The 57,671-nt window shown below is 42.8% G+C and carries 57 protein-coding genes, 1 other RNA gene and 2 other annotated features (2 of these 60 only partly in view); of the genes, 9 read left to right on the top strand and 49 right to left on the bottom strand.

Going from position 1 to position 57,671, the window contains the following annotated elements:
• From bioB to cymR, 7 genes are all read right to left on the bottom strand, one after another.
• Nucleotides 1–229: the beginning of a biotin synthase BioB gene (bioB, locus tag F0342_RS13235; protein ID WP_149156383.1), read on the bottom strand. Its footprint begins 773 nt before the window's first position; only the first 229 of its 1,002 coding nucleotides appear in the window; it begins with the start codon at nt 227–229; the stop codon falls past the left edge of the window.
• A 22-nt stretch (nt 230–251) separates the two neighbouring features.
• Nucleotides 252–848 (bottom strand): biotin transporter BioY, encoded by a 597-nt coding sequence (locus tag F0342_RS13230; RefSeq protein WP_149156382.1) that lies wholly within the window; start codon nt 846–848, stop codon nt 252–254.
• Nucleotides 849–1,769: 921 nt separating this feature from the next.
• Entirely contained in the window at nt 1,770–4,163 is a 2,394-nt protein-coding gene (gene recD2 / locus F0342_RS13220) for an SF1B family DNA helicase RecD2 (protein ID WP_149156380.1), read from the bottom strand.
• Nucleotides 4,164–4,180: 17 nt separating this feature from the next.
• Nucleotides 4,181–4,852, bottom strand: a complete 672-nt coding sequence (locus tag F0342_RS13215) for a tetratricopeptide repeat protein (RefSeq protein ID WP_149156379.1) — start codon at nt 4,850–4,852, stop codon at nt 4,181–4,183.
• A gap of 183 nt (nt 4,853–5,035) precedes the next feature.
• On the bottom strand, nt 5,036–6,151 hold the full coding sequence (mnmA, locus tag F0342_RS13210; RefSeq protein ID WP_149156378.1) for a tRNA 2-thiouridine(34) synthase MnmA: 1,116 nt from the start codon (nt 6,149–6,151) through the stop codon (nt 5,036–5,038).
• Nucleotides 6,152–6,198: 47 nt separating this feature from the next.
• A complete protein-coding gene (locus F0342_RS13205; protein ID WP_149156377.1) occupies nt 6,199–7,341 on the bottom strand; it encodes a cysteine desulfurase family protein in 1,143 nt (380 codons plus the stop codon).
• Between the two features lie 14 nt (nt 7,342–7,355).
• Nucleotides 7,356–7,775, bottom strand: coding sequence for a cysteine metabolism transcriptional regulator CymR (gene cymR, locus F0342_RS13200; protein ID WP_149156376.1), 420 nt, complete (start codon nt 7,773–7,775; stop codon nt 7,356–7,358).
• Nucleotides 7,776–7,992: 217 nt separating this feature from the next.
• Between cymR and F0342_RS13195 the strand changes: the two genes are divergently transcribed.
• Nucleotides 7,993–9,261, top strand: coding sequence for a replication-associated recombination protein A (locus F0342_RS13195; protein ID WP_188048541.1), 1,269 nt, complete (start codon nt 7,993–7,995; stop codon nt 9,259–9,261).
• 420 nt (nt 9,262–9,681) lie between these two features.
• Nucleotides 9,682–10,401: a protein-glutamine gamma-glutamyltransferase gene (locus F0342_RS13190; protein WP_149156374.1), complete on the top strand. Its 720-nt coding sequence runs from the start codon at nt 9,682–9,684 to the stop codon at nt 10,399–10,401.
• A gap of 167 nt (nt 10,402–10,568) precedes the next feature.
• Here the strand turns inward: F0342_RS13190 and F0342_RS13185 are convergent, their stop codons facing one another.
• Genes F0342_RS13185 through F0342_RS13165 form a run of 5 tightly spaced genes read right to left on the bottom strand, consistent with a single transcriptional unit; the run spans nt 10,569 to nt 14,308 of the window.
• Nucleotides 10,569–11,519: an ABC transporter permease gene (locus F0342_RS13185; RefSeq protein WP_149156373.1), complete on the bottom strand. Its 951-nt coding sequence runs from the start codon at nt 11,517–11,519 to the stop codon at nt 10,569–10,571.
• Nucleotides 11,512–12,438, bottom strand: a complete 927-nt coding sequence (locus F0342_RS13180; RefSeq protein WP_149156422.1) for an ABC transporter ATP-binding protein — start codon at nt 12,436–12,438, stop codon at nt 11,512–11,514. The genes F0342_RS13185 and F0342_RS13180 overlap by 8 nt, the downstream gene beginning before the upstream one ends.
• Nucleotides 12,438–13,148 carry an ABC transporter ATP-binding protein gene (locus F0342_RS13175; protein ID WP_262481739.1) on the bottom strand — a complete coding sequence of 237 codons (711 nt, stop codon included), beginning with the start codon at nt 13,146–13,148 and terminating at the stop codon, nt 12,438–12,440. The genes F0342_RS13180 and F0342_RS13175 overlap by 1 nt, the downstream gene beginning before the upstream one ends.
• A gap of 2 nt (nt 13,149–13,150) precedes the next feature.
• Nucleotides 13,151–13,525 (bottom strand): GntR family transcriptional regulator, encoded by a 375-nt coding sequence (locus F0342_RS13170; RefSeq protein ID WP_149156372.1) that lies wholly within the window; start codon nt 13,523–13,525, stop codon nt 13,151–13,153.
• Between the two features lie 3 nt (nt 13,526–13,528).
• Entirely contained in the window at nt 13,529–14,308 is a 780-nt protein-coding gene (locus tag F0342_RS13165) for a hypothetical protein (RefSeq protein WP_149156371.1), read from the bottom strand.
• A 144-nt stretch (nt 14,309–14,452) separates the two neighbouring features.
• On the opposite strand from F0342_RS13165, the gene F0342_RS13160 reads away from it, so the two are divergent.
• The gene (locus tag F0342_RS13160; protein WP_149156370.1) at nt 14,453–14,875 is read left to right on the top strand and encodes a hypothetical protein; all 423 of its coding nucleotides are present in this window, start codon (nt 14,453–14,455) and stop codon (nt 14,873–14,875) included.
• 64 nt (nt 14,876–14,939) lie between these two features.
• On the opposite strand, the gene F0342_RS13155 is transcribed toward F0342_RS13160, so the two are convergent.
• The 5 genes from F0342_RS13155 to F0342_RS13135 form a co-directional block, all read right to left on the bottom strand.
• Complete coding sequence (locus tag F0342_RS13155; RefSeq protein ID WP_149156369.1) at nt 14,940–15,704, bottom strand: tRNA threonylcarbamoyladenosine dehydratase; 765 nt, start codon at nt 15,702–15,704, stop codon at nt 14,940–14,942.
• A gap of 200 nt (nt 15,705–15,904) precedes the next feature.
• Nucleotides 15,905–16,094, bottom strand: a non-coding RNA gene (gene ssrS, locus F0342_RS13150) — 6S RNA.
• Nucleotides 16,095–16,164: 70 nt separating this feature from the next.
• The gene (gene aspS / locus F0342_RS13145) at nt 16,165–17,931 is read right to left on the bottom strand and encodes an aspartate--tRNA ligase (RefSeq protein ID WP_149156368.1); all 1,767 of its coding nucleotides are present in this window, start codon (nt 17,929–17,931) and stop codon (nt 16,165–16,167) included.
• Between the two features lie 32 nt (nt 17,932–17,963).
• On the bottom strand, nt 17,964–19,238 hold the full coding sequence (gene hisS / locus F0342_RS13140; RefSeq protein ID WP_149156367.1) for a histidine--tRNA ligase: 1,275 nt from the start codon (nt 19,236–19,238) through the stop codon (nt 17,964–17,966).
• Between the two features lie 74 nt (nt 19,239–19,312).
• Nucleotides 19,313–19,542, bottom strand: a binding site (T-box leader).
• Between the two features lie 70 nt (nt 19,543–19,612).
• A complete protein-coding gene (locus tag F0342_RS13135) occupies nt 19,613–19,765 on the bottom strand; it encodes an RNA polymerase subunit sigma-70 (protein ID WP_395940685.1) in 153 nt (50 codons plus the stop codon).
• Nucleotides 19,766–19,989: 224 nt separating this feature from the next.
• On the opposite strand from F0342_RS13135, the gene F0342_RS13130 reads away from it, so the two are divergent.
• A complete protein-coding gene (locus F0342_RS13130) occupies nt 19,990–21,732 on the top strand; it encodes an N-acetylmuramoyl-L-alanine amidase family protein (RefSeq protein ID WP_149156366.1) in 1,743 nt (580 codons plus the stop codon).
• Between the two features lie 80 nt (nt 21,733–21,812).
• Here F0342_RS13130 and dtd read toward each other — a convergent pair whose 3' ends face one another.
• The 8 genes from dtd to F0342_RS13090 all read right to left on the bottom strand — a co-directional run bounded on the left by dtd (nt 21,813) and on the right by F0342_RS13090 (nt 32,008).
• A complete protein-coding gene (gene dtd, locus F0342_RS13125) occupies nt 21,813–22,253 on the bottom strand; it encodes a D-aminoacyl-tRNA deacylase (RefSeq protein ID WP_149156365.1) in 441 nt (146 codons plus the stop codon).
• Between the two features lie 13 nt (nt 22,254–22,266).
• Nucleotides 22,267–24,456: a RelA/SpoT family protein gene (locus F0342_RS13120; RefSeq protein WP_149156364.1), complete on the bottom strand. Its 2,190-nt coding sequence runs from the start codon at nt 24,454–24,456 to the stop codon at nt 22,267–22,269.
• 287 nt (nt 24,457–24,743) lie between these two features.
• Nucleotides 24,744–25,256 (bottom strand): adenine phosphoribosyltransferase, encoded by a 513-nt coding sequence (locus F0342_RS13115; protein ID WP_044339542.1) that lies wholly within the window; start codon nt 25,254–25,256, stop codon nt 24,744–24,746.
• Nucleotides 25,247–27,610, bottom strand: a complete 2,364-nt coding sequence (gene recJ, locus F0342_RS13110) for a single-stranded-DNA-specific exonuclease RecJ (RefSeq protein WP_149156363.1) — start codon at nt 27,608–27,610, stop codon at nt 25,247–25,249. Before recJ ends, F0342_RS13115 begins: the two co-directional genes overlap by 10 nt.
• Before the next feature lie 303 nt (nt 27,611–27,913).
• A complete protein-coding gene (locus tag F0342_RS13105; RefSeq protein ID WP_149156362.1) occupies nt 27,914–28,249 on the bottom strand; it encodes a LapA family protein in 336 nt (111 codons plus the stop codon).
• A 13-nt stretch (nt 28,250–28,262) separates the two neighbouring features.
• Nucleotides 28,263–29,147 carry a cation diffusion facilitator family transporter gene (locus F0342_RS13100; RefSeq protein WP_188048540.1) on the bottom strand — a complete coding sequence of 295 codons (885 nt, stop codon included), beginning with the start codon at nt 29,145–29,147 and terminating at the stop codon, nt 28,263–28,265.
• A 145-nt stretch (nt 29,148–29,292) separates the two neighbouring features.
• Complete coding sequence (gene secDF, locus F0342_RS13095) at nt 29,293–31,557, bottom strand: protein translocase subunit SecDF (protein ID WP_149156360.1); 2,265 nt, start codon at nt 31,555–31,557, stop codon at nt 29,293–29,295.
• Nucleotides 31,558–31,687: 130 nt separating this feature from the next.
• Nucleotides 31,688–32,008, bottom strand: a complete 321-nt coding sequence (locus F0342_RS13090; protein WP_149156359.1) for a post-transcriptional regulator — start codon at nt 32,006–32,008, stop codon at nt 31,688–31,690.
• Nucleotides 32,009–32,133: 125 nt separating this feature from the next.
• Between F0342_RS13090 and spoVB the strand changes: the two genes are divergently transcribed.
• Nucleotides 32,134–33,684, top strand: a complete 1,551-nt coding sequence (spoVB, locus tag F0342_RS13085; protein WP_149156358.1) for a stage V sporulation protein B — start codon at nt 32,134–32,136, stop codon at nt 33,682–33,684.
• Nucleotides 33,685–33,749: 65 nt separating this feature from the next.
• Here the strand turns inward: spoVB and F0342_RS13080 are convergent, their stop codons facing one another.
• A complete protein-coding gene (locus F0342_RS13080; protein WP_262481738.1) occupies nt 33,750–34,400 on the bottom strand; it encodes a DUF421 domain-containing protein in 651 nt (216 codons plus the stop codon).
• A gap of 68 nt (nt 34,401–34,468) precedes the next feature.
• Nucleotides 34,469–35,764, bottom strand: a complete 1,296-nt coding sequence (locus F0342_RS13075) for an ArsB/NhaD family transporter (protein ID WP_149156356.1) — start codon at nt 35,762–35,764, stop codon at nt 34,469–34,471.
• Between the two features lie 162 nt (nt 35,765–35,926).
• Here F0342_RS13075 and F0342_RS13070 point away from each other — a divergent pair, with 162 nt between their 5' ends.
• The gene (locus F0342_RS13070; protein ID WP_149156355.1) at nt 35,927–36,298 is read left to right on the top strand and encodes a TIGR04086 family membrane protein; all 372 of its coding nucleotides are present in this window, start codon (nt 35,927–35,929) and stop codon (nt 36,296–36,298) included.
• A 67-nt stretch (nt 36,299–36,365) separates the two neighbouring features.
• On the opposite strand, the gene yajC is transcribed toward F0342_RS13070, so the two are convergent.
• The 13 genes from yajC to nadB form a co-directional block, all read right to left on the bottom strand.
• Nucleotides 36,366–36,638, bottom strand: coding sequence for a preprotein translocase subunit YajC (gene yajC / locus F0342_RS13065; protein WP_149156354.1), 273 nt, complete (start codon nt 36,636–36,638; stop codon nt 36,366–36,368).
• Between the two features lie 41 nt (nt 36,639–36,679).
• Nucleotides 36,680–37,846: a tRNA guanosine(34) transglycosylase Tgt gene (tgt, locus tag F0342_RS13060; RefSeq protein WP_188048539.1), complete on the bottom strand. Its 1,167-nt coding sequence runs from the start codon at nt 37,844–37,846 to the stop codon at nt 36,680–36,682.
• Between the two features lie 31 nt (nt 37,847–37,877).
• Entirely contained in the window at nt 37,878–38,903 is a 1,026-nt protein-coding gene (gene queA / locus F0342_RS13055) for a tRNA preQ1(34) S-adenosylmethionine ribosyltransferase-isomerase QueA (protein WP_149156352.1), read from the bottom strand.
• Between the two features lie 39 nt (nt 38,904–38,942).
• Entirely contained in the window at nt 38,943–39,125 is a 183-nt protein-coding gene (locus F0342_RS13050; RefSeq protein ID WP_148970044.1) for a DUF2905 domain-containing protein, read from the bottom strand.
• Between the two features lie 14 nt (nt 39,126–39,139).
• Complete coding sequence (gene ruvB, locus F0342_RS13045) at nt 39,140–40,141, bottom strand: Holliday junction branch migration DNA helicase RuvB (protein WP_149156351.1); 1,002 nt, start codon at nt 40,139–40,141, stop codon at nt 39,140–39,142.
• Between the two features lie 28 nt (nt 40,142–40,169).
• Nucleotides 40,170–40,784, bottom strand: a complete 615-nt coding sequence (ruvA, locus tag F0342_RS13040; protein ID WP_149156350.1) for a Holliday junction branch migration protein RuvA — start codon at nt 40,782–40,784, stop codon at nt 40,170–40,172.
• A gap of 220 nt (nt 40,785–41,004) precedes the next feature.
• Nucleotides 41,005–41,544, bottom strand: a complete 540-nt coding sequence (locus F0342_RS13035) for an intercompartmental signaling factor BofC (RefSeq protein ID WP_149156349.1) — start codon at nt 41,542–41,544, stop codon at nt 41,005–41,007.
• A 205-nt stretch (nt 41,545–41,749) separates the two neighbouring features.
• Complete coding sequence (locus F0342_RS13030; protein ID WP_149156348.1) at nt 41,750–42,487, bottom strand: YhcN/YlaJ family sporulation lipoprotein; 738 nt, start codon at nt 42,485–42,487, stop codon at nt 41,750–41,752.
• Between the two features lie 103 nt (nt 42,488–42,590).
• Nucleotides 42,591–43,565: a phosphotransferase gene (locus F0342_RS13025; protein ID WP_188048534.1), complete on the bottom strand. Its 975-nt coding sequence runs from the start codon at nt 43,563–43,565 to the stop codon at nt 42,591–42,593.
• 1 nt (nt 43,566) lies between these two features.
• A complete protein-coding gene (safA, locus tag F0342_RS24900) occupies nt 43,567–45,183 on the bottom strand; it encodes a SafA/ExsA family spore coat assembly protein (RefSeq protein WP_262481737.1) in 1,617 nt (538 codons plus the stop codon).
• A 158-nt stretch (nt 45,184–45,341) separates the two neighbouring features.
• Entirely contained in the window at nt 45,342–46,448 is a 1,107-nt protein-coding gene (nadA, locus tag F0342_RS13015) for a quinolinate synthase NadA (protein WP_149156346.1), read from the bottom strand.
• Nucleotides 46,449–46,450: 2 nt separating this feature from the next.
• Nucleotides 46,451–47,296, bottom strand: coding sequence for a carboxylating nicotinate-nucleotide diphosphorylase (gene nadC / locus F0342_RS13010; protein WP_149156345.1), 846 nt, complete (start codon nt 47,294–47,296; stop codon nt 46,451–46,453).
• Nucleotides 47,265–48,854: an L-aspartate oxidase gene (gene nadB, locus F0342_RS13005; protein ID WP_149156344.1), complete on the bottom strand. Its 1,590-nt coding sequence runs from the start codon at nt 48,852–48,854 to the stop codon at nt 47,265–47,267. Before nadB ends, nadC begins: the two co-directional genes overlap by 32 nt.
• 124 nt (nt 48,855–48,978) lie before the next feature.
• On the opposite strand from nadB, the gene F0342_RS13000 reads away from it, so the two are divergent.
• The gene (locus F0342_RS13000; RefSeq protein WP_149156343.1) at nt 48,979–50,115 is read left to right on the top strand and encodes an IscS subfamily cysteine desulfurase; all 1,137 of its coding nucleotides are present in this window, start codon (nt 48,979–48,981) and stop codon (nt 50,113–50,115) included.
• A 20-nt stretch (nt 50,116–50,135) separates the two neighbouring features.
• Complete coding sequence (locus F0342_RS12995) at nt 50,136–50,711, top strand: transcription repressor NadR (protein ID WP_149156342.1); 576 nt, start codon at nt 50,136–50,138, stop codon at nt 50,709–50,711.
• Nucleotides 50,712–50,754: 43 nt separating this feature from the next.
• Here F0342_RS12995 and pheA read toward each other — a convergent pair whose 3' ends face one another.
• Entirely contained in the window at nt 50,755–51,606 is an 852-nt protein-coding gene (gene pheA, locus F0342_RS12990) for a prephenate dehydratase (protein WP_188048532.1), read from the bottom strand.
• 92 nt (nt 51,607–51,698) lie between these two features.
• Nucleotides 51,699–52,154: an ACT domain-containing protein gene (locus tag F0342_RS12985; protein ID WP_044339521.1), complete on the bottom strand. Its 456-nt coding sequence runs from the start codon at nt 52,152–52,154 to the stop codon at nt 51,699–51,701.
• Between F0342_RS12985 and F0342_RS24895 the strand changes: the two genes are divergently transcribed.
• On the top strand, nt 52,154–52,297 hold the full coding sequence (locus tag F0342_RS24895; RefSeq protein WP_188048531.1) for a hypothetical protein: 144 nt from the start codon (nt 52,154–52,156) through the stop codon (nt 52,295–52,297). The genes F0342_RS12985 and F0342_RS24895 overlap by 1 nt on opposite strands.
• 3 nt (nt 52,298–52,300) lie before the next feature.
• Here F0342_RS24895 and obgE read toward each other — a convergent pair whose 3' ends face one another.
• The 7 genes from obgE to F0342_RS12950 form a co-directional block, all read right to left on the bottom strand.
• Nucleotides 52,301–53,587 carry a GTPase ObgE gene (obgE, locus tag F0342_RS12980; protein WP_149156340.1) on the bottom strand — a complete coding sequence of 429 codons (1,287 nt, stop codon included), beginning with the start codon at nt 53,585–53,587 and terminating at the stop codon, nt 52,301–52,303.
• Between the two features lie 32 nt (nt 53,588–53,619).
• Nucleotides 53,620–54,153, bottom strand: coding sequence for a Spo0B C-terminal domain-containing protein (locus tag F0342_RS12975; RefSeq protein WP_149156339.1), 534 nt, complete (start codon nt 54,151–54,153; stop codon nt 53,620–53,622).
• Between the two features lie 439 nt (nt 54,154–54,592).
• A complete protein-coding gene (rpmA, locus tag F0342_RS12970; RefSeq protein WP_044339518.1) occupies nt 54,593–54,883 on the bottom strand; it encodes a 50S ribosomal protein L27 in 291 nt (96 codons plus the stop codon).
• A gap of 12 nt (nt 54,884–54,895) precedes the next feature.
• Nucleotides 54,896–55,231 carry a ribosomal-processing cysteine protease Prp gene (locus tag F0342_RS12965; protein ID WP_149156338.1) on the bottom strand — a complete coding sequence of 112 codons (336 nt, stop codon included), beginning with the start codon at nt 55,229–55,231 and terminating at the stop codon, nt 54,896–54,898.
• Nucleotides 55,232–55,242: 11 nt separating this feature from the next.
• A complete protein-coding gene (rplU, locus tag F0342_RS12960) occupies nt 55,243–55,551 on the bottom strand; it encodes a 50S ribosomal protein L21 (RefSeq protein ID WP_034757222.1) in 309 nt (102 codons plus the stop codon).
• Nucleotides 55,552–55,563: 12 nt separating this feature from the next.
• Nucleotides 55,564–55,642: a sequence feature (ribosomal protein L21 leader region), on the bottom strand.
• A gap of 67 nt (nt 55,643–55,709) precedes the next feature.
• A complete protein-coding gene (locus F0342_RS12955) occupies nt 55,710–57,155 on the bottom strand; it encodes an Rne/Rng family ribonuclease (protein ID WP_188048530.1) in 1,446 nt (481 codons plus the stop codon).
• Nucleotides 57,156–57,255: 100 nt separating this feature from the next.
• On the bottom strand, nt 57,256–57,671 hold the end of the coding sequence (locus F0342_RS12950) for a M50 family metallopeptidase (RefSeq protein ID WP_188048529.1). It continues 451 nt past the right edge of the window; only the last 416 of its 867 coding nucleotides appear in the window; its start codon lies off the right edge, out of view; it ends in the stop codon at nt 57,256–57,258.

The following is a 57,671-nucleotide window of genomic DNA, read 5'->3' as shown; positions in this document are numbered from 1 at the left end:
CAATGGACTGTGAACAGTAGCCGCAGTTTTCAGGGCATAAACCTGATTTCGTATTGATGATCATATTTAATTTCACTTTGTTCCCATAATAATGTTTTCGAATAAGATAAGCGCTATGCAATAATTCCAGAAGCTCGTCATCCGGACTTTGTAAAATCGATAAAGCTTCTTCATTTGTGATTTCTTCTCCCTCGATTACTCCAAGTGCCATTTCCTTCCATGTTTTCATATGATATTCCTCCCCCTTTAGTTTAAGCCGCTCTATTTATATTCTTAAATGTACTCTTAGATAGGACCGATTTCTCCAGACGATGAGCCATTATTCCAGCACACACGGCTAATATGATATCCTTCGGTAAAGGAACCACCATCCAGGCCCATGCAAGTTTATATGTAAATCCTTCAGGAGCTGCAGCCCAAAGCTTGTAAGCTGCGTACATCCAGTTTGTACCGACCACATAATTGACCGCCATCCCGACTAGTGCTGCGAAAATGTAGACCTTTACACCTTTATGTTTTTCTACGATTTTACCTGTAATGTAAGCTGTGAAAATAAACGAAACGATAAATCCGAATGTCGGGCTCACAATAGAGGATAACCCTGCTCCAAATCGTGCAAATACAGGAACACCCACTAATCCTACCAGTGCGTACACTGTCATGGAAATCGCCCCGACCCTGCTTCCAAGGATCGCTCCAGCTAAAATGGCGAAGAACGTTTGTAACGTAATGGGAACACCGCCCACTACCATAAAAGGTACGAATGTCGTGATGTTGGCACCTATCGCCATAAGTGCAACAAACATCCCTGCCAGTGTAAGATCGATTGTCCTTAATTTTCTGTTCATCTGTCTTCCCCCATCTGTCTTTTTTCTACAAGATAAGGATATCGCTTTCTTTAAATATATGTCAACTTAATTTTATTTTAAGTTAACATTAATTGTTATCAATAGGCTCTTTTCGCAAAGATTGTTGATCTTTTTTAACAGAAGATCTGCTTGGGCTCTGTCGATGGTGAGGGGAACCGCTCCGCTTGCAGCTAGCGTTCGGCCGAGCCTCCTCAGCTTAGCCGAAAGGGGTCTCTGCACGTCCGTACTTCCGCAGGAGTCTACGCAGTTCCCCTCACCATCTATAAGAAAATCTTGTGACAGAGCTTAAAAGTGACGAAATCAATCTATAGAAAACAGAATTTCAGTACACAATTGAAAATCGACCACTGCCCTTCACTAGAGGTTATTTAACGCGGAGCAAAAAAGAATATCTACAGATAAGATTATTTTCGATCCTATTTTTTTAGCATTCAAGGAAAGGATTTAGCTAATCCTGCAGTTAACATTTGTACCATACATGGACCAATCAAAGGAATTGTTTAACCATTTGAAAGTAAGTTCAATGCTCTTCCAAATTATGAGTTAAAATAAATTTTTTTTATTCTTTTGTAGATAATTTATTTACCTATACTTATAGGCAGAAACAATGTAGTAGCACAGAGTGGATTGTAGCGGAAGGCACTTGACTCCTGCGGGAAATAGAGGAAAGGTCGAGACCCCACAGGGCAAAAGCCCGAGGAGGCTTGACTTCCTCCCCGCGGAAAGCAAGTGCCTGGAGCGGAAAGGAACGGTCTATATTTTCAGACTACCACTCATTCAAAAGAAAAATTTACTCCTTTTGACGACTGAACATAATCAGTGGGAGAGATCCCAAAGGAGTATATAGAAAAAGGTCAACGAATGAATAATTTCAGCAGGAGAAATATTCATTCGTTGACCTTATGCTTTCATGAAATCATAGGGGCTGATGCCTTCCATTCCAATCATTGGATCCTCATTCATCAAGATTTCTTCAATGGGTAATCCTTTTTCAGGAGAGACTGCCGTGTTCTCTTCAGCACCGGTTAAGCTTCTCAGTTTTTCGCTTAGGGTTGTTTTGCGGAGAAAATCATCTTCTCTCTCCACTCCAAGGGTAAAAGCATCAAGTTCTCCACAAAGAATGAGGAATTGCTTGCTCCTGGTGATGGCAGTGTATAGAAGATTTCTTCTCAGCATCCGATAATAGCTTTTCACGACGGGTAAAATCACAATGGGAAACTCACTTCCTTGTGACTTATGGATCGAGCAGCAATACGCATGGGTAATTTGCACGAGATCCTGCCTGGTATAGGTGACCTCATTACCTTCATATGAAACAATGATCATATCTTGCTTCTCGGTGTTTTCCTTTGCATAAAAGATTGAGACGATTTCACCGATATCTCCGTTGAAAACATTGTTTTCAGGCTGATTGACCAACTGAAGAACCTTATCCCCAATACGATATTTCACATCTCCAAATGCGATCTCTTTCCGCGTACCGTCATTGCTATTGAAGATTTCCTGAAGGAGTTCATTCAATCGATCGATACCTGCAGGGCCTCGATACATAGGAGCAAGGACCTGTATATCCTTTGGGGAGTACCCTTTTTTCTTCGCGTTCTCAACAACTTTTTGAACGACATCGGATATTTGATTGGTTCTGCATGGGAAGAAGGATCGATCCTTTTGCTGTTTGGTCAGATCTGCAGGAACCTGGCCCCTTTTCATATAGTGAGCAAGTTCAATAATGGAAGAGCCCTCTTCCTGTCTATAAATATCCGTTAATCTAACAGTTGGTACCACTTCTGATTTCAATAGGTCCTTTAGTACCTGGCCAGGACCGACAGACGGTAATTGATCCTCATCCCCGACAAATATTACTTGAATATCCTCTGGCAGAGCCTTCAATAATTGATGAGCAAGCCATGTGTCGACCATGGACACTTCATCCACAATTAACAATTTACCTTCAATCGCCCGTTCTTCATCACTCTGAAATCCTTCTTGACCGTTCCAGCCTAAAAGACGGTGAATCGTCATGGCAGGGAGGCCGGTGGATTCTGTCATGCGCTTTGCCGCTCGACCAGTCGGAGCTGTCAGTAAAACAGGAAAGGGTTCATCTTTGTAATCCTTGGGATCCAAGGAGCAGCCATGGAGATCAGCAAACAGCTCGACAATCCCCTGAATGACGGTCGTCTTACCGGTTCCGGGTCCTCCGGTTAACAGAAGCATTGGTGACATTAACGCTGTTTCGATGGCTTCTTTTTGGGAAGGTGCGTATTGAACTCCCAGTCGGTCCTCTAGTGCTCCAAGTGACAGAAGAAATTCGGATTGAGGAAATTGATCTTTATATTGGGTTTGAGACAAAATCTTTTCAATGTTCGTCACGATCCCCTTTTCAGAGAAGTAAAGAGAAGGAACATACACCTTTGTGCCTTCTCCAATGACTTTACCCTCTTCCTCCAAGGAAACCAATTGACTGGATATTTCAGTGTAATCGACATTTTCGGGCTGACTCTTCTCAAGGAGCTCCTTCACCGTTACAATGAGTTCTTCTACTTCGAGAAAAACATGGCCCTGCTTCACACAGGTTTGCTCAAGGGTGTATAAACAGCCTGCTTTGATCCGGTCAGGATGACTGCCAGTCAAACCAATCTTAGCCCCGATCTCATCGGCCCGGGTAAAGCCGATTCCTTCAATGTCTTCCACGAGCTTATAGGGATTATTTTGAATGATTTCAAGTGCCTGCTCTTTATAGGCTTGATAGACCTTCATGGAAATTTGGGGTCCAAACCCCAGATCATTCAGCATGATCATGACCCGCTCCAAGCCTTGATGCTCGGAAAGCGTATCATAAATACTTTTCGCCTTTTCCTTTGGAAGCTTTGGAATTTCATCCAGGAGGCTTGGATTTTCGAGTATTTTGGTGATGGCGTTTTCCCCGATATGCTCCACTATCTTCTCAGCTGTTTTCTTCCCGATTCCTTTAAATAAATCACTTGATAAATAATGGACGACACCTTGTGTGGTTTGTGGGATTTCTTTCTTGAAATGCTTTGCATGAAACTGCATGCCAAACTTTGGGTGATCTTGAAACCTCCCGTAAAACACGTAGGTCTCATCTTCATGAATCTTAGGAAAATTCCCGGTTACAACCGCTTCTTTATCTTCATAAGAATCATTCGTTTCGTCCACCCGGATCCGGACGACGGTATAGAGATTTTCCTCATTATGAAAAATCGTGACAAGGTGCCTTCCTTTTATATAGATTTCTTCCTCACCAAACAGCTTTAAAGAATCTTGCTGGCTCAAATCAGTGAACCTCCTAACTATTCACTTTGTTCATTTTTCAGCTTTTCGATCATCTTGATGCCGTAGCCCGCCAGCATATGATCTGGTTGAACTTCAATTGCTTTGTTGAAATACATCAGTGCCGTATCTGCATCATCCTTATGGCCTGCATAGGCAACCCCTAAGTTGTAGTAAGCATCTGCGTGAGTTGGGTCTGCTTCCACTACTTGAGATAATTGCGCAATCGCTTCTTCGTATGCTTCAACCTTCGCTAAGCATAGACCTAACTGGAAGCGTGCCTCAGTGTCCGCTTCATTCAGTTCGACACTTCGTTGTAAGTAAGGAAGAGCTAGTCTCGTCTGCTCTAATTGGAACAAACTGACTCCAAGCATGAAGTAAACGTCGGCATTTTCCATTCCTTTCGAAACAGCTTTTTCAAACTGATCCTTTGCTTCATCAAAGTTATTTTCATTAAAGTACAGGTTCCCCAGGGAATAGTATGCTGCCCCAGCATTGTCGTCGATCGAGATCGCCCGTTCGAAAAACTTCTTAGCCTTATCATTGTCTCCAACCGACATCAATACGTTCCCGAAATTAATATATCCGACAGGATCCTTAGGTTTTTCTTCGATGGCTTCTGTAAAAAGCTTCACAGCCTCTTCTACTTTTCCTTCTTGTAATAACTCAATTCCTTTTAAATTCTTATCCAATTAAAAACACCTCTATATTGTTTTGATTTATGTATGCAAGTTGAGTAAGGTTCTTCCCGCGTATCGCTTCTAGTATAACATAAGGTACTCTCAATATTGATATCCATCAATGATGAAAAAGGACTGAGAGAAGAGAGGTTGTTCATCTCTTCTTCTCAGTCCTTTTTGTGGTCATCGTCAGTCTTAACCTACATACGTAAGTTTTTTCTCATCTTTATAAATGGTATCGATCGTTCCTCCACCCAGACACTCATCACCGTTGTAGAAAACAACCGCTTGTCCTGGTGTTACGGCACGGATAGGCTCGTCAAAAATGACTTTCACCTTACCATCTTCCAAAGGAATGACCGTTACGTTGTTATCATCCTGACGGTAACGGAATTTTGCCGAGCAGGCGAATTCAGCTGGTTTCTCACCATTTGAGGTCCAGTGAACATCCGTTGCGAGAATGGAATCTGAATAAAGGGCAGGATGTTCGAAGCTTTGACCTACATAGAGCACGTTTCTTTCAAGGTCCTTACCGATGGCGAACCAAGGCTCTCCGGCCCCACCTATACCCAGTCCATGGCGTTGGCCAATCGTATAGTACATCAATCCATCGTGTTTTCCCATCACTTTACCGTCTAATGTTTCCATCGTTCCCGGTTGGGCAGGTAAGTAGTTGCTTAAGAAATCTTTGAAGTTGCGTTCACCGATGAAGCAAATCCCCGTACTGTCTTTCTTGGCAGCAGTCGCAAGGCCCGCTTCCTTAGCAATTTCCCTAACCTTTTTCTTATCGATGCCGCCTAGGGGGAACATCACTTTTTCAAGTTGCTCCTGCCCTAATTGATTGAGGAAGTACGTTTGATCCTTATTGTTGTCAACACCTCGGAGCATCTTGTATTCTCCATCACGGTATTCAACCTGTGCATAGTGGCCGGTTGCCAGATAATCTGCACCAAGTTTCAGTGCATGATCAAGGAAGGCTTTGAACTTAATTTCTTTATTACACATCACATCCGGGTTTGGTGTTCTTCCCGCTTTATATTCATCCAGGAAATACGTAAACACTTTATCCCAGTATTGTTTTTCAAAATTCACAGCGTAGTAAGGAATACCAATTTGGTTACATACCCGAATCACATCGTTGTAATCTTCTGTTGCGGTACAAAACCCATTTTCATCGGTATCATCCCAGTTTTTCATGAAAATCCCGATGACTTCATAGCCTTGTTGCTTTAACAATAATGCGGCCACAGAAGAGTCTACTCCACCAGACATCCCAACGACCACTCTCGTATCCTTTGGTTCTTTTTTCACTAACGCCACCTCCTTATTCGTTCAATCGCCCTTTTCAGACGACTTTCTTAAGTTGTTAATCGCTTCACGATCTTTGCGACTTCATGGGCAGTCCAGACAATCTGCTCATCCGTATTTCCCTGACCAAAGCTGAAGCGGATGGAGTTCCTTGAATTCCCTGACTGTTTGCCAAACATCGCGACCAGAACATGTGAAGGCTCTATAGATCCAGCCGTACAAGCAGAACCGCTTGATACAGCGATACCTGACATATCTAAATTCACCAGCATGGACTCTACATCCGTGCCGGGAAAGCTTAAGTTTAGCACATGGGGCAATCCATACTCAAGAGATCCGTTCTCCTCAAAATCAATGCCGGCTCCGGCTAGGGTCTCTTTCAATAAAACCTTGAAACGAGAGTACTGAGAACTCTTCTCTTCAATGGCTTTTTGAGCAATTTCTACAGCCTTTCCAAGACCAACAATCGCCGGAACGTTTTCTGTACCTGCACGGCGCTTTCTTTCCTGTTCTCCACCATATAATCCAGGCTGAAGTTCCACGTTTTTGTTTGAATAAAGAAAGCCTATTCCTTTAGGACCATTTATTTTATGACCCGAAACCGAAAGCAAATCGATTCCAAGTTCTTTCACGTCAATGTGCGTTAAACCAAACGCTTGTACAGCATCTGTATGAAAATATGCTTGATGTTTTTGAAGAAGCTGTCCAATTTCTTTAATCGGCTGGATCGTTCCTACTTCATTATTCCCAAACATAATCGTAACAAGGATCGTATCGTCGCGAAGTTCCCTTTGCAGTTCCTCCACCGATATCCTGCCCGTTCGGTCTACTGACAGATAAGTCACCTCAAACCCTTGGGATTCAAGAAATTCACACGCATGTAAAACAGCATGATGCTCGGTTTGTGTCGTAATGATATGATTTCCTTTTCCTTTATTCCCCTCGGCTGAACCGATAATAGCTAAATTATCCGCTTCAGTTCCACCGCTTGTAAAAATGATGTCATTGTAATCGGCATGAATACTTTGAGCGATGATGGTACGTGCGCGGTCGACAAGATGTCGTGATGCACGTCCAAATGAATGAATGCTCGATGGATTACCAAAGGACTTCTTCATCACTGAAATCATTTCTTCAATTACTTCAGGATGCATGGGAGACGTTGCAGCATGATCCAGGTACACTCTTTCCATTTTTTCGTTACCTCCTAGATATAGAACATGTACGCATCTGATTCACCGTCATCTGAATGACTGGCTAAATCTTCTATCGTTGTATTATCGAGCACTTCTCTAACGGCATCCCGGATCCGGATCCATAGCTCGCGCTTTGCCGGTTCTTCGTCTTCAATTCCTTCTACAGGGCTAATGGGCCCTTCAAGGATCCGGATAATATCTCCCGCTGTGATTTCAGATGGCTCATGTCCTAACACATAACCACCGTACGCCCCCCGGATACTTCTAACAAGACCGCCATTTCGCAGTGGAGCAACCAGTTGTTCAAGATAATGTTCCGACAGCTCATGCTGCTGTGCGATCGTCTTCAGTGAAGTCGGCCCTTCACCATGGCGTTTTGCTAATTCAATCATAATCGTTAAACCGTATCGGCCTTTAGTTGATATCTTCATGTCCAGCACCTCTACTATATTTAATAACGTCTCGTTCATCGGGACGTATTATTCTTCTGTATTGACTTTTGTTATTATAGCATATCCGCCCTCTGACTGTGAAAGGGGCAGCTTCATACACTTCCCCCCTTTCCCAGCCACAATATTTCCTTATGAGAACCTCCTATGATAAAGTGAATTTAACTAGAACGTCAGTTTGGAGAGATGTTTCATGTCGATTAAACCACTTGCCTTTAAGATGAGACCTAGGACCATTGATGAAATCATCGGGCAACAGCATTTAGTTGGAGAAGGAAAAATCATAGACAGGATGGTAAAAGCAAAGCAGCTGTCATCCATGATATTATACGGTCCACCGGGTATTGGAAAAACGTCCATCGCGAGCGCAATAGCCGGAAGTACGAAATACCGATTTAAAAACCTGAATGCCGTAACAAATAATAAAAAAGATATTCAAATCGTTGCAGAAGAAGCCAAAATGTCCGGAAAAGTGATCCTTCTATTGGATGAGGTGCATCGATTGGATAAAGGAAAGCAGGATTTTCTCCTTCCTTATTTGGAGAATGGTATGATCACACTGATCGGGGCAACGACGAGCAACCCCTACCACGCTATTAATCCAGCGATCAGAAGCAGATGCCAAATTTTCGAGTTAAAGCCACTTACGATCGAAGAAATGAAAATCGCCTTGAATCGAGCCATAAAGGATGAAGAGCGTGGATTAGGTGGATATTCACTTGATGTAACCGACGAAGCGATTGAACATTTTGCAAGCAGTAGCTTTGGAGATGTGAGGAGTTCGTTGAATGCATTGGAACTGGCTGTCTTGTCCACTTCACCGAATGAGGACGGTGTAATTTCTATTGATGTCAATATCGCCGAAGAGTGCCTGCAAAAGAAAAGTTTTTCTCACGATAAAGACGGTGACGCCCATTATGATGTCGTAAGCGCATTTCAGAAATCGATTCGCGGAAGTGATGTGAATGCAGCACTCCATTATCTAGGAAGACTCGTTGAAGCCGGAGATCTACCGAGCATCGCACGCAGACTATTGGTGATTGCCTATGAAGATATCGGCCTTGCCAACCCCCAAGCGGGACCAAGAACATTGGCGGCAGTCGAAACTGCTGAGAAAATTGGATTTCCAGAAGCGAGAATCCCGTTAGCCAACGCGATCATCGAACTATGTCTCTCACCTAAATCGAACTCGGCGATCACTGCCATCGACCTGGCACTCGGTGATATCCGTAAAGGAAAAAGCGGCGAGGTTCCGGATCACCTGAAGGATGCTCATTATCAAGGTGCCAAAGAACTGGGAAGAGGCATCGAATACAAGTACCCACATAGCTATGAATCGGGATGGGTGCAGCAAACCTATTTACCAGATAAGCTTAAGAATGCTCATTACTATACTCCCAAATCGACTGGCAAGTTCGAACAGGCGATTGCTCAGGTGTATGAGAAGATTAATAAGCAGATGAAATAACAAAAGCGGAGGCGGCTCGTTCAGCCCCGACAAGCATAAGATGAATTGGCCGGGAAGGCGTTCTTTGCCTTCTTGGCCAATTTAGCTTATGACCTCGAGGGGCTAGCCGCCGGAGCTGGATGACACAAAAGCGGAGGCGGCTCGTTTAGCCCCGACAAGCATAAGATGAATTGGCCGGGAAGGCGTTCTTTGCCTTCTTGGCCAATTTAGCTTATGACCTCGAGGGGCTAGCCGCCGGAGCTGGATGACACAAAAGCGGAGGCGGCTCGTTTAGCCCCGACAAGCATAATACAAACCTGCCGGAAAGGGATTCTGACTTTTTGGCAGGTTTATTTTATGAATAAACACTTTTTTTAACGTGTCAATGCCATATCTCTCAACCCTATCATACATTAGTAAAAAGGCCTGGAGGTGTATGGATTGATTATCATTGAAAATGGATTGTCAAGTATTGGGTTAACGATTCTATCACCTATAGAAGAAAGCATCGTTAAAGCGCTGGAAAGCAGTCCTACGGAGTATCGTTACCGTAACTTAGGCGAGCTCAGATTTGAGTTGAAAATGCGGGAACGATTCATTGCCAATGCAAGGAGTATGGATGAGGGTGACGCCAAATTCGCTGCTTTTGAACACTCCTATTTCAACTCTACTTTTTGGATCAAGACCCCATACGGATATAGACTTCGCGATTCGAAACTCCCATCAGAAGCCATTGAAGATATTTTCACAAATAGCTCTGCCTATAGCTTCGAATGCGTCACCAGCATTGTTCTCATATACTATAAATCAATTCTTGATACGATTAGGACTTCTTATTTCAATCAGCTATTCTCCCCCCTTTTAGTGTGGGGTCACAATTATGACGATGATATGAGCATGGTCACCTATGAAGGAGTGGACTATATTCCCGGGGATGTTTACTACTTCTCTAATCCTGACTATGACGATCCTATATGGATGGGGGAAAATTCTGTGTTTTTACAAGAGGATCAGTATTTTGGACACGGAGTGGGAATCATGACTCATGATGAAATGATAGAAGCTTTAAATACTCTTCGAAAAAAAGATGCCACTGAATCAGCCTTTCTCCTTCAACAAGTCACACGTTTGAAGTTCTCAGATTTATACCGGTATGCATAAAAGTGACGAACTCTGATGAGTCCGCCACTTTTTGTTTGCTTTTTAATTGTCCAGCTATTGGCTAGCCCCCCGAGGTCAAAAGTCAACCATACCAAAAGGCAAAGTGCGCCTTTCCGGGATGTTCGCCTTATGCTTGTCGGGCCGACCAAGCAGCCGCCTCCGCTATTCTATGCCGCCACGTCCCTCTTATTAAAGACGATGAATGCCAGCAGCTGGAAGATGATGAAGTAGATGATGAGCATGGTGATGGAGAAGCCCATAGTCATGCCGTCCACTAACGGTGGTGTGAAACCTGTGTATTGAGTCAGATCTGTGTTTGCGAACAAACTGAATTTTGCCCAGTCGAATCGAAGAGCGAGCAGGCTTGTTGCATTGCCTCCCACAAACAATAGAAACAAGGAGATCCCGATAGCCAGTGAGCTGCTTCTGAACACAGTTGAAATCATGAAGGCCATTGTAGCCATCATCACTACATCAATGGTTTTCAATAAGTAGGTTTTGATCAAGTACCCGACAATGTTTTGTTCGACTACCTTCCCATCCACATACGCCAGATGGGTTGACTGATCTGTTCCGCCAAATAATAGAAGTCCTATCAGGAACGATACGATGAATAATATAAATAGCATGCTCACTCCGTATAAGATGACGGTGAAATACTTCGATAGAAGGATTCTTGTTCTTGAGATGGGACGAATGAGCAAAAGTTTGATCGTACCCCAGCTGAACTCACTTGCCACTATTCCTGCTGCCACAATGATGGCAAATAGACCGACAACAAGTACGGAAAAGGCATTCGTTTCCACAAAAGTCCATACCGTTTCTTTCACTTTCGGTTGAATGTCATTTTCAATGCGATATTCATTTAACGCAATTCTTCGTTCAGTGTCATTCTCTATGAATTTATTCATATTTGGATTTTCAGACAACATTTGTTTATCCGCTTCCACTTGCGCTGAGAGTTCCTGCTTCCAGTTTTCCGATTCCTTTGCTTTTCCGTCATCATACTTCGTAAAAGCTGCCGTCACTCCAATAATCAGAATAAGCAATCCGAGCATGACATATGTTCCGACCCGTTTAAATATTTTTATCCATTCATTTCTAATGAGACTAAGCATGCACGACCTCTCCTTTTTCATTCGTGATTTCTAAGAATCTGTCTTCCAGTGTCTTGGCAATCGGCATGACACTATAGATTTGAACATCCGCATCCACAAGTGCCCGAATGACATTCGGTACTTGTTCCTTCGTTAAAGCGACCTGTACTTCCGATCCCTTCGTTTCATATTTGATTTTCGGATCGAACTTCTTGAGTACAGCTTTGATCTTATCTACATCATGTACCTCAAAATGGTAAACCTGTTCGGAACCTTCAACGAAATCACGTACCTGCTGTACATCCACAAGCTTTCCGGATTGGATGATCCCGATTCGATCGCACATCATTTCCATTTCAGATAATAAGTGACTTGATACGATGACCGCCATGCCCTCTTCCTGGGCAAGCTTTCTTATATATGCACGAATTTCGCGGATACCGGCAGGATCCAAACCATTTGTAGGCTCATCGAGTATGAGGAGCTTCGGTTTATGGAGCAGGCATTGCGCCAGACCCAAGCGCTGTCTCATCCCGAGGGAATAGGTTTTCACTTTATCATTGATGCGATCTGTCAAACCGACCAGTTCGATGACTTCCTTCATTCTTTCTTCGGTAATTCCATTTTGCATGCGGGCAAAATGCTTTAAGTTCTGATACCCGGACATGAACTTATAGAGCTCTGGGTTTTCAACGATGGCCCCAACATCCTTTATGGCACCTTCGAAATCTTTTTTAATGCTTTTCCCCGAAATCAGGACGTCTCCTTTTGAAATATTCATTAGTCCTACTATCATTCGGATCGTCGTCGTTTTTCCTGCTCCATTCGGTCCCAGAAAACCGAATACTTCCCCTTCATACACGTCAAAGGATAAATTATCGATAATGGTCTTTCCTTTAATGACTTTTGAGACATCCTGTAATTGCACAACCGTCTTCATCACTTCATCTTCCCTTCTTTTTTCGTTGTTTTTTTCAACCACTGCAGGACAGACAATCCTTCTATTTCTCTAAGCTCTTCTACCTGACAGTGCCCTTTAATTTCTCCATCATTGATGATAAACGCTTCATCAAGTATCCCTTCAATTTCATCGATTTCATGGGTTGCTATGATCACTGTTTGATTGCCGAAATCGATATAAGATAAGAGACCTTTCACGATGGAGTCCCTTACCATGGGATCCAATCCTGAAAAGGGTTCATCCAGGAGAAGGACCTCTGTATTACGGGACAGGGCAAGAACAAGCTTCAGTCTGCCGCGTTTTCCTTTTGATAAATGCTTGATCTTTTTCTTACTGTCCAGTTCCATGAATCCCACTAATTCATGCGCCCGCTGTATATTAAAGTCGGAGAACTGAGAGGCGTAAAACCGGATCATCCCATCAACGGTAAATGCTTCATAAAACATATCCAGTTCTGTTAAATACGCCACTTCACCGGCTCGTTTCCGGGTAATTGGCTTACCGTTCATGGTCACTGTACCTACACTCGGAAGAACTAATCCCGCAATCATTTTTAAAGTGGTCGATTTCCCGCTGCCATTTGGACCAAGCAGACCATATATCTTCCCCTTTTCGAAGTGAAAAGACGTATTCTTCAAAGCCATTTCATTTCCATATTTTTTGGTCACACCTTCAAATTTCACAACCAATCCTATTCCCCCCCTCTTTGGGCAAGATATCTCTCGACGCCTTTTATCATTTGTTCTTTCGTTAACCCCAGTTCTCTCATGTTTTTAATGAACAACTCGATTACTTCCTCTTGTACTTTTTCGTTCAAAACGGAAAGAACCTCTTCCTTTTCCGTGACAAACGTTCCTTGCCCTCTCCTCGTCTCCACAATGTCCATCCTTTCTAATTCGCTATACGTACGCTGAATGGTATTTGGATTCACCCCGGATTGAACAGCCATTTCCCGAACAGAAGGCAGTTTGTCACCCGGAGATAATTCTTTTCTTACAATCTCACGTATGATTCGGTCAGCTATTTGGAGGTATATCGGTTTGGAAGCTGTATATTCTTCTGTCATGTATTACACCTCAACCTTACGATCTAATAGCCAGCAGGAAATGATAAATACGATAACCATGACCATTCCTTCGAATACAAATGGCAGCAAGGGCAGTTGGATCATTTCAGGCTCAAAACCGGCTTTTGCCTCGCTAGAACCAACCGAGAAAAAGACACCTGAACTCACTTCAACTGTAAAAGTTTCGAAGAGTATTCTTTCCACCCATTTAATGCTCATAAGAAATGCGACCACACTTTGATACACAATGATAAAACCAGCTACAAAAATCCAACGTATATTCTTGATGGAAGGAAACTTTGAAAGTGAGTGGTAGAAAGTCCACAAGAAAATCGTCCATCCGGAAAAATACAGTCCTACTACTGTTACTCCTAAATTAAATAGGATACCTTCTTTGATTGGCCAATAGGAAAAAAGAGAGTCTTCAGGGAAGACAGCCAAGGTGATCACACCTAAAAGATCCAATAATAGAAGTGACACCGTAGAGTAAATAAAGGCAATAATCAGTTTCGACAACAAAAGACTGAATCCACTATAAGGACTATGAAGCCAAAGCTGCGTCTTTCCTTCCAATCGAAGCATGGACAAGACAATGCCCGGCAGAAACGCAAAGTGAAACACACCAATCATGATAATGAATATTTGAACAATTATAGGCTCGTTGACTAAGTTTCCGGTCACCATTCCTATGATGCAAATTAGAAAAATAATACCAATCCATCCATAGAACCAAACCTTGGAGGTTTTGAAGTCTTTCCAAAGAAGACCTTTAAATGCGTTCATACTTGCACTCCTTCATAACGCGTTTTAGTGTTCTAGTTAGATAGTACACTATGACACATGATATCGTCAATCCCTTATTTACCTAATTAATGGAATTGTTTTTTTGCTGGAGTGTGTAAAGCTAATAGAAGAGGAGGATGGGAAATGGAAAAGAAAAAACGACTCTGGACTGAGGAAGAAGATCAACTAATATTGGAAGTTGTCCAATCATACAGAGAAAAAGGCAAATCCAAAAGAGAAGCCTTTGAAGAAGCTGCATTGAAAATCAAGCGAACGCCCGGGACATGTTCACACCGGTATTATACAAAATTAAATAAACAGACATCTAAGGTATCATTGGAATCTTGTATTGCCTTTTTACAAAGGGAAATGAGAGGCAGTGAGCAGAAAGAGAATAAACTTCTCCTAAATGAAAAGGAAGAGCTCCTTCTAAAACAAGACGAACTTAAAAAAAGATACATCGCGTATTCTGAAAAGCATAAAAAATTAAAAGCGATGCTATCTCTGCTAAAGGAAGCGGAAGCCCTTGATAAAAATGCAGGTCTCCCTTCCCCTATTATTCATTGATACTTCGCAACATGAAAAAGGACTGAATCCAAAAGTGGATTCAGTCCTTACAGTTGCATGGTCTTTATTTGTCTTTTACTCTTTTGATTTCAATATGCTTTAACAACTGGTTCATCACATGACTGGCTGCAATAAGACCTGCAACCGATGGAACAAATGCGTTTGAAGATGGAGGAAGCTGGGCTTTACGAATCTTTGCATCATCTTTCCCTACTTCTTTTCTGATATCTTCACGGATGACGATGGGACTCTCATCAGAGAAAACAACAGTTACGCCTTTTTTAATGCCTTCTTTTTTCAGGCGGGTCCGGATCACCTTTGCGATTGGATCCGTATGAGTCTTGCTGATATCGGCAATTTTGAAGCGTGTCGGATCGGTTTTATTCGCCGCTCCCATGCTCGCGATCAATGGAATATCGCGTTTTAAACATTCTTTCATTAAGTGTATTTTATACGAAATTGTATCAGAAGCATCTATTACGTAATCCAATCCTTGATTGAAGAATTCTTCGTAAGTTTCTTCCGTGTAGAACATCTTTAAGGCAATGACTTCACAGTCCGGATTAATATCCTGGATGCGGTCTCTCATCAAATCGACTTTCGGCTGACCTACTGTAGAAAGCAATGCATGAACTTGACGATTCACGTTTGTAATATCAACATCATCTTTATCCACTAACACAAGACGGCCTACACCTGACCTGGCTAAAGCTTCGGCTGCAAAGGATCCCACTCCCCCGATTCCAAGTACTGCCACCGTACTATTCTTTAGGGTTTGAAGGCCTTCCTTACCGATCGCTAGTTCATTTCGTGAAAACTGGTGTAGCAAAATAATCAACTCCATTATAAGTATTCAACTAGGTTTATACTGAATTAGAATAAAGGATACAGGACCGAAAATCAATATGAAATGTTGTCCTCCCCATTTGTTTACCCTATTAAGAAGAGGTTTAGTCCCAACAAAAAAGCCAGGCCACTTTCAGCCTGACTCTTCATTCTATAGGTTCTTGTTTAAAAAATCATGTTTGGTCGAGTCCCAATCGTGCCGTCGCCATCATTTCCTTCGTTTTGAACCCGCTCTCGGCAGGTGGGTGCTTTATTCCACTATTTGTTAGTCCCCGGCACGGGGCGTGAACGCCTAGCAGAAACGTCAAGCTCCCAAAGTTTGAATTGTTCGGTCAAAACTGTTAGGTAAAAACGTCGCACACATCAGGACTCGTTTGTGATTGTTTAAATAATATCATATCACCTTGATGATTTCAACGAATGACCTCCGGAACTTATTTACATTATTCTACATCCAGCGACAAGGACAGCTCTTTTAATTGAGCTTCACTCACTTCACCTGGAGCATCCGTCAATACACAGCTTGCACTTGCCGTTTTAGGGAACGCAATGGTATCACGGAGATTTGTGCGTCCTGCAAGGAGCATCACTAAACGGTCCAGACCAAGGGCGATTCCGCCATGTGGAGGTGTTCCATATTCAAAGGCTTCCAATAGAAACCCAAACTGCTTTTCTGCTTCTTCTTTTGAGAAACCAAGTACTTTAAACATCTTTTCTTGAATATCACGCTCATAAATTCGAAGAGATCCCCCTCCAAGCTCGTATCCATTCAATACAAGGTCATATGCTTCGGCACGGACCGAGGAAGGATCTGTCTCGAAACGTTCCAGGTCTTCTCTCACTGGCATCGTGAATGGATGGTGGGCAGCATAATAACGGTTCTCCCTTTCATCAAACTCAAGCAATGGCCAGTCGGTCACCCATAGGAAATTGAATTTTGTTTCATCAATCAGCTTTAATTCTTTTCCTAATTTCAGACGAAGGGCACCCAGTGCATCTGCCACTACTGATTTTTTATCAGCCACGAATAGCAATAGGTCTCCCGATTCTGCATTCGCAGAAGCAGAGATTTGCGAAGCATCCTCTTCTGTCACAAATTTGGAAATAGGTCCTTTTAAGCCTTCTTCTTCTACCTTTAACCAGGCAAGCCCTTTTGCCCCGAAACGTGCAACAAACTCTGTCAGCCCATCGATGTCTTTACGGGAATACTGGGAAGCACCGCCTTTTACGTTAATCAGTTTCACCTGACCACCGCTTGCTACAGCGCCTGCGAATACTTTAAATCCGGATTCCTTCACAATTTCCGATACGTCGATCAATTCCAATCCAAAACGTGTATCCGGTTTGTCTGAACCGTAACGACTCATGGCATCATCATACGTCATTCTTTGGAATGGTAATTGAACATTCAGGTCTTTCACATCAGTCATCAGCTTCTTCATCATGTCTTCTACAAGAGAAATGATCTGTTCTGTATCCATAAAACTCATTTCCATATCAATCTGAGTGAATTCCGGCTGACGATCTGCTCGAAGATCTTCGTCACGGAAACAGCGGGCAATTTGGTAATAGCGGTCGAAACCGGATACCATCAGCAATTGCTTGAAGATTTGCGGTGATTGTGGCAGCGCGTAAAATTCACCTTGGTGAACACGGCTCGGCACTAAGTAGTCACGTGCACCTTCAGGCGTACTCTTTGTTAAGATCGGTGTTTCCACATCCAGGAATCCGTTTTCGTTCAAAAAGTTACGGAAGGATGTGGTAACATTATGACGCATTCTCAACGTTTCCATCATCGCTGGTCGGCGAAGATCTACGTAACGATATTTCAAACGGACATCATCAGACACTTCCATCTGATCATCAATCATAAAAGGAGGGGTCTTCGCTTCATTTATGATTTGAACCTCTTCTACATGAATTTCCACTTTCCCCGTTTTCAGGTTAGGGTTGACCGTTCCTTCTCCTCTTGCTACGACAGTACCTGTCACACTAAGTACATACTCATTACGAATTTTCTCCGCAAGGGCGAGGGCTTCTCCGGATAAATCCGGATTAAAGACGACTTGTACGATTCCTTCTCTGTCACGAAGGTCGATGAAGATTAACCCACCTAAGTCCCTTCTCTTTTGTACCCAGCCTTTAATCGTAATTTTTTCTCCGATGTATGATTCTGTGATATCTCCGCAATACGCTGTTCTTTTTGTCATCATGTTCTCCTCCTTGTCAAAATCAACGGGTTCTATTTACCAAGTTTGCTTTTCACATTCTCTACAAAACGATCAAGACTTATTTCTTCCTGCTCACCAGTAGCCATATCTTTCAGGTTGATTTTATTTTCCTGTAATTCATTGTCGCCAATGACGGCTACATATTTCGCTTCATAGCGGTCCGCTGCTTTAAATTGACCTTTCACCTTACGATCCAGGTAATCCTTTTCTGAAGAAATTCCCACCTGTCTTAAATTGTGAAGAAGCTTAACTGCATAATCCTTCGCTTCTTCTCCCAGCGAAACGATAAAACAATCGACGCCTTGCTCAATTGGAAGTTCAACATTTTCAGCTTCGAGTGCGGAAAGTAGTCTTTCAATACTAAAGGCAAAACCGATTCCTGGAGTCTCCGGACCACCGATCATTTCCACCAACCCATTGTAACGTCCTCCACCACAAAGGGTCGTGATGGCTCCAAATCCTTCTGCGTCACTCATGATTTCAAAAGCTGTGTGATTATAATAATCAAGGCCGCGAACAAGAGTTGGATCTACTACGAATTCCACATCCATCCCCGTTAAGTGCGTTTGGACTTTTTCAAAATAGGCTTTCGATTCGCTGTTTAAGTACTCGAGAATCGAGGGTGCTGTAGACATTAATTCATGGTCACGGTCTTTTTTACAATCGAGAATGCGTAATGGATTCTTCTCTAAACGATTCTGACAATCTCCGCAGAATTCATCAATTCTTGGTTTGAAGTGATTGATCAGCGCTTCTCTGTGAGCGTTTCGACTACCCGCATCACCAAGACTATTAATGATTAACTTTAATTGAGTAAGTCCTAGTTTCTTATAAATTCCCATTGCTAATGAAATCACTTCTGCATCAATCGCCGGGTCTTCACTTCCCAATGCTTCAACACCGAACTGGACAAATTGGCGGTAGCGGCCGGCTTGTGGTCTTTCGTACCTGAACATCGGACCGGAGTAAAAGAGCTTTGTTGGCTGATTTGGATACCCGAACATCTTATTTCCTACAAAGGAGCGAACTACAGAAGCGGTTCCTTCAGGTCGGAGTGCCAAGCTTCTACCTCCGCGATCTTCAAACATATACATTTCTTTTTGAACGATATCCGTCGTATCCCCTACGCCTCTGGTAAACAACTCGCTCGCCTCAAAGATAGGTGTGCGGATTTCTTTATACTGATAGGCGTGGCAAAGATTCTTCGCCACTTCCTCTACATACTGCCATTTTTCTACTTCACCTGGTAGAATGTCCTGTGTACCTCTTGGAATCTGAATGGACAAGTTGATTTCCTCCTTTTATATAGCACATTGATATTTATGTAAATAAAAAAAGCCCTCAGTCCCTTGTATATCATACAAGGGACGAGAGCTGTTATTCCCGTGGTGCCACCCTAATTGAAGTCTATAAAGACCTCCACTTAGCCAGTTAACGCCTGGTACGTTCATCTCCTACTAAAGAAACTTTTTCAGAGAGAAACCTCCTGAGTGTTCATTCACTAATTCACATTGTAGAAATGCTCTCAGCCAAGGCATTTCCTCTCTTTACACGCGGGTATCAGCTACTATGCTCGATCAACGGTTTTTGTAAATGTTATTTTATTTCTATAATGATACGGATGCCGTTAGTTCATGTCAAGAGGTTAAAGAAAATTTCGTTACGATCTTTCCATTTTCTTTTTCAGAAGCTTAACTTCTTTCAACGATAACCCGAACTCGGAAGCAAGTTCCACGTTCAAGGCATCTTTCTCACGTTCTAGAAACTGATGAAAATCCACACCGAACAGCTGGTTATCACCATTTGCATTCATAAACCCTTTTTCACTTGACCTCAATTCCATCATCCTTTCAAAACAATCCTTAACTCTATCATTTCCAATTACCTATTTTTATTTCGTTTTAGAGGAATTTAATTTTTTTTATCGTATTAAACCCATAAGGGATTTTTTCGATAAATCGTCGAGATATTGATCAATATCTAAGTGAAAAGATCCGATATTACTATGGGTGTTTGTATTTCTAACAGGAGGTGAAGATGATTAAGAAAATAATTGCATCGATACTGATTGTGCTCATGATCATTCCTTTTCAGCCACTCGAAGCTGATTATGCACATGCAGAAACAGGCACGGCCACGATCAGTGTTCCGACACTGAATGTCCGTACGGGGCCAGGACTCAGTTACCCGGTTCTGACGAAGGTACATAGAGGGGAAGAGTACAGTATAGTAGACACACAAAATGAATGGTATAAGGTCAGGACCGGTAGTGGAGAGGGCTGGGTGGCAGAATGGCTTGTCTCAGTAGAATCTGCTGCTTCCGATGTTTCTCCAAAACAGGAAGCACGGGTGAACACCGATGGGCTACGCGTCAGAAAAGGGCCCGGCACCTCTGAAGGAGTCGTGACGGTTTTAAACACGGGTGATAGAGTATCCGTTTCCGACGAAGAGGGTGACTGGCTGTTCATCGAATGGGATAAAGGTAGCGGCTGGGTGCATAAGGAATACGTGTCGGAAAACAACACAACTTCTTCCCCATCGAAAAAGAAGGAAAATAAACAAGGGATCATCACCGACAACTCCCTTAATGTTCGAACCTCCCCTTCTCTACAAAGTTCCGTCCTGGGAATATTAAATAAGGGAGATCACGTAGATGTAACAGGAAGTGTCAGCGGGTGGTACGAGATTCAATTTGGCAGCGACAAGGCATGGGTGAACGATGCATATGTAGAATTCTCTTCGAGCGCTATTGAAGAGGAGCCCTCCTCCTCGCCCACAGATCTTATTGGAATCATTACGGTTCACGGTTTAAATGTCCGTGATGAAACCTCTTTGAACGGGAACGTCGTTGGAAAGGTCTCAAAAGGTGAGAAATATTCCTTATTAAAAGAGAAAAACAATTGGTATCAGATTAAGCTCTCAAATGGGAAGAAAGGCTGGATTGCCGGTTGGTATGTCCAAAAAACCGTTACTGCCTCCGCTCATGAGAGTGAACCATCTTCAGAAAATGAAAACGTCACAGTTCTATACAATGGTACCAACATCAGAAGTGAAGCAAACGCCCGTGCAAGCGTCATCGAACGGGGATCCAGTGGTGACACCTTCCCCGTTATTAGCAAAAACGGAGATTGGTATGAGATTGAATTAGAGGACGGCAGCGCAGGCTTTGTTGCCGGCTGGGTGGTGTCCATCCGATCCAGCACCGGGGAAAACACCACTCCTTCACGCAAGCGGAGCGGCGGCTTACAAGATAAAGTCGTGGTGATTGATCCGGGACATGGAGGCAGAGACAGTGGAACGACCGGAGCAAGTGGGACATTGGAAAAGCTCCTTACCATGAGAACCGGGGAACTCCTTGCCGAAAAGCTAAAGAGCGCTGGAGCCAAAGTGGTCTTAACAAGGAAAAACGATGAATATCTTTCATTGCCATCAAGGGTATCATTATCTCATTATTATCAGGCCGATGCCTTTATCAGCCTCCATTTTGACAGCATTCTTGATTCCTCTATCGTCGGGCATACTACCTACTATTATCAAGGTCACCAGAAAGAACTGGCAGATGAAATTCATGGAAGTCTGGCAGATCGGTTACCGACGAAAGACCGCGGTGTACGAGTAGGAGATTATCACGTTGTACGTGAAAATAATCAGCCGGCTGTCCTTTTGGAGCTGGGATTCTTAAGTAATCCAGCAGAGGAAGCCAATGTCAATACACAGTATTTTCAAGACCTGGCGGCAACGGCTATCTATCATGGATTAGGTGATTATTTTTCGAACTGATGCTGCGCATCGCAGAGAACAAGCTATATAAGTAAATAAAGAAAAGCTGATCCTGGATTAATTGCAGGATCAGCTTTTCTTTATTTACTTTCTATTATTAACGTAACAGGACCATCATTTGTTAAATTCACGTCCATCATGGCTCCAAATACGCCCGTTTCCACTTTTATATTTTTTTCTTTTAATACCTTATTAAAGTAGTCGTAAACAGACTTTGCGTGATCGGGCTTTGCTGCACTCATGAAGTTTGGCCTTCTTCCCTTACGAGAGTCCCCGTAAAGAGTGAATTGAGAGATGGAGAGAATTTCCCCTTCTACATCCAGTAAAGAATGATTCATCTTCCCTTCTTCGTCTTCAAAAATACGCAGGTTCACTACTTTGTCTGCAACATAACGAGCGTCTTCTTCCGTATCTTCATGGGTGATCCCCACAAGCAATACAGCACCTGAACGAATGGCCCCCTTTACTTCTCCATCAACAGTGACTGAGGCTTCTTTACTTCTTTGCAGTACAACCTTCATAAAGAAATCTCCTTTAGTTCATGATTCTTCTTACAGCATAAATATCTGAAATTTGTTTAATTCTTTCCACGACTTTGTGTAAGTGGGATATATTGTGAATCGAAATGGACATGTTAATGGTTGCCACTTTATTTCGATCGGATTTTCCACTTACTGCCGATATATTCGTCTTCGTCTCATTTACCGCCTGAAGCACTTCATTTAAAAGGCCTCTGCGATCGTAACCGGAGATTTCAATATCCACATTGTATTCTTTACGGTCATTTCTATCACTTTCCCATGACACTGGAATGAGCCGCTGCTCTACTTCATCCGCCATTACGTTTGTACAGTCGGCACGATGCACAGAAACCCCACGGCCTTTTGTGATAAATCCTACGATCTCATCCCCGGGAACAGGGCTGCAGCAACGGGACAAGCGGATAAGAAGATTGTCAATGCCCTCTACCTGGACACCGGCATCTTTTTTACGCTTGGCTGGTTGGGCATTCAATTCCTTCATTGTTTCTTCCAGGCTGTCTTCCTGTTCACGTTTTTTCCGGTCTTTCTCGGTTAAGCGATTGGCGATTTGAGCCGCCGTAATCCCGTTATAGCCAACGGCTGCATACATATCTTCTTCATTTGAGAAGTTAAACTTTTCAGATACACGTTTAATATTTTCAGGAGTAAGGATTTCTTTTACATCGAAATCTTGATTCTTGATTTCTTTTTCTACTAAATCCCGGCCTTTTTCAATATTTTCTTCTCTTCGCTGCTTTTTGAAGAATTGCTTGATCTTATTCTTCGCTTGGGATGTTTGCGCAAGCTTAAGCCAATCCTGACTGGGGCCGTAAGAATGCTTGGACGTGAGAATTTCAATGATATCCCCCGTTTTCAACTTATAGTCAAGAGTGACCATCTTACCATTTACCTTGGCGCCGATCGTTTTATTACCGATCTCTGAGTGGATACGATAAGAAAAGTCAATCGGAACAGATCCCGATGGCAATTCCAGTACATCTCCTTTAGGTGTGAACACAAAGACCATATCAGAGAAGAGATCAATCTTAAGAGACTCCATGAACTCTTCCGCATTGGCAGATTCGTTTTGGAACTCTAATATTTCCCTGAACCATGAAAGCTTCTTCTCGAAGGTAACCGTTTCGTTCGCTTCTTTACCTTCTTTATATGCCCAGTGTGCCGCCACTCCGTACTCAGCGATTTGGTGCATTTCAAGCGTTCTGATTTGCACTTCAAGAGGATCCCCTTTAGGACCGATGACAGTTGTATGAAGAGATTGATACATATTCGGCTTAGGCATGGCAATATAATCTTTGAACCTGCCAGGCATTGGCTTCCAACACGTGTGGACGATTCCCAGAACGGCATAGCAATCCTTAATGCTATCTACTACTACACGCACTGCCAATAGGTCATATATTTCATTAAACTGCTTGTTTTGAAGAGCCATTTTGCGGTAAATGCTGTAAATATGTTTAGGACGGCCAGAGATTTCTGCTGAGATTTTCACGTCGCCTAACTTTTCCTTTACCTCATTTACAACGTCCTCTAAATACTCTTCACGCTCCGCACGCTTTTTCTTCATTAGGTTGACAATACGATAATACTGTTGAGGATTTAAATATCTCAACGAAGTATCCTCTAATTCCCACTTAATCTTCGAAATCCCTAAACGATGTGCCAAAGGAGCAAAGATTTCCAGTGTTTCATTTGCAATTCTTCGCTGCTTCTCCTGTGGCAGATGTTTCAACGTTCTCATATTATGCAGACGGTCTGCCAATTTAATCAGAATGACACGGATATCCTGAGCCATCGCCACAAACATTTTCCGGTGATTTTCAGCCTGCTGCTCTTCCTGTGACTTGTATTTAATCTTTCCAAGCTTTGTGACTCCATCTACAAGCATGGCCACTTCGGCATTGAATGCTTCCTCAATTTCTCCAAGAGAAACACCGGTATCCTCCACTACATCATGAAGAAAACCGGCAGCGACGGTTGCCGGATCCATTTCCAGATCCGCGAGTATTCCCGCTACCTGGATGGGATGAATGATATAGGGTTCACCAGACTTACGGTACTGCTCACTATGGGCATCCCTTGCATACTCATAGGCTTTCTGGACCATCCCTACATGCTCATCGTTTAAGTATTCTCTTGTTTTATCAATAACCTGTTCCGGGGTTAGTACTTGATCTTTAGCCATGATCAAAATCACCTTTGTATTTTATTATATTTCACTAGTGTTCGATTTTAATGATTGTTACTATTATCAAAAAAAAAAAGGGTTATGTAAAGGGGTTAGTGGAAAATTCTCAGATAACATCTATTTTCGTCGATAATTGTCGACGAAAAAATCCGCATTATCCACATCAACCATCGATTGACCCTTCCAAATAAAAAATAAGGGCTGACATTCAAAACCAGATGTCAGTCCCTTAAGTTAACAGTATATCACATAGTATATACGTGTATGAGAATTGATAAACAATATTAGTATTGCATTAATGTAAGAATATCATAGTTGTCAAGCTTGTCGCGCCCATCCAGGTACGTTAATTCGATTAGGAATGCTGTACCAGCCACAATTCCACCTAATTCTTCTACAAGCTTGATGGTAGCTTCGATCGTCCCGCCAGTTGCAAGCAGGTCGTCCGTGATAAGAACTCGTTGTCCAGGTTTAATTGCATCTTTATGAATCGTCAGAGCGTCTTTACCATACTCTAATCCGTATTCTTTTTGAATGGTTTCACGCGGTAACTTACCAGGTTTACGCACAGGAGCAAAACCCACTCCCAATGCATACGCCACTGGGCATCCAATAATGAACCCTCGCGCTTCTGGTCCCACAACCAGGTCGATTTGTTTCTCTTTTGCATACTCTACGATTTGATCTGTCGCGTATCTATATGCATCACCATTATCCATTAATGTAGTGATGTCTTTAAACTTAATTCCTTCTTTAGGCCAATCCTCAACGATTGTAACATATTGTTTTAAGTCCATGCTTTTACTTCCTCCTCAATTGTAACAGACTCTTCTATCCTTTCATTAAACCAAGTCTTCAACTCTTGATAGGAAGAATATAACAATTCGTTTTCAATCTCGTATTGTTGTTGTTTCTTCTGATATGTTAGAGATTCAGAAAGATCTTTCTTGGTTTTCTCAGGATTGAGAGAAATAAATCCATTCACTATTGTAACAAACTTCAAATCAAAAAACACCTGTGACATGAAATCTATTGTTTCTTTTGACCAGCCTTTGTATTTAGCCAGGTCGTCACCGTGTTTATTTAAATCAAATGATCCACGCTTCGTTAAAAATCCATAGTACCATTTGAAATGCTCACGTGTTGGCATCGTACTGAAAAAATGATCTTCTTCCTGGAAGAAATGGGCATAGATCCGGTGAGGTTGACCTTTCTTCAAGAGCTCTTCAAGTATTGGCTTGGAAGTAGGCAGATCAAGAAGAACCAGGCTTGCCTTATCGGTTGCAAGTCCTTCAAGTGAAGAACCATCCTCAAGTAGCATCACTTCATCTTTTCCCAGACTCAGCTTTTCTAAAGTAGCCGGATTAAAACAAATAGTTATTTTATTTTCATCAGGGACAAGCCCATTCCATTTATGCACTTGTTTAATCCCGCGAACATCAAATAATTGCCAATGGTCAATTTTCACATCTTGTAAAAACACCTGAGGCTTCTTGCGATTATTCCATTCATTAATCGATAATTCACCTATAACAGATGCATTCGAAAATGGTGTCATATGATCGGCCAGTTCTCCCAATCCAAAACCGACACCGTCCAATTGTACGCCCTTGTCTGCTAAGACCAGTTTCAAATGATTTTGTGCAGACCCGATTTTTTTATAGTGTTCGATGCTTACATTGTTTATGATCCACTTCGGTTTTGGATTATGCATCCCAAAAGGGGCCAGAAGCTGAAGCTTTTCGATCGACTCTACGGAGATTTCATCCACTGTTACAGAAGCATCAAGCTGTGTGACTGGAATAAAATCATCTTCCGTTAATTCAGTCGAAGCCAACTCATTTAATCGGTTTCTGAACTGAGCTACATCGTCTAACTGTAAGGTCATACCTGCAGCCATCGGATGTCCGCCAAAATGAGGAAGAATATCACGGCAGGTTGATAAATTCTTGAACAAATCAAACCCTGCGATACTTCTTGCCGATCCCTTTGCGGTTCCTTTTTCAGAGTCAAAGCTGAGTACGATGGTCGGACGGTAAAACTTGTCCACTAAGCGTGAAGCTACAATTCCGACTACTCCAGGGTTCCAGCCTTCTTTCCCGATTACAAGTACAGAGTTATCGTATAGAGGAAAATCATTCTCCACCATCTCAACCGCTTCTTCGGTCATTTGAGACACGATCGCCTGTCTTTCTTTATTCAAGCTGTCAATTTCTTCAGCCAGGGCCTTTGCTTCGTCAGCATCTTCTGTGAGCATAAGATCAACGGCAGGGTCTGCATCCCCTAACCGGCCGACAGCATTTATTCTGGGCGCAATCATGAATCCAATAGATTCTTCCGTAATTTCTTGTTGTTGGGCATTGGCAATCCTGCATAATGCTTTTATTCCCAATCGGTTTGAAACCCGTAGCTGGGCAATCCCACGCTTGGCCAGAAGGCGATTTTCTCCTCTTAACGGTACTAAATCGGCGATGGTCCCAATCGCAGCAAGATCAAGCAGGTGGACAGGCAGTTCGCCGTATAGGGCATGAGCCAGTTTGAAGGCCACCCCTACTCCTGCCAGTTCTCCAAAAGGATAGGTAGTCCCTTCGACCTTTGGATGAATCAAGGCAAAAGCCGGAGGTAATTCCGGTCCGGGCTCATGGTGATCTGTAATGATCAAATCGATTTCCAGTTCTTTTGCCAATTTTGCTTCGTTCACAGCGGATATTCCCGTATCTACTGTTATGATGAGCGTGAATCCCTCTTCCTTTGCCCAGCGAAAGGCACCTTCATTAGGGCCATATCCTTCGCTGAACCGGTTTGGGATATAGAATTCCACCTCTGCACCAAGGTCCCTTAATACTGTCATCAATACTGACGTACTACTTACACCATCAGCATCGTAATCACCATAAACAAGAATCCTTTCCCCGTTTTCAATGGCTTTATTGATTCTTTCCGTTGCTTTCTTCATATCTTCAAAAAGATATGGATCGTGAAATGAATCGCCTGTATCAAATAGAAAATTCCGGGCTTCTTCTACGTCGACCAAGTCCCGGTTGATTAATAGTTTCGCCACAAGCGGAGGCACTTTTAATTCATTTGCCAGTTCTGATATTTTATGTTGATCTGATTCTGTCATCATCCAACGTGTTTTTGAGTTTAACATACGTTCACCCCTCAGCCTTACTCATTATACAAAAAGGAGGGTGTGGTTTCAATCTTATTAGATGGGTGCTACAAAAGAAAAGGCTGCTTGGGAAGTCCCACCCAATGAATGCATTTCCTTTATACTTCTGTTTAGTATACAGCCGCTTCCTGTCATATTCCGGTCGTTTCAGTTGAAAATCCGGTCGATATTCGAAAAACAATTTTTAACAAAAGTGGCTAGCGACCGGATTTGGATGCCAGTCCCATAAGAGTGATCCCTTTTAATAAAAAAAATAGCCTGGTGGCATAACCACCAAGCTGTTTACTCTCCTGTTTCCCCAACTGAGCCGGGAGCACTCTTTTTCAAAGGGACTTTTTCGGCCTTTTCTTTATGCATACCTTCAGCCTGTTCTTTTAACAGTAAATTTTCTTTCTCTAAAGCCTTTACTTTTCGTTGGACGACGAATAATCGAAACAGTCCAACCGACCCGATAATGATTCCCCCCATGAATACAGATCCAAGTATGACTAAAATAAGAGGCCAATCAGCTTCACCAAAGAAATAATTGACGGTGACAGGATCTACATTGATGACGGCGAAAACGGAAACAACCAATGCAAAGAAAATACCTAATAATAATGTCCACTGAAATTTCATCGAATTCCCCTCCTTAGGATAAGTCTATTTGTTCATCCCTTTCTTCAGAAGCCGGATTGTACGGATTAATATGAATGAACACATCATTCACATTGGATTCTTCAAGCAGTTTTTTCTTTACCTGCTTGCCGACGCGATGACCATCCTCGACAGTCATATGAGGATCCACACTGATTTTCAAATCAATGATAACGTAATGCCCATGTTCCCTGGCATGGAGTTCATTAATTCCCTTCACTTCAGGTACAGAGTCCACTATTTTACGAAAGGGTAGGATATCCTCCTCGTGCATTACGTGATCCAGCGTATTATGTATGGATTCAGCTCCCAAGTGCCAGGCCATCCTGAGGACAAGGAGCGAAACAAAGATACCGGCTACCGGATCTGCGTATACAAGAAAGCCAATATCGAATTTCCCTCCGAGGATGGATGCGGAAATCCCGACAAGTGCGGCAATGGATGAAAAGACATCTGAACGATGCTCATATGCATTGACGATCAAAGCATCACTCTTTATTCTTTTACCCAATCGATATTTGTATTGAAACATTGCTTCCTTCACAATAATGGAAAAGATGACGGCATAGATAGCAATCGCTGTTGGAGGTGTTAAAGGATGAAAGAAAGATTCTATGGACGATTTTCCAATCTCAATCCCGACTAAGAACAATAAGACTGCCACAATGATTGCTGCTATGGACTCGGCCTTCCCGTGGCCATATGGATGATCCTGATCAGGAGGCTGCTTAGCTGCACGTAATCCGATAAAGACGGCGAGAGACCCTGCAACATCGGAGGCAGAGTGAACGGCATCTGCGATCAACGCTCTACTATTTCCTAATATACCGGCTCCCCACTTAATAACCGCCAGTACAATATTCCCTACAACACCAATCATTGCAGCTATTTCAGCTTTCCTAAAACGGTCTTCATGATTCAAGCGGTGTCGCCTCCTTTCAACTATTAGTATTGTAACCCAATACCGTAAAAAAACAAAAAAAGACAGGTCCGGGGAGAAGCTCTCCCCGGACCCATTTATACTCTTATACTTGCGGTTCGTCTGACCACGTCTTCTTTTCTTTCACGGTTTTGATCGTACCTGTTTTCTTCAGTTCTTTCTTCTTCAACACCAGCCAAACTTGAGAGGCAATGAATACAGAAGAATACGTACCTGAAATCAACCCGACTAGTAAGGCAATGGAGAAGTTACGGATGGACTCACTACCAAAGATCATGAGAGCTAGAACTGTAAACACCACCGTTAATACGGTATTCACGGAACGCCCCATCGTTTGTCTGATACTTTGGTTCACGACATCTTCTATATCTTTATCCGTTTTCAGCCTACGCTTCTTATGAAGGTTTTCCCTAAGCCGGTCAAAGGTAACGATCGTATCATTTATCGAGTAACCGACAATGGTTAAGACAGCTGCGATAAATGTAAGATCTACCTCGAGTCTTGTTAAACTGAAGAATGCAATGATAAAGAATGCATCATGCAGGAGTGCAAGGATCGCACCAGCTGCCATTCTCCATTCAAAGCGGAATGTCACATAGATGACAATCCCGATCGATGCGATCGCTACAGCGATCATCGCATTTTTAGCAAGCTCTTTCCCGATAACTGGTGAAACGGTGCTGATGCTTGGTTCCGCTCCGTACAGTTCGTTAAATCGGTCCTTTAATGCGGCGATCTCATCTTTGTTTAAATCTTCCGTATAGCGAACGACGGCGATATTTCCATCGTCCCCTGAAATCACTACATCTTCAGAAGGCAATTTCATTTCTTTCAACTCATCTTGGATTTCTTCTGTCTTTAAGCTCTGATCAGCAAGGATTTCCATACGTGAACCACTCACGAAGTCGATCCCTAAATTCAATCTGAATATAGCCAGTATGATGATCCCCGCCGTGATCAGGATAGCTGATAATCCGAAGAATTTTTTGCGTTGTGCAGCAAAATCAAAGCGATCGAAACGAGTTGGCAGATCCAGCGTATCGTAATTTTCCGCCAGGTCTTTGATTTCGTTTTTGTTCACGCCGAACCAGCCTGGTTTTTTATTAAAGAAGCGGCTGTTTACCCACAGTCCAAGCAATAAACGAGAACCCCATACTGCTGTAACGAAGCTTGTTAGGATACTGACAATCAGCATCGTTGCAAATCCTTTTACAGAGCTTGTTCCATATAAGAAAAGAACCGTTGCTGCAAGGATCGTTGTTACGTTAGCATCCAGTATCGTTAAGAACGAAGATTTATTACCCGCTTGGAAGGCTGAACGAATAGGCTTTCCAACGCGCATTTCTTCTTTGATCCGTTCATAGGTGATGATGTTGGCATCGACGGCCATTCCAACCCCAAGGATGAGTGCTGCAATTCCAGGGAGTGTGAGGACCCCATTCATTAAATCGAAAATCAATAGAATTAAGTAGATATAAACTGAAAGTGTAATCGTAGCAATCAGGCCCGGGAAACGGTAATACGCAATCATGAATAAGAAGATGATCGCAATCCCGATGATACCTGCCGTAACAGTTTTATCAAGAGCCTGCTGACCGAACTTTGCCCCGACTGAAGTTGAATATTTTTCATCCAGCTTTACAGGTAGTGCTCCTGCATTCAATAAGGAAGCAAGATTCTGAGCTCGCTCTACGGTGAAATTCCCTTCAATGATGACTTCATCAGAGTTGATCGGCTGTCTTACAGCGGGATCCGACAAGAATTTCGGATCTTCTTTTCCCACTTCAGCTTGATAAGAATCTTTTCCCTCCTCGAAATCCAACCAGATCACGAGCTGATTTTGAGGAGCCATTGCAGATATTTCCTTCGTCAATTCATAGAATTTTTCACGATCTTTTAATTTCAAGGAAACAATTGGATTGTTCTTGTCATCGAAGGTTTGCTTCGCAGAACCGGATGCAAGGTCCGATCCATCCAACCGGACTTTATCATTTACGTCGCGGAACGACAGGTTGGCTTGAGTGGACAAGATTTCCCTTGCTTCGTTTTGATCTTCCACCCCCGCTAATTGTACACGGATCCGGTTTCCATCTTCAATTTGAATATTAGGCTCACTGACACCCAATACGTTAATACGTTTGTCCAATGCATCGGCTGTATTGGACACCGTTTCTTTCGTAATTTCCTGACCCTTCTTAATCGGTTGAACTTCATAAAGAACTTCAAACCCGCCTTGCAGGTCCAATCCTAATTTAATGTTATCGACAATACTCTTCGTTGTTCCTCCCATAGTACCTGCAAGTAATATCACAAGTATAAAGAAGGCAATTATTCGGCCACGCTTTACCATTATGTATAGATCCTCCTTGCCGTTTTAAAAACCATACGAACTATGTGCTTCAAAAAGTAATATAATTCCTAAAATCTTCAGGCATTCTCATTATCTATGAGAAAGAAAAAGGTGTCAATTTCTTTTCGGACTATTTTCCGTGCTTATTAGGACGAAGAAGTTCGTTCAATTCATCTTCATTCACATCTGCAAACCAATTGGGAGATCTGTATGCTTCAATCGTTTCAAAGCTCATATACTCACCGGGTTTAACCGTTAACACATCACTCACTAGCTGAAAGAATTTTACATCCGTTTCGGGTTTCTTCCATTTCTTCTTCGTTAAGTAGGACCAAAGTCGGCCGACATCTGCTTTTCCATAGCCAAGAATTTCAAATTCTTCTACTTTGCTTATTAGTGCTGGTTCTAACGATTCATAGAAACGATCATAAGGATGCTGATTACTCTTCATTCCCCGTTCACCCCATCTGGGCTAAATATAGCCGGAATTGTTCACTACTTGTCATGCTTTGTCCACCCTTGTGCATATACATCATTGTATACGATAATACCAATTTTGAGAAGGCAGGGAATTTTATGTCAAAATTTCTTAAGGGCACAATGATCTTAATGATGGCAGCCTTTATTACTAGAATATTAGGGTTTGTAAACCGGATCGTCGTTGCAAGATTCATCGGTGAAGAAGGCGTCGGTCTTTTTATGATGGCTTTTCCGACCCTGATCCTTGTCATCACCATCACTCAACTTGGCCTTCCTGTAGCTATCTCAAAAAATGTAGCTGAAGCTGAATCCAGAGGAGATATCCGGAAGGTCAAAAAAATATTGGTGGTTTCCTTATCGATCACACTCGGGCTTTCCATCATTTTCACACCGGCTCTTATTCTGCTTGCTCCTTACTTGACCGAAGCTTTATTTACCGATGATCGAATCTATTATCCTTTAGTTGCCATCGCTCCAATCATTCCAATTGTAGCAATTTCCTCTGTCATCAGAGGCTATTTCCAGGGAAGGCAGAACATGAAACCTTCTGCTTACTCCCAAGTTATTGAGCAAGTGGTCCGGATTACGTTAATTGCCGTATTAACGAAGACCTTCCTTCCATATGGGATTGAATATGCAGCCGCTGCTGCCATGGTGGCGTCTGTATTAGGAGAACTCGCTTCTCTTCTATACCTGTTTGCCAGCTTTAAAATCAAGAAAAAGTTCAAGCTTAGACGAAATTTCTTCACCTCGATCCGAAATGGACGTGAAACGTTTAATGAATTGATGAGCGTGGCCTTGCCTACAACCGGAAGTAGAATGATTGGGTCGATTGCCTGGTTTTTCGAACCAATAGTCGTTGTCAACAGCTTAGCCCTTGCTGGCGTGGCGGCCGGAATGGCAACAAAGCAGTATGGATCCCTTACAGGATATGCCTTACCTCTTTTGTTCCTCCCGTCATTCATTACACTTTCATTATCTCAATCTCTTGTACCGGCCATAAGCGAAGCCAACTCTCAAAAAAACTTCACATTAATCGAGCACAGGCTTCAACAGGCGCTAAGATTCTGCTTGATTACAGGAGGCATATCCGTCGTCATCCTTTACGTTTATGCCAAGCCTCTCATGCAGGTGATGTACGGAAGCGAAAGTGGTGCAGGTTTCTTAATGATTATGGCCCCATTCTTTATATTTTATTACTATCAAGGGCCCCTGCAAGCTGTTCTCCAAGCTCTGAACCTTGCAAGAGCCGCTATGATCAACAGCTTAATCGGTGCCGTGGTAAAGACTGGGGTCATCTTCATTCTTGCCTCTCAACCCGCTTTTGGCATCAATGGGGCAGCTCTCGGGATTGTAACAGGATTTATGCTCGTCACCATGCTTCATTTCATGACCATCCTTAAATATATCCCGATGACGATATACTTAAGGGATTACTTAAAGACCGGCTTTGTACTGATTACTACAGGATTATGGGCTCATTATTCGTATCTATACGTATTTAGCGGTGAAGGCCTCGTGTTCCGCTTATTAATTGGAGTAATATCTTCAACGATTGTATACCTTCTCCTCTCCATCAGCCTTAAGCTTATCGTGAAAAACGACCTTGCGCGCGTTCCATTCATCCGCCGATTTATTACGGTATAATCATCACACATAAAAACTCCTCAACATGATGTTGAGGAGTTTTTATGTGAACGTTAACATGTAGACTAATGGTTTTTTTCATCAATATAGAATTGCCCATTCTGAAAGCTGCAAAATGAAATTTCTTGTATATTTTTAAAGCCTCTATCCCTCATTTCCTTTCGTAACCAGAAAACTGTTTTCCCGATCATATCCAGATGAGTGGTTTGGACCTGCCCATCTAATATCAACGGCAAAGTCATGGACTGAGACGCTTCCTCCTCATCATCTTTCTTTAATACCGATAATTTCCCTGAAGGTTCCAAGATTGCAAACTCCACATCTGCCAGATTGAAGATATCTTTTTCTCTTAATTGCAGGAGTAAATCATCATAGTTATACCTTTGTTTTTTCATCACCTTATCGTCGATTTTCCCGTTATGGATGATAACGGATGGTTTACCATCCAACAGTTCACGAAACGGTTTGGATCGCAGGGAAAACCATGCAAATACGATTTGGATCATCACAATTACCCCCATTGGAAGCAACGTGTGGATGATGGGATCCTTAGGTTGTTCAATGGCCATGACAGCCATCTCGGCAATCATGATAAAGACCACTAAATCGAGTATGCTTAGTTCACCGATCTCTCTTTTTCCCATGATTCGAAAGATAAAGATGATCAAAAAATAAAGAAAAAGAGTGCGAATAATAATTAGGAAATATTCCTCCACTACTTTTCCCCCTCATACATTCGTCTTATGTAGTATCGACAGATAGAGAAATTTAATGGGAGGAATATTTATCCACCTAAAAATGGCTGAATATATTTGAAATACACATAAATCGTTGAAACAGCAAGGGAAATCAACGTCACGGGTACACCAATAAGAAGATATTGATAAAACTTGATATGTACATCTTCTTTCGATGCCAGTCCTGCTATCACAAGATTAGATGAAGAACCAAGCAATGTACCGTTCCCGCCTAAACAAGCACCTAAAGCCAACGACCACCATAATGGATCCATATTGACCATACCGAATTCACCAAATTCCTGGATGACTGGAATCATGGCAGCTACAAATGGAATGTTATCTACAATGGCAGACAATATACCGGTTCCCCACAAAATGACAAATGCCGTTTTCTTCATATCTCCATCTGTTAACCGCAAAATTTCACGGGCGATTTCATCAATGAAGCCCGCTTCTTCGATCCCTCCCACAAGAAGGAATAAGCCCATAAAGAAAAACAGCGTCCCCCACTCCACTTCTTTTAATATCGATTCCGGAGGATAAATTTTTTCGAGAAGCAGCATTAACAGAACAGCCCCGGCAAGGGAGACGGTCGTCACATCGAGATGAAACATCGGATATAAAGAAAAGCCGACCAACACTAATCCAAGCACAAACAAGGACTGAAGGAGCCCTCTGTCTTTCTTTAAATACTCCTCTGCCTTAATTCCTTTAAGGAGTAATTTCCTGTCTTCCTTGACAAAGAGGACTTCTTTGTACAGGACACACATGATAAGTAAAGTAACAATATAAACCATTAAAACGACGGGTAATAAATTTTCAATAAATGCATTAAACGTAAAGTGTTTAACCGCCTGACCGATCATCATATTAGGCGGGTCGCCAATTAAAGTCGCCGTCCCACCAATATTACAAGCAAGGATTGTCATGATGAGAAAAGGAATGGGAGGAAGTTCAAGTAGCTTCGTCAGTTTAAAAAGGATTGGCACCAATAACATGGCAATCGTTACGTTAGCCAAAAAGGCAGAGCCAATTGCCGCCAATAAGGAAAATAGGGTCAGAAGAGCCAGTCCATTCCCATTCACCCATTGTGCAAACCGGATGGCAATATACTCAAAGAACCCCGTTTTACTCGTCAACGTTACAATTAACATCATGGAAAAAAGCAGAGTGATGGTTTTCCAATCTATATACGTAAACAACGCCTTCTCAATGGGAAAAGCCCCAATTAAAAGCATGGCAACGCCCCCTGCCATGGCAGCGAGTACCCTGTTCCATTTCTCAGTCATCAGCAGGATGTATACCGAAACAAACACAATCAACACGATCATTGGAGACATGGTCACAGCCCCTCCTTCTCCAGGAAGTTTCATACTAGTCTATGAGGCTTGACCATGAAAAATTTCTAGTCTTTTTAACCGGGTGGATGAATATGCTTGTACTATCACATGAATAAAATTTAATGAGTTAGAAGGGAGAGGACCATCATCGAGGCGAAAAAAATGGGAGGTGCCGTTTTATACGGGACAACAACCATATTTGTCATAGCAATTGTCACAAGCTTATTATTCTCTTTGCTGCTTCGGTTTACGGAACTGACTGAAAGTTCCATCACATTATTTGTCACCATCATATCGTTTCTGTCTTTATTTGTTGGCGGATTTATGTCTGGTGGGAAAGGAAAGACAAAAGGATGGGTTCTCGGAGGATCAACAGGGCTCATTTACACCCTCGCCATCTTCTTATTTCAATACCTCGGGTACGATAGTCTGTTTTCAATGGAGCAGCTTATCTATCACGGCTGCTACATCCTCACAGCCATGATGGGAGGGATCCTCGGAGTGAATATGAGTGGTGGAAATAGAGAGAACTAGTTCCCTCTCCAATTAAAAAAGGGTCCCTCCCAAAGTGCCTGGCACAATGATGAGGAACCCTTTTTTATTATACTTGATCTGCTCTCACTACTTCTCTGATCGCATTACGATCATATGTAAGACGGCTGCCGTCACCACATAGAATGACTACTTTTCCTTCTTCAATAGCATCGATCGCACCGTGCAATCCACCGATCGTGATGATTCTATCACCCTTAGCAAGCTCATTTTGCATTTTTGAAATGGCTTTTTGACGCTTTTGCTGAGGACGGATCAGTAAAAAGTAAAACAGAACGAACATTAATATTAAAGGTAAAATTGTTCCTAAACTTCCTCCCATTCTTTTCCCCTCCTTTCATCTGTCTATTTATGGTTTAGCTTTTAGAAGTTTTTCGCATCAGGCCGGTTGAAACCGTATTGCTCGAAAAATTCTTCTCTAAAGTCTCCTAGACGATCTTCACGAATCGCTTGTCTGACTTGCTCCATTAATTTTAACAGAAAATGAAGGTTATGATAAGTCGTAAGGCGAATTCCGAACGTTTCGTCACATTTAATTAAATGACGGATATACGCTCGGCTATAATTTTTGCATGTATAGCAATCGCAATTCTCATCAATCGGTCTGAAATCCCTTGCGAATTTAGCGTTTTTCACAACCAGGCGGCCTTCGCTTGTCATAAGGGTACCGTTACGGGCGATACGGGTTGGAAGCACACAGTCAAACATATCAATTCCACGAATCGATCCATCAATAAGGGAATCAGGAGATCCGACACCCATTAAATAACGAGGTTTATCAGATGGCAGGTGAGGCGTCGTGAAATCCAGTACCCGGTTCATGACGTCCTTCGGCTCCCCGACAGAAAGGCCTCCAACAGCATAACCTGGGAAATCAAGAGAAACGAGATCACGTGCACTTTGTTTACGAAGCTCTTCATACTCTCCACCTTGCACGATTCCGAATAATCCTTGATCCTGAGGTCGCTGGTGTGCAGCTAAGCATCGCTCTGCCCATCTGGATGTACGCTCCACAGAACTCTTCATATACTCATATTCTGCTGGATACGGCGGACATTCATCAAAGGCCATCATAATATCAGAGCCCAGGGCATTCTGAATATCCATCGCTTTCTCCGGACTAAGGAAAAGCTTATCTCCATTCAAATGATGACGGAAATGCACACCCTCTTCTTCAATCTGACGAAGCTTACTTAAGCTGAACACCTGGAATCCACCGGAATCAGTCAAGATGGCACGGTCCCAGTTCATGAATTTATGAAGGCCCCCTGCTTCCCTGATAATCTCGTGTCCAGGGCGTAACCATAAATGGTACGTGTTACTAAGAATGATCCCGGCATCCATTGATTTTAAATCCTCTGGAGACATGGTCTTCACTGTAGCCAGCGTCCCAACGGGCATAAAGGCCGGTGTTTCAAATGAACCGTGTGGTGTATGAACACGCCCCAGTCTCGCTCCCGTTTGTTTACATGTTTTGATTAATTCATATTTAATTGCAGTCAACGTGCGAATTCTCCTTCCACTTTCCATAAAGGGGTAAATAGTTTGTTCAATCAGCGTATTACTTAATAAACATCGCATCTCCAAAGCTGAAGAAGCGGTATTGTTCTTTGACGGCCGTTTCATAGGCATGCATGACGTGTTCCTGACCGGCAAATGCACTAACTAGCATGATCAGGGTCGATTTCGGTAAATGGAAATTGGTAATTAAACCATCGATCCCCTTGAACTCATATCCTGGATAAATGAATATATTGGTCCAGCCGTTCTCTTCCACGAAAGTTCCGTGTTTTGAGGCAATGGTTTCGAGGGTACGTGTTGATGTTGTTCCGACCGTTACGATACGCCCTCCCTTTGCTTTCACATCGTTCAAAAGACGGGCAGTTCCTTCAGAAACCTGATAGAACTCAGCATGCATATCATGTTCCTCGATCGTATCGACGGAAACCGGTCTGAACGTACCCAGCCCGACATGAAGGGTAATAAACGCAATATGTACACCCTTTGCTTTCAGTTCTTCCAGCAGTACTTCAGTAAAGTGAAGACCGGCCGTCGGGGCTGCCGCTGACCCTCTTTCCCTTGCAAATACAGTTTGATAGCGGTCCTGCTCTTCCAGTCGCTCGCGAATATATGGGGGCAGGGGCATTTCTCCCAATTCATCAAGTACCTCATAGAAGATACCTTCGTAATGGAATTCAAGAATCCTTCCTCCATGCTCTTTTAAACCAACACAGGTTGCTCTTAATTTTCCGTCTCCAAAGACAATCTCCGTGCCTACGCGAATTCGTTTTGCAGGCTTTACAAGCGTCTCCCACTGGTCTCCATCCTCTTGTTTCAAAAGAAGTACTTCAATATTGGCACCCGTATCTTCTTTTTGTCCAAAAAGACGTGCCGGTAGTACTCTTGTATCATTTAAAACGAGACAATCCCCTTCGTGAAGGAAATCCACGATATTTTTAAAATGGAGATGATCCATGGATCCATCATTTTTATCCAACACCATCAGTTTACTCTCGGAACGATTCTCCAGGGGAGTCTGGGCAATCAGTTCTTCCGGTAAATGAAAATCAAAATCTTCTACTTTCACAATTTGTCACCTAGCTTATTTAAATCTCACCCATGATTCCTATTTAAATCGCCCAATTAAATAAAAGACAACGGAAAGTATAACACTTAACAGAATAGAAGTCATAAGTGGAAAATAAAATGTTGTGTTTTCTTTTTTAATAATAATGTCTCCAGGAAGCTTACCTATTTTGATAAATTGCATCAGGAATCCGATAATAAGAATGATTCCACCTATAATCATTAGTAACTTTCCCGTCAATTGTTTGGCACCTCCAGCTGGAAATGTTCATACACAAGATGAGTGACGATCCTCCCTCTTGGAGTCCGTTGAATAAACCCAATTTGCAAAAGGTACGGCTCGTATACATCTTCAATCGTGTGTGACTCTTCTCCGATACTCGCTGCGATTGTATCAAGTCCTACCGGCCCACCTCTAAAGCGCTCAATTATGCCCTTAAGAAGCTTATGGTCGATATGATCAAGGCCCAGTTTGTCAACTTGAAGAAGCTCAAGTGCTTCCTTTGAAAGATTGGTCGTAATATCCCCATTGCCCTTCACCTGAGCAAAATCCCTCACCCTACGGAGTAACCGATTGGCGATACGCGGGGTCCCCCTCGACCTCTTGGCCAATTCTTCAGATGCAGTCGCTTCGATCTTTGTATTTAAAATCGCCGCTGTCCGCTGAACAATTTCATTCAACTGTTCCTCATTATAATATTCCAAACGGCATAAAACTCCAAATCGGTCACGAAGAGGGGCTGATAATGCACCGGCGCGGGTCGTCGCTCCCACGAGTGTGAAAGGCGGAAGGTCTAAACGAACAGACCGGGCACTCGGACCATTTCCTATGACAATATCTAAACAAAAATCTTCCATTGCCGGATAAAGAACCTCTTCGATCGCCCGTGGCAAACGATGGATTTCATCGATGAACAACACATCACCGGGCTCCAGCGCCGTCAGGACGGCAGCTAAATCTCCCGGTCTTTCAATGGCAGGGCCGGATGTGGTGCGCAGGTTTACGCCCATTTCATTTGCAATGACAGCAGCGAGGGTTGTTTTCCCCAATCCTGGTGGCCCATAAAGTAGAACATGATCCAGGGTTTCCTGACGCATCTTTGCCGCTTCAATGAAAACCTCCAAGTTATGCTTTACTTTATCTTGCCCAATATATTGTTTTATTGTCTGAGGACGCAAGGAATATTCAAAGGTATCTTCATTTAACTCTGATTCGCCTGATACGATTCTTTCTTCCATCCAGACTTCCTCCCTTCATGGAATCCACTTATTTCAATAGGAGCTGAAGAGCTTTCCTGATGATTTCGTCTGATGTATGCCCTTCTCCTTTTAACTTTGGAGTGATTTTCTTGATTTCACGTTCTGAATAGCCCAGGGCTTTAAGGGCAAGAATCGCTTCATCAAATGCTTCATCCTTCCCTGAGGACATTTCAGATCCCTCTTCTGGATTTGAGAATAAACTTGGAAAATAATCAGGCACAACATCCTGAAGCTTCCCTTTTAAGTCCAGGATCATCTGACGTGCTGTCTTCTTACCCACACCAGGAAACTTCGTCAAGAAACTCTCATTTTCTTCTTCAATAGCGGTGATTACCTGCTGGGGCGCACCCGAAGCCAGAATCGCTAAAGCTCCTTTTGGACCAATTCCCGAAACATTTAATAGTTTCATAAATAGCAATTTTTCTTCCATTGCCAGAAAGCCATAAAGGGCAATAAGATCTTCACGCACATGCTGATATGTAAAAATCTGAATCTCTTGATTTTGATATTTAGAATAAACAAACGGATTCGCCGTATACAACTGGTACCCGATCCCATTATTCTCCACCACTACGTACTCGGGACCCACTTGAGTCACTGTCCCTTTTATATATTCATACATATCATTCTCTCCTTGTTCCCACTATCACTATTTATCTAAAGTCTTTCATACCATGTTAAAAAGTCATATAAAATCTATTGTATCATATCACTATTTGAAGTGATGGGAAAGAGAGACTAAAAAGAAACACTTGTTCTAATTTTATCAGATTGCGAAAAGCTTGGGCAGGGAAAAATTCAACGATAAAAAAACCAGTGGCATGTGCACTGGTTTTACACTCTTATTTAGGGACGGAGTACGCTTTGAATTGTTCGAGTACCTCTTCATATTCCTGCTTCGACTTAATGGGGATGCCCTTGACTAAATCATCATGCCGCTTACTTTCAAGCTTCTCTACATCAATCCGGAAGAAAGATTGAATAATCTCTGCCTGTCCCGGTTTTCCATTAAAAATGGATAGAACACCATTATCGGATATACCGAAGTATCCATTTGTCTTTAGAAGAGGGGATATATCATCCATCTGTTTTTGAAACACGACCTGATCTTCCGTCATATCCATTAGCTGCCAATCCTCGTATGCAGCCCAGAAGTCTTCCATGCTCCAAATCGTTTCCTGCACGATTTCCTCACTGACCTCACCATCCAGATATACTCTTTCCAGTAGCACCGTGATTGTGTGAGCGGACGCTACCTCTGCCGGTGTTTCATTCAGTTCGCCTCCATCAGCAGCCTGCTTCTCTTCTGAATAAAAGAATGTGAAGTAAAAAGCACCTATTAACAACATCACCATAAACACGATTCGAACCTTAATCGTCATCGTGATCACCTCGAACTTAAATTATGTAACGCTCTATCCACTAGTCTTGCCAAACCATGTTAAGAATATCCAGTCTAAGTAAATTTTTTCGAGGGACGGACCTCAGGGAGTGATGTATCATCATTCCCTACTCAAGAAGGTGAACTTTGAAAGAACAAAAAAAGACTACCAAAGAGATTGAACTCTTTAAGTAGTCTCAACTTGCTTACTCATTGTTGCGGTGCTTTACTGACTTAAACATATCGTGCATATCAAAGTTAATACCTTCTCTTGGGCCGCCGTCACGTAAATCATTGTCAATGTTTCTGACTCGACTGAATGTACCTTCATCGGTCACAACCGAAACCGTTCTTCCATGAAGATAAGGCTGTACGGCTTTTTTCACTCTGGTTTTCGTTTCTTCTATTTTGCTATGGTCATCAAGCTCTACAGCAATCAGGACATCAGAACCATAAGCTACCGCACGAACGTCACTGACATTTTCAACTTTTCCTGTGACATCGCCAATTTTCTCAGCCAAGTCACCTTCATAAGCTGTGTAGTAAGATCTCTTCGCATTTCGCGTATTATCATCAAGATGACCGTGGTAATTCGCATCACCATGGCTCGCGCGGCCGTCTTGGGCCATGAAATTCTCGTCATAGTCAGCGAGGGGTCTTGAAGGGTTTTGAGGATTTCCATTTTCATCCTTCACTTGTAGGAAATCACGTTTCTTTTGACGGATATCCTGCCCTTCTCTCCCAACAGAATGATCATACATTTCAGTTAGAGGTCCGTCCCTCTCATCTTCCTTTTCTCCCCCGTGGCCTTCGTTTGAATAGAAGCCGAGGGGCTCATAGGAGTCTGTATAGCGATCTTGGGCTTCTTCTTCTCCACTATTACATGCAGCAAGGCCCAATGTCATGACGGCTGTTAATGGTACCATGAATAATCGTTTATTCAATGGTGATTCCTCCTTCAACCCAATACTTGAGCATATTTTGTGCTCACCATTAGGTTGTGAAAGGATCTCACCTTTCATTCGGGTCAAAGTTTGGAGACATCCCCTACAATTGGGTATTGATCCTTTTCACTTCTCCATGCAGCTCTTGATTGAATTGCATTCGCTGTGAAAATTGATGAAGGGTTAAATTGATTAAGTAACCCCACACCCGCTGCTTATAGGATTGATCTTCACGGATAAATCGATTCCACTCTCGAAACACATCTGATGGATACATTAAACCAAGATAAAAGATGAGCTCATCTTCATATGATTTGAATGGTGTCAGGCGTTTGACGTCACTTAGAGACCAATTTAAATAAGGTAAAATCCGGTTACAAAACTGCAGGTCATCTGTTAACTCTGTAGAAAGTGACATTAAATCAAAGTCAATCATATACACCATCCCGTTCTTTCCTCTTAAAAAATTATGATGGGCTACATCTCCATGGGTAATACATTTTCCATACTCATCGATGTCGATTGATTTTAACTCTTTCAGTGCCCACTTCCCCCATTCTAAATACGTATACAAATAATAAGGTTGAATGAAGGCTTGCAAATAGGGAAGATTATATTGAAACTGCATCATTCTTTTTTTCCATTTTTTCAGCCATTTGTACCGTGGAATTTCAGTTGTCCATAAATTGTTGAACTTTTTCGATACTGAATGAAATTTTTTCAGTACCTTTAATGCATCTTCCCGATCTTCAGGTTGATCATAACGGATGGACCGGGACGTTTCTAACCATGTGGTAATACCGATCGGAGATCCTTCAAATATTAATATCTCCCGCTCGTGAATAGGATGAAACGGTAGAACGTGATAAAACTTTTCCCTTAACAGCGTTGAAATCAGCCGTTCCTGATGCAAGAATCTCAGTTGATTTGGAAATCGTTTCACAAACCAATTTCTTCCATTGCTTTTGAGCTTCCATTTTCCTTCTTTTAACATTTTAAGGGATGCTCCGGGATCGTTTAACTTTGATTGTAAAAAAGAAAGGAGACGATGTGAATAATCGTCCCCTCGTACATGCATGTTAGCCCTCAAAGTCATCGTCATTGAAGTTCGGCATGGAAAATGCTCTTGGACCAAACATTCCTTGCGGTCCCATTGGCATGCCCATTCCCTGACCTTGGGGTCCCATCGGCATTCCTTGGCCGGGCATTCCTTGGCCAGGCATTCCCTGTCCGAAGCCGTATGGTTGTTGCTGCATTCCATGAGGCATTTGTTGTTGCATATGCGGTTGCATCATTGGATGATGCATCATCGGCCCATATCCTTGAGGTGCACCGCATCCGCAATCACCTTGGTCGCTTGCTCCCATTACTCCGGACGGCTGACCCATTGGCATTTGACCACCCATTTGGGCTCCCATTACTCCTGATGGCTGACCCATCGGCATCTGGCCACCCGTTTGGGCTCCCATTACTCCTGATGGCTGACCCATCGGCATTTGATGTCCATACATCGAAGAAGGAGACTCTTCTGACATTGCTCCCTGAACTTGACCTCCTGGCCCCATTGGATACCCGCCTGGCATCCCACCATGGAATCCTGGTCCCGGCATGACAGGAGAGACTGGATAGCAATTCTGAGGATACATCATGGCCGGTGATACCTGTTGCGGCATTTGAACGGATGGATAGTCATTTTCATCTGACACACCCATTACTCCGGACGGCTGACCCATTGGTTGTTGCATTGGCATTTGCATCGGCTGTTGCATATGCATTGGCTGTTGCATCGGCTGTTGCATCGGTTGTTGCATATGCATTGGCTGTTGCATCGGTTGTTGCATCGGCATTTGACCATGCGGCATGTATGGCATGACAGATGAAGACTCTTCTTCATGCCCCATTTGAGGCATCATTGGCATCTGCTGCATTCCAGGCATCATGGAAGCACCCTGAACCCCGCTTCCGGGTCCCATTGGCATTCCTTGACCCATCGGCATTCCATATCCTCCTGGCTGCATTCCCCATCCATGTGGTGGACAGAAACCTGATCCTGGCATTACCGGTGATACGGGTACGCAATTATTTGGGTTAAACATAGGCTGGGTGTTCCCTCCTTGTGGTTGAGATGGCATTTGTAAGCTTTCTTCTTCTTGAATACCTTGAACGGCTTCTTGCTTCGGTTTTGGCTTTGGCTGTTCTTTTGCTTTTGGAAGTACATTAGTAGGTTTAGGCGGCGTTTGAGGTTTTGGCTTTGGCTTTGCTTGCTGCTTTGGTTGTTGCATTGGCTGTTGCATTGGCTGTTGCATTTGCATATTCGCCATATTCATCATGTAGTAGTTGTTAATATCAATTTCCGGCACTACTGGTTGAGGCATTTTAGGTGCAAATGGCTTTTGTACTTCTTTCGGCTTTTCTTTCTTTGGCTCTTCTACTGGCATGGCCATAGGCTTCTGCTCTTTGAACGGATACTCTGCTTTAGGCATCTCCTTCTTTGGCATTTCCTTGGAACCGTACTTAATCTGTGTCTCTTTCTTTACGGATCCGCCTGTAGTCGGCACTTTAATTTTCATGCCAGGCATGATCATGTCTGGGTTTGATAGCTGGGCATTCATCTGTTTTAACTCTTCGAAATTCACGCCATACTTCTTGGCGATCTTCCATAGAGTATCCCCTTTTTGAACAATATGGATTTTCACTCTTTTTCCCTCCTCAGGCATAAGTCTATATATCCTATGACAAGATAGGCAAATTGCTAATCATCTACATAAAAACTTATGAGTGATTCAAAAAAAATATACCGTCCCAGGCGATGGGAAGGTATATTTCAGCTTGGTCGTATGTTTATTTAACTTCCTTAAGCACGGGCTAACATGCGTTCTAAAGCGAAAATCGCATTTCTTGCAGTATCTTCATCCACTTTAATGATATTTTTGGGTTTTCTCTCCTTAATCTTTTCCAAGGACCATACTAAATGAGGCAAATCGATGCGATTCATCGTTAAACAAGGACACATATATGGATTTAAGGAAACGATCGTCTTATCGGGATGTTGATTGATCAGTCTTTTCACAAGATTCATTTCTGTTCCAATCGCCCAGGAAGATCCTGGAGCCGACTGGTCAATCGTTTCTATAATATATTTCGTGCTTCCATTGAAATCGGATTTCTCCACTACTTCACGGCGACATTCAGGATGAACGATGATCTTCATGTCAGGATGATTTTTCCGGATTTCGTCTATATTCTTTTCTGTAAAGTTTTCATGTACGGAACAGTGGCCCTTCCATAGGATCACTTTCACATCATCAAGGTCTCCATCATGGATCAGCTCGTTTCTAATCGGATCCCAGACAGCCATTTCACTTAAGGAAACACCAAGATCAGCCGCTGTGTTACGTCCTAAGTGTTGATCAGGCAAGAAGAGAATCCGTTCCTTCTGCCCTAAAGCCCATTCCACCATTTTGTGTGCATTTGATGACGTAACCGTAGCTCCTCCGTTCTTTCCAACAAAGCTTTTGATTGCTGCGGTGGAATTGACATACGTGAGGGGAATGATTGTATCACCGAATTGCTCCGTCAGTTTGATCCATGCCTTTTCCGTTTGAAAAATATCTGCCATATCTGCCATGGAACACCCCGCCCTCATATCGGGTAAGATGACAACTTGATTTTCATCCGTTAATATATCTGCCGTTTCGGCCATAAAATGGACCCCGCAAAACACAATGAATTCCGCTTCTTTATTTTGAGCGGATATTTGGGCAAGTTGAAGAGAATCCCCGACGGCATCAGCAAATTGGATCACTTCATCTTTTTGATAATGATGACCGGGAATAAAAAGCTTCTTTCCTAATTCGAACTTAATTTCCCTCACTCTGTTTTCCATTTCTTCCGTTGTAAGGCTTGTAATCGATTCAGGCAATACACCCGTTTCTTTTGTTAATTCATCCAGTAACCCCATGTTCATACCCCTTTCGCTATTCTTACTCTTGCGCTGATATCAAGTGATTTCACCGAATGTGTCAAGTATCCGAGGGAGATATAATGAATACCTGTCTCTGCATAAGTACTGAGACTTTCCCTCGTGATCCCACCCGATGCTTCCGTCACGATATGAGAGGGAACAAGGGGGATCCACTCCATGATCGTCTCTGGACTACAGTTATCGAACATAATGACATCTGCTCCGCTTTCGATCGCTTCCACCAACTGCTCCCTTGTTTCAATTTCCACTTCCACTTTCACCATATGACCGATTTGACTCTTCACCTTTTTAACAGCATTTGTAATCGATCCGGCAAATGAAATGTGATTGTCCTTTAACATGACGGCATCATAAAGGCCACTTCTGTGGTTGAATCCTCCACCGGTCCTTACAGCATACTTCTCAAGCATCCGTAATCCGGGGGTTGTTTTCCGCGTGTCACATAATCGAACTCCACTCCCTTTCACCTGTTGTACGGCTCGATGGGTTTCGGTGGCAATACCGCTCATGCGCTGAATCAAATTGAGGACAACTCGTTCAGCCTGAAGTAGATCCCTCATAGGACCTCTTATTTCAGCAATCAATTGTCCCGTCTCGACCATTACTCCATCTTCAATGAACACACTTGCTTGGATTGATGGATTGAAGATCTGGAACCCAAGCTCGATCACATCTTTCCCACAAAATATACCGCTCTCTTTCATTAGGAATGAAAAAGATCCTTCATCGTCTTTAGAAAACAGAATTTCTGAAGAGTAATCTCCATCACCCAGATCTTCACAGTAAAACTCTTCAAGCATAGATTTTAGTTTCATTTTGTTCATGATATTCCACCCTCAATCTACCATCATTGTTTTGTAAAACCATTTTTCGTTTTAACCATTGATCATTATCTTCACCAGGGAAATCTGATCGAATATGACCTCCCCTGCTTTCCTTCCGTAATAAAGCGGACTCGGTCACGAGCAAGCTTACGATCCACATGAAATATATGTGAATCTCTTCACGTGAATTAAAATCGAGAAGCTCATGGAATGTCAGGGGCTGTGCCTTTAACCACTTCAGATGAGCGAGCAGCCCATCTTCATCCCGAATGATCCCGACACGATTCATCATACCTTCTTTTATATCTGCAGATTGAAAGGGGATATTCAGGGACTCTCCCTCTTTAATCTGGTCGGATGTGGAGTGGAAATGAGGTGAGGGGCTGACTCCCTTTTGAATAAGAAATTTACCCAGGCGTTCCCCGTACACCAATCCTTCTAATAATGAATTGCTTGCCAGTCGATTAGCCCCGTGAATACCGGTGCATGCAACTTCCCCGATGGCATATAACCCTGGGATATTCGTTCTCCCGGCATGATCTGTTACGACCCCACCCATCATAAAGTGACATCCAGGGGAAACAGGGATCATCCCGTCTTTGATGGAAATGTTATGATTCAAACAAAGAGTGGAGATGGAAGGGAATTTTCCTTGGAAATCTTCTAGTCTACTAATATCCAGATACACTTCCCTTCCCCTTTGCCTTTCCTTATAAATACGTTCAGCGACAATATGCCGGGGGGCAAGTTCCAGCTGGGGATCGACTCCCTCCATGATCCTTTCTCCCTTATCATTTAACAGAAGTGCACCTTCCCCTCTGACGGCCTCTGAAATAAGTCCGCATGTTTTACCTTCCAGCCAAAGGAGGGTCGGATGAAACTGAATAAATTCCATATCTGATAGCCTTGCCCCTGCAAGAAAGGCAAGCGCCATCCCATCTCCCGTCACAGCTGGATGATTGGATGTAGAGGAATATATACCACCGATTCCTCCAGTGGCGAGAACAACATGGGAAGCATAGTAATAGCGGATTAAATCATTCTTATCCTTCGTTTTCACCCCACAGCAATGGCCATTGTCATCTTTTACAAGCTCGTAAACCATTGCCCCTTCGATGAATTCGACCTTTTCCATTGAAAGGGATTTCAATAAGTACTTCACTAAATATTTTCCCGTTTGATCTCCACCACTATGCAGGATCCGGTGTGCACTATGTGCCCCCTCCATGCCCAGAGAAAGACTTCCATCCTCTTTTCGATCAAAGGGTGCTCCTTCATCCACCAGGGATTGTACGATTCTTTTTCCATCTGCTATGAGTTGATTCACACCATCTTCATCCTGGTGATAGCGTCCTGCTTCCAATGTATCTTTAAAATGAGCATTTACAGAATCCTTCAGTCCTAAAGGTGCCGCAATCCCGCCTTGAGCGAGGTAAGAGTTACCACTATTGATTTTATCCTTTGTGATAATCATCACATAAAAATGATTTTGAAGTTGACGTGCCAATTGCAAGGCGGCAATGCCACTTCCTACGATAATAATATTGGTTTTTTTCATCAAAAACCCTCCTGATTATTTACAGGTGTCTTGACACATATATTTACACATATTTAAACTAATGACAAGAGTTTTTTACAAGACTCATATATTCAGACTATTTTAATAAAAGGCAGGTTACATGATGAACTATTTTGATTACGCCGCTACAACTCCTATAGATCCTGAAAGTTTACATGTTGTTCAAACCGTCAGTAATGAGTTCTGGGGCAATCCGAGCAGTCTTCACGACATTGGCGGAAAAGCACAGCATTTATTGACTAAATGCAGAGAAAAATTGGCAGGAATGCTTGGGGTCCCATCTAAAGGAATATACTTTACCTCCGGAGGGACAGAGGGTAATCATTTAGCCCTTGTCACATTGGCACTTAGCAGACAAGAGAAAGGAAAACACATCATCCTGGGTGGCGCTGAACATTCATCCCTGCATTCCTCAGCTGCTTTTCTTGAGCAATTTGGCTTTACGGTTACAAAAATCCCATTCACATCTCAAGGACTGATTGACCTTCAAATTTTAGAAGAATCTATTTCAGAAGAAACGACCCTTGTCAGCATCGGACATGTCAACGGAGAAATCGGCACGATCCAGCCATTGCATGAAATTAAGAATCTATTGAAATACCGAGATATTTTACTGCACTGCGATATGGTTCAATCATTCGGTAAATTGGACATCACGGAATACACTTCCATCGTCGACAGCTTTACACTCTCATCTCATAAAATATATGGACCAAAAGGAGTCGGCGCTCTTTATATCAATCCTTCTCTGGACGTATCTCCCATGATTCCCGGGGTGACTCATGAAGATGGGTTCAGGGGAGGAACGGTGAATCTACCGGGGATAGCGGGATTCGTGACAGCCGCATCTTTGTGCCATGACTCCTTTTCAACACCGCACTTTATTCGGTTGAGAGCACGTTTCTTATCACAATTAGAAGAACAACTGTCGGATACTTACACCCTCTATGAAGGGCCAGCCCCCGCACAACTTCCACATGTGGTCGGACTTGGCATTCACGGCCTAGAGGGTCAATGGCTCATGCTCGAATGCAACAGGCGTGGATTTAGTATTTCCACAGGCAGTGCGTGCGGCGCGGGATCACAGGATATGTCTAAGACATTGACAAGTATGGGAGTCGGACAAAGAGCAGGAAAAGAATTCATCCGGATTTCATTTGGCAGAGATACGAAGGAAGAACACGTAAAAGCATTGGTACAAACTTTATTTGAAATCCGTGCGGCTCACGTATCTCCTTAACTTGAAGAACGAGTTGTGGTATGATTTCCTATATAAAATTGGGGACGGAGGAGATATTTTTGGCAGGAAAAAAGATCCTTGGGGATGAGAGAAGACAATGGATCCTCGATAAACTAATCACAAAACAGGCCCCTGTAACAGGTGGAGATCTCGCTAAACAGACCAATGTCAGTCGACAAGTCATCGTAAGTGACATCACACTGCTGAAAGCAAAAGGAGAACCCATCATTGCGACCAGTCAAGGCTATCTGTACATGCCAACTTCCAATCAAGAAACGCTGATTGAACGCACTGTTGCCTGTCAGCACACTCCTGAGCGATCGGAAGAAGAACTATTCTTACTTGTCGATCACGGCGTAACGGTGAAAGATGTAAAGATCGAGCACGGCGTTTACGGAGATCTAACCGCATCCATCATGGTCTCAAATCGCAAAGAGGTAGAACAGTTCATGAAGAAGATAGAAGACACTGGCGCTTCCTTTTTATCTGAACTGACAGATGGTGTCCATTTACATACGTTAATGGCATCAACGGAAGAATCCCTGGAAAGTGCTGAAAATGCCCTACAAGAAGCAGGATTCCTTATTCAATCTTAATAAAAAGGCAGATTTCAAATTGGAAATCTGCCTTTTCACTGTTTCAATTATCCAATAAATAAGAAGAATACGTTCCGATCATTTTTACTTTGCATCCGAGGGCTTCCATTTCACTGATCGCTCCCGGCAGTAGCACATCATCCATTTCATGGGCCACATCAATCAAGAAGAAATAATCCCCTAACCCTGTTTTCAACGGCCTGGATTCAATTTTACTTAAATTCAATTGTCTCCAGGCAAAGGTTGATAATACCTGATGGAGCGCTCCTGATCGATCTTTCGGGAGAGTCACCATCAAGGTCGTCTTCTCCATACTTTTTTCTTGAGAAAGTGACAAGGGATCGGCCGTCTTATGTAATACGATGAACCTTGTATGATTATAGGCAAAGTCATGAATGTTTTCATGGAGGATCGTTAACCCGTATTTTTCAGCCGCCAACTCGTTGCCGATCGCACCGAGAAACGTGTCAGGGTTCTCACTCACGAATTTGGCTGCGGCTGCCGTACTGGTCGTTTGTTCTAAAGAGACGCCCCGATACTGCTTATGTAAAAACTTATGGCACTGTGCCAATGCGTGGGAATGGGAAAGAATTTTCCGAATCGATTCTTCGCTATCGGTCCATTCCGGGTGTATCATTAAGTGCTGTTGAATCGCGGAAGTCAATTCTGCTGTAATCGCTAAATTCGCTTCATGAAACAAATAATCGACTGTAATATGCACCGAGCCTTCCAAGGCATTTTCTAATGGAACAACTGCATAATCTACCTCATTTTCTATCACCGCTTCAATGCAATCGGGAATCGTTACATACGGTACCGTATCTTCTTCCGGAAACGCCTTCTTGACAGCTAAATCTGTAAAGGAAGCCTGGGGTCCTAAATATGCTATTTTCACTCTGATCTTCCTCTCACTCTCACCAAATTTATTGAACATTCTAACACGTATAGCATCAAAGAGGAAGAGCTTTTAAGCAAAAAAAAGAAGCATCAGGCTCCGGAACCTAACACTTCTACTTTTTCTACAAATTCTAATCGTCTCAGCTTTGAAAGTAAGTCTTCCAATCCTATCGTAAGGTCTGTCACATTTAGTGATAGCGTGACATTCGCTCTTCCTTGCAATGGGATTGTCTGATGTATCGTTAAAATATTGCAACCATGCTTGGCTGTTTCACTGAGTAAATGAGACAGCGTTCCTGAACGATCTTCCAGATGGAAGAATAGCGTGATGATTCTCTCCTTCACCACGGTGTGAAATGGAAACACAGTATCACGATATTTATAAAAGGCACTCCGGCTTAAATCAACCCGATGAACCGCTTCCCATACTGAATCGGCTTTTCCTCTTTCAATCAACTCTTTCGCATCCAGGGTTTTCTTCATCGCTTCGGGCAGCACATCTTCACGTACTAAATAAAACTTGCCCTCTTGAAATTTTTTCCCCAATGACTATTCCTCCAATTGTCTTGCTTGAGAGGGACAGGGGCAAAGATCAAACCCCTAAGAAAACCTCTCAGCTTACTATTGTAGAGCATCGCCCGCTTACAAAAGCCGTCAATGCTCTTCTGTCTGAAATAGATGAAGGATGAAACTTAATCGACAAATTCGAATTCATATTTTAACAAGCGAATTGTGTCGCCGTTCTCGGCACCACGCTCACGAAGGGCTTCATCCACTCCATACGAACGAAGCTGTCTCGCGAATCGTCTTGTAGAATCTTCCCGGGAGAAGTCCGTCATCTTGAACAATCTCTCAATTTTCGCACCGCTGACAACGAATGTTCCATCAGGGTCACGAGTGATTTCGAATTCTCTCTCTTCTTCCTCATGCTTATAAAGGACACGGTGAATGCCCGTTTCTTCTTCTTCATGAATAGGAAATTCAGAAGTCGTTTCCACTTTATCAGCTACCGCATATAGAAGCTCACTTAGCCCTTGACGCGTAACAGCTGAGATTGGGAAGACAGGGAAATCTTCCTGCAGTTTCTCTTTGAAAATCTTCAGGTTTTCTTCTGAATCAGGCATGTCCATTTTATTGGCAACGATGATTTGAGGTCTCTCCGTTAAACGAAGATTGTATTGCTTAAGCTCTTCATTGATTGTCAGATAATCCTCGTATGGATCTCTTCCTTCCATTCCACTCATATCAATCACATGAACAATAACACGTGTACGTTCAATATGGCGCAGGAATTGGTGACCAAGTCCGACACCTTCATGGGCTCCTTCAATTAATCCAGGCAAATCAGCCATAACAAAGCTTCTTCCATCTCCTGTTTCAACCATTCCAAGGTTCGGAACGATGGTTGTGAAATGGTACGAACCAATCTTTGGTTTGGCAGCTGAAACAACTGAAAGCAATGTGGATTTCCCGACGCTCGGGAATCCGACCAGTCCAACATCTGCAAGTAGCTTCAATTCCATCACGATATAACGCTCTTGTCCCGGCTCCCCTTTTTCAGAAAGCTCAGGAGCAGGGTTGGCAGGTGTAGCGAAACGGGAATTCCCTCTTCCTCCGCGGCCACCTTTCGTGATAACGGCACGTTGACCATGCTGCACCAGGTCGGCAATCGTTTCACCTGTATCATCGTCCTTCACGACTGTTCCAGGTGGAACCTTTACAACCATATCTTCGGCATTGCGCCCATGTTGATTCTTACTCATCCCGTGCTCTCCACGAGTTGCTTTGAAATGACGCTGATAACGGAAATCCATCAACGTTCTTAAGCCTTCATCCACTTCAAAAATGACGTCTGCACCGTGACCGCCATCTCCTCCGGCAGGACCACCTTTAGGTACATATTTCTCACGACGGAAGGCAACCATACCGTTTCCGCCGTCACCGCCCTTTGTATAAACCTTGACCTGATCTATAAACATACTTTCACTCCTAACTTATCCGTGAAATCGCCTCATCGGACGACTACATGAATGACAAGAACCTCTTCTTGAAGTTGTTCTATTTCTATATTTTCTCCGTTTAATTGTTGATTCTTTATCCAGTCTTCCACCAAGCTTCTACTCTTTAGTATACCTGTGAAATCAAATATAAAACGGGATTGTTCTTTTGTAATGTCCAGTAAGATGGATAATTGATTTTCTACATTGTTCATTACATTTGATTCAAGGAATTCAAGCAACTCCTTGCACCAGTTGTAAAGCCTTCGATCTTCAAGCCCGTGTGATGACTCCGATTGAATGACTTCAAAATCCAGCTTAATCAAATGTCTTGACCAATTATATGTTAATATCCATTCTGCCAATAATGGAAGCTTTAAATTCGATAGCTTCGACTCATTTTGTGCAACGAGAACCATTTCCTCGATCACTTGTTTCGCCCGCTCCACGCGATCAAGATCCAAGTTGCCTTTAATTAATTGCAAATCATTCATCCAGTCGTGGCGAGCATGCCTTAACGCCTCGACTACGCCCAAATTTTCGCTCATAATCTAACTCCTATACTTTAAGTGCTACCTGTAAGTATATCAAAGATGGGACTCTCGCGTATATTGTTTCTGTAAAATTGGTGGGGGTGAATGAAGAATAGGGTCTGCTGATCGAATTTGGAAATTTAAAAATCGAAAGTCGATAATAAATTGAGCAAAGACGATAATATATTCGAGAAGTCGATAATAAACCTGAAAAGTCGATAATATATGCCCAGAACTCGATAATAAATCAGCCAAAGTCGATAATATCCTCAACACACCCGTTCATACTCGTTAAATCTTACTTATGACTCACTTAAATTCAACCTTACTCTAGCCTGAATTCAAAATAACAGCCCATTATCACAATACAATTTCGTTCCCAACCTCAGGAAGTTAATGATAAAAATAAAACTCTAACCGAAAGTCGGTTAGAGTTTTCGTTAAAGATATGCGATTAAGCTTCATTCGCAACTGGGTATACGCTCACTTTTTTCTTGTCACGACCCATGCGTTCGAAACGAACAACACCGTCGGTTTTAGCGAAAAGTGTATCGTCGCCACCACGGCCGACGTTTAGGCCTGGATAAATTTTCGTACCGCGTTGACGGTAAAGAATTGATCCACCAGTAACCATTTGACCGTCTGCACGCTTAGCACCAAGACGCTTTGAGATAGAGTCACGACCATTTTTAGTCGAACCTACTCCTTTTTTAGACGCAAAAAACTGAAGGTCTAATCTTAACATCTGTTCCACCTCCTACTTTTTGAAGGTTATTTTAATAAAATCACTATAGTCTCTTTCAATCGTTTGGAGGCTGATAAGCATGCTATTAAGTAGCAGCTGAATCTTGCTCTCTGTTTCTTCCGGAAGATCATCAGGGATGACGCAGCGAAGATATCCACCATCAGAGGATTGCTCGATGGAAGGTTCTACACCGGTTAACGCCATAATGGCATTAATGCTCCCAAATGAAACAGCAGAAGCACCTGCACAAACAATATCTTGCCCATTATCGGCAAAATCAGCATGTCCATCCATAGAGAAAGAACGGATTCTTTTCTTGGAGGAACGCTCTACGTAAACGTTAATCATGTCATCACGCCTTACGCGTTGATTTCGTCAATGACAACTTTAGTGTAAGGTTGACGGTGACCTTGCTTACGACGGTAGTTCTTTTTCGCTTTGTATTTGAATACTACAAGCTTTTTCGCGCGGCCTTGCTTTTCAACTTTCGCTGTTACAGTAGCTCCATCCACTAACGGACTTCCTACTTTCACATCGTCGCCACCAACGAATAGAACTTTGTCAAATGTTACCGTATCGCCTTGTTCTGCGTTTAGCTTTTCGATGTAGATAGCTTGACCAGCTTCTACACGGATTTGCTTACCACCTGTTTCGATAATTGCGTACATAATCGCACCTCCTTATAAACTCAGACTCGCCAATGACAGGTGTTGGATTGCTCCAAGCTTTTCTACCTGTAATGAGCGGTTGTAGCACGGGTGCTACAATCAATAACATTAGAATCCTATCATAAAAATCGATGTACTGTCAATAACATTCAAGAAATTCATATTAACTTTGTTACATGATAATAAGGATGTTCATGAGTGATTTCTTTTATTTTGATCTCTTTACCCAGCGCTTTTTCCAATCTGTGAAGGTGGACGTTCTGCTTTCCGGAAAATACGGTTGCGACTTCCCCAGTCGCTTCTACTTCAATGAGGGATCCATCCATCGCCTGCATTTCCCACAGCTCCCGTTCAAGCTGAAACGCAAGCGTCTGAGGCGTTATTACTCTCCCTGTACCTTGACATACCGAGCAAGGGCGAGTCAAGTAGGCAGACAAGGGCTGACGGGTTCTTTTTCGTGTCAATTCAAGAATGCCAAGGGGTGTAAGGCCTACGATCGTCGTGCGCTGTTTATCCGATAATAACGCATCTGAAAGTGCATCCACCACTTCCTGTTTGTGGCTTTCCTTTTTCATATCGATAAAATCGATGAGAATCATCCCGCTCAAATTCCGAAGGGTGAGTTGCTTCGCCATTTCTTTCGCTGCCAATTTATTGGTATATAAAATGGTCTGTTCCAAATCGTCTTTACCTGTAAACTTACCTGAATTCACATCCACAACGGTCATGGCTTCTGTTGACTCTATGACAATAAATGCTCCATTATCCAGCCAAACTACTTTTTTCAGTACGTTTTCCCACACAGAGGCAACGTGGTAATGACGAAGAATATTTTCATGGCCTTGATAGAGGTCGAAGGTCCATTTATCTTTTATCCCGGCTCCGCTCATTTCTTCTAAATGAAGAAGACTATCATAGTCATCGACTACAATTCTCCCTCCACTCCCCTTTTTCAGTTGTTCATGAAGATCCTCGTAGAAAGTATCCTGCCGGGATAAAAGTGAAGGGCATTTTGCTCTCAGAGACACCCTTTCCAGGCTTTCATATCTTGAACGTAATGAGTGCAGCTCCCCTTGTAACACTCCTTCATTCACCTCAACAGCATTGGTGCGCATCACAATGCCCTCTTGCGGATTTTTCCACTCATTCCCTAAGCGTCTTAAGACCTTCCTGTTTTCATCGTCCACTTTTTTAGAAACCGCCACATAGAAACCTTGTGGCATGTACACAAGATGTTCTCCTTTGAGCTCGATAACGGCCGTCAATCTTGCACCCTTCGTTCCCATCTCATCCTTCATGACCTGCACGATGATTTTTTGCCCTTCATGCACGCACTTTCCAATCGGATGAGGATCGTTTCCGGCATGGTATGCCTCTACGTTTTGAGGAAAATCTTTTTCGTGAAGGTAGCCATTTTTACCCCCGCCAAAATCTACAAATGCCGCACCAAGACCTTTTTGAACCTTGACGACTCTTCCCAGATAAATATTGCCTGTTAAACTTTCCTCTCCAGGCTGATATGTATATAATCCAATGATTTCATTATCTGATCGGTATACCCACCGTTTTTCCCTGCTCTTACTATGTACAATGATTTCTTCCACACCGAAAACCCCTCTTCCACGAAAAAAGTCATAAGAAAAAAGGGTTGATTCCAACCCTTTTACCAGTATGCCCTTACTTTATACAGTTCGTCTTCATTCGTCAATAAAGGTAGAGGAGATCCTTCGTTTTGGCCGAGGTCATCTTTTCGGCGAAAAAGGCATGGAGCAGTTCATTTTCATCCAGCTTCCCTACTTCAATCCCTTTTTCAAAGACAACGAGGGGATGCTTTACCCCCCGCTGAAACTTCTCCACTACTGTAATAATAGAATCTTCGCTTTCAATGGGAAGTGGCCGCAGTTCCACAAATTGATGACTCTTCCCGTAATACCGCTCTAACAAAAACTTCATAAACGCATACCGCCTCTGTTTCCAGTCCACCCATAATGAAAAGTACAGGAATGAAAGAACGATCCACAGATTTAAATGAAGAGGAGCGATGATGAGTACAACCAGGTGGAACAGCAATAATAAACCAAAAGAAAAGAGAAGCGTGTATTCATACGCTCTCAAATAAT

Source organism: Bacillus sp. CH30_1T (assembly GCF_008364765.1).
Taxonomy (GTDB): domain Bacteria; phylum Bacillota; class Bacilli; order Bacillales; family Bacillaceae_B; genus Rossellomorea.
The sequence above is the reverse complement of the archived record's forward strand: the minus strand, read 5'-3'. Positions and strand labels throughout refer to the sequence as shown.

Bases quoted from the DNA above. Each gene is read 5' to 3' on its own strand.
- F0342_RS13230 (WP_149156382.1), bottom strand. From the start codon at position 848: ATGAACAGAAAATTAAGGACAATCGATCTTACACTGGCAGGGATGTTT.
- F0342_RS13205 (WP_149156377.1), bottom strand. From the start codon at position 7,341: ATGGAAAGAGTGTACCTGGATCATGCTGCAACGTCTCCCATGCATCCT.
- cymR (WP_149156376.1), bottom strand. From the start codon at position 7,775: ATGAAGATATCAACTAAAGGCCGATACGGTTTAACGATTATGATTGAA.
- F0342_RS13185 (WP_149156373.1), bottom strand. From the start codon at position 11,519: ATGCTTAGTCTCATTAGAAATGAATGGATAAAAATATTTAAACGGGTC.
- F0342_RS13180 (WP_149156422.1), bottom strand. From the start codon at position 12,438: ATGAAGACGGTTGTGCAATTACAGGATGTCTCAAAAGTCATTAAAGGA.
- F0342_RS13170 (WP_149156372.1), bottom strand. From the start codon at position 13,525: ATGACAGAAGAATATACAGCTTCCAAACCGATATACCTCCAAATAGCT.
- F0342_RS13165 (WP_149156371.1), bottom strand. From the start codon at position 14,308: ATGAACGCATTTAAAGGTCTTCTTTGGAAAGACTTCAAAACCTCCAAG.
- F0342_RS13160 (WP_149156370.1), top strand. From the start codon at position 14,453: ATGGAAAAGAAAAAACGACTCTGGACTGAGGAAGAAGATCAACTAATA.
- aspS (WP_149156368.1), bottom strand. From the start codon at position 17,931: ATGACAAAAAGAACAGCGTATTGCGGAGATATCACAGAATCATACATC.
- F0342_RS13135 (WP_395940685.1), bottom strand. From the start codon at position 19,765: ATGAATGCAAATGGTGATAACCAGCTGTTCGGTGTGGATTTTCATCAG.
- F0342_RS13130 (WP_149156366.1), top strand. From the start codon at position 19,990: ATGATTAAGAAAATAATTGCATCGATACTGATTGTGCTCATGATCATT.
- dtd (WP_149156365.1), bottom strand. From the start codon at position 22,253: ATGAAGGTTGTACTGCAAAGAAGTAAAGAAGCCTCAGTCACTGTTGAT.
- F0342_RS13120 (WP_149156364.1), bottom strand. From the start codon at position 24,456: ATGGCTAAAGATCAAGTACTAACCCCGGAACAGGTTATTGATAAAACA.
- F0342_RS13115 (WP_044339542.1), bottom strand. From the start codon at position 25,256: ATGGACTTAAAACAATATGTTACAATCGTTGAGGATTGGCCTAAAGAA.
- recJ (WP_149156363.1), bottom strand. From the start codon at position 27,610: ATGTTAAACTCAAAAACACGTTGGATGATGACAGAATCAGATCAACAT.
- F0342_RS13105 (WP_149156362.1), bottom strand. From the start codon at position 28,249: ATGAAATTTCAGTGGACATTATTATTAGGTATTTTCTTTGCATTGGTT.
- F0342_RS13100 (WP_188048540.1), bottom strand. From the start codon at position 29,147: ATGATTGGTGTTGTAGGGAATATTGTACTGGCGGTTATTAAGTGGGGA.
- secDF (WP_149156360.1), bottom strand. From the start codon at position 31,557: ATGGTAAAGCGTGGCCGAATAATTGCCTTCTTTATACTTGTGATATTA.
- F0342_RS13090 (WP_149156359.1), bottom strand. From the start codon at position 32,008: ATGAAGAGTAATCAGCATCCTTATGATCGTTTCTATGAATCGTTAGAA.
- spoVB (WP_149156358.1), top strand. From the start codon at position 32,134: ATGTCAAAATTTCTTAAGGGCACAATGATCTTAATGATGGCAGCCTTT.
- F0342_RS13075 (WP_149156356.1), bottom strand. From the start codon at position 35,764: ATGTCTCCAATGATCGTGTTGATTGTGTTTGTTTCGGTATACATCCTG.
- F0342_RS13070 (WP_149156355.1), top strand. From the start codon at position 35,927: ATGGGAGGTGCCGTTTTATACGGGACAACAACCATATTTGTCATAGCA.
- yajC (WP_149156354.1), bottom strand. From the start codon at position 36,638: ATGGGAGGAAGTTTAGGAACAATTTTACCTTTAATATTAATGTTCGTT.
- tgt (WP_188048539.1), bottom strand. From the start codon at position 37,846: ATGGAAAGTGGAAGGAGAATTCGCACGTTGACTGCAATTAAATATGAA.
- F0342_RS13050 (WP_148970044.1), bottom strand. From the start codon at position 39,125: ATGATTATAGGTGGAATCATTCTTATTATCGGATTCCTGATGCAATTT.
- ruvB (WP_149156351.1), bottom strand. From the start codon at position 40,141: ATGGAAGAAAGAATCGTATCAGGCGAATCAGAGTTAAATGAAGATACC.
- ruvA (WP_149156350.1), bottom strand. From the start codon at position 40,784: ATGTATGAATATATAAAAGGGACAGTGACTCAAGTGGGTCCCGAGTAC.
- F0342_RS13035 (WP_149156349.1), bottom strand. From the start codon at position 41,544: ATGACGATTAAGGTTCGAATCGTGTTTATGGTGATGTTGTTAATAGGT.
- F0342_RS13025 (WP_188048534.1), bottom strand. From the start codon at position 43,565: ATGCATGTACGAGGGGACGATTATTCACATCGTCTCCTTTCTTTTTTA.
- nadA (WP_149156346.1), bottom strand. From the start codon at position 46,448: ATGGGGTTACTGGATGAATTAACAAAAGAAACGGGTGTATTGCCTGAA.
- nadC (WP_149156345.1), bottom strand. From the start codon at position 47,296: ATGAACAAAATGAAACTAAAATCTATGCTTGAAGAGTTTTACTGTGAA.
- nadB (WP_149156344.1), bottom strand. From the start codon at position 48,854: ATGAAAAAAACCAATATTATTATCGTAGGAAGTGGCATTGCCGCCTTG.
- F0342_RS13000 (WP_149156343.1), top strand. From the start codon at position 48,979: ATGAACTATTTTGATTACGCCGCTACAACTCCTATAGATCCTGAAAGT.
- F0342_RS12995 (WP_149156342.1), top strand. From the start codon at position 50,136: ATGATTTCCTATATAAAATTGGGGACGGAGGAGATATTTTTGGCAGGA.
- F0342_RS24895 (WP_188048531.1), top strand. From the start codon at position 52,154: ATGACTATTCCTCCAATTGTCTTGCTTGAGAGGGACAGGGGCAAAGAT.
- obgE (WP_149156340.1), bottom strand. From the start codon at position 53,587: ATGTTTATAGATCAGGTCAAGGTTTATACAAAGGGCGGTGACGGCGGA.
- F0342_RS12975 (WP_149156339.1), bottom strand. From the start codon at position 54,153: ATGAGCGAAAATTTGGGCGTAGTCGAGGCGTTAAGGCATGCTCGCCAC.
- rpmA (WP_044339518.1), bottom strand. From the start codon at position 54,883: ATGTTAAGATTAGACCTTCAGTTTTTTGCGTCTAAAAAAGGAGTAGGT.
- F0342_RS12965 (WP_149156338.1), bottom strand. From the start codon at position 55,231: ATGATTAACGTTTACGTAGAGCGTTCCTCCAAGAAAAGAATCCGTTCT.
- rplU (WP_034757222.1), bottom strand. From the start codon at position 55,551: ATGTACGCAATTATCGAAACAGGTGGTAAGCAAATCCGTGTAGAAGCT.